Raw genomic sequence first — 57,671 nt, 5'->3', positions numbered from 1 at the left:
AATCATGGCCTGCGGGGTTTCAATCATCGCGATGATCTTCAACCCCTCGAGCTCTGCGGGGATGGAGTCTCGAATCTTGGGCACCATGACGATGTCGTAATCACATGCACGGGCAAAGGCGACATCCTCCGCGAAGGTCGGAGTCCCGGGACCGGTGATCCGAAGAATAGTCGTCTCCGGGTCGAGCGGATTGTTGATGATGTTCGCACGTGCCTGCTCGTGATTGTCAACGGCAGCGCCGTCTTCCAGGTCAATGATGACCATGTCCGATCGTTCAGCAGCTTTCTGGAAACGTTCCGGACGGTCAGCCGGGGCGAAGAGTAGCGCCGGGCCAGAGGGAAGCCAAGGGAAGGTCTGTTCACCATCGAGGGAGCTAAAGCCTGTCATAGCTCCTAACCTAATTGAAAACTCGAATCACCTTCGCGCAGGGGCTCCCCCAGGAGACAACAAAACCCGCGTTGTGGCATCCATAGAGTGGAAACCACAACGCGGGCTTGCTGAGTTTTTCAGCCTTTCGCGATTAGTCGCGGTACAGCAGCAGCGCATCGCCCTGACCGCCGCCACCGCACAGGGACACACCAGCGCGACCCGAACCGCGACGGTTCAGCTCCATCGCAGCGGTCAGAGTCAGGCGGGCACCAGAGCAGCCAATCGGATGGCCGAGGGCAATCGCGCCACCGTGGATGTTGGTCTTCTCCAGCGGGTAGTCCAGCTCACGCAGGGACTTGACGGCCACCGCACCAAATGCCTCGTTGATCTCGATGAAGTCGAGCTCCTGCGCGTCCCACTCAGCGCGACGCAGGGCCTCCTTCAAAGAGTCCGCAGGCTGAGCGTGCAGGGAGTTATCCGGACCTGCGGTCTGGCCAGCCTTGCCCACAACTGCGAGGTAGTCCAGTCCGTGCTTTTCTGCGTAAGCACGCGATGCCAGCACAACTGCTGCGGCACCGTCGGAAATCGGCGAGGAGTTACCGGCAGTGATGGTGCCGTTTTCCTTCAGGAAGACCGGGCGCAGCTTAGCCAGGGTCTCCACCGTGGTCTCCGGGCGAATGCCCTGGTCGGTGTCGACAACTACCGGGTCACCCTTGCGCTGCGGAATCTCGATTGGAGCGATTTCCTGCGCGAAAATACCGTCTTCCTGCGCCTTAGCCGCACGCTGGTGAGAAGCGGCCGCAACCTCGTCCTGCTGCTCGCGGCTAATGCCGAGGTCGCTGTTCGGACCGTCGGTAAGCGTACCCATGGACACACCATCGAAGGAGTCGACCAGACCGTCGCGCTCCAAGGTGTCCTCCAGCTTCAGCGCACCGAAGGACTTGCCCTGACGAACACCGCGTGCAACGTGCGGAGCGTGCGTCATGGACTCCTGACCACCTGCAACAACGACGTCTGCATCACCGAGACGAATCAAGCGAGCGGCGTGAATGACAGCGTTTAGGCCCGAGAGGCAGACCTTGTTAACGATCTCAGCAGTCGTATTCCATGGCAGACCCGCCTTAATGGCGACCTGTCGAGCCGGGTTCTGGCCAGCACCTGCGAGAATCACCTGGCCCAGAACGACGTGCTGAACCTCTTCCGGGGCAACGCCGGAACGCTGGACAGCGTGCTTGACAGCATGAGCGCCAAGTTCGACGGAAGTAAGCGGTGCCAGCTGACCGAGCAGCTTGCCCTGCGGGGTGCGGGCACCAGCGAGGATAACGACATCATTCGGGCTGGGAGCTGGAAGGTTACTCATGGATGGATTCTCCTAAGTCAAAACTGATGAGTGTGGACTGACCATGATTGCTGCGTATTTAATTCTCGAGGTCAACCACGTATGCGGCTTCGGTGTTGGCCTCGATATCTGCCAGCGTCACCCCAGGTGCCAGCCTGCGTAGCACCAGGTGATCATCAGCGACATCGAAGCTTCCCAGGTTGCTAATAATCCTTTTCACTACTTTTGCACCTGTGAGGGGCAGTTCGCAGGCTTTTACCAATTTTGGTTTGCCATCTTTGGAAACATGATCGGTCAAAACCACCACTCGAGGGGTACCGGCGACCAAGTCCATCGCACCGCCCATGCCCTTGACCATCTTTCCCGGAATCATCCAATTGGCCAGGTCACCGCACTGGCTCACCTCCATCGCACCCAACACGGCCATTTTCACGGCACCGCCGCGAATCATGCCGAAACTGGTGGCGGAGTCGAAGATTGCCGCGCCCGGCACCAATGTCACGGTCTGCTTCCCCGCATTGATGAGGTCAGCATCCTCTTCGCCTTCATATGGGAAGGCACCCATTCCCAGAATTCCGTTTTCACTCTGCAGCAGAACGCGCACGCCTTCGGGAATATGGTTTGCCACCAGTGTCGGAATGCCGATACCCAGATTCACATAGTCGCCATCGCGCAGCTCTTCAGCGGCCTGCTGTGCCATCTCGTCACGGCTCCAGCCCTTGTCCATAATTGTCTTCGCAGGTGCCATTTAAATCTCCTCCCCTGCTGCCGCGTCACCGGCATCGTGGCTGGAATCGGTATTGCGTGGCCGAGTTGTGCGCTTTTCAATGAGCTTCTCGCGTCCGTCACCGCGAACGATGTGCTGGATATACACACCCGGAGTCATCACCAGATCCGGGTCGATCTCGCCGCGGCCAAGCAAGTACTCCACCTCTGCAACGGTCACCTTGCCGGATGCTGCGCACAGCGGGTTGAAGTTCTGCGCGGTCCGGCGATAGACAAGGTTGCCGTCAATATCGCCGTGGTAGGCGTGCACCAGGCCGATGTCGGCAACGATGCCACGCTCCTGCACGTAGGTCTGTCCGTCGAAGTCGGCGTGGGGCTTGCCCTCTGCAACGAGCGTGCCGACGCCGGTTGCGGTGTAGAACGCGGGAATACCTGCGCCACCTGCGCGAAGACGCTCTGCCAGAGTGCCCTGTGGGGTGAACTCCACCTCGATTTCTCCTTCGAGGTACTGGCGAGCAAACTCCTTGTTCTCGCCGACGTAGGAGGCCACTACCTTTGCCACCTGCTTGTTCTCCAGCAGAATGCCGAGCCCAGTACCGTCAATGCCCATGTTGTTGGACACGATGGTGAGGTCTTTTGCCCCGGAGTCGCGCACGCCCTCGATGAGGGTATATGGCACACCGCAAAGGCCGAAACCGCCGACTGCCAGGGTCATTCCATCAGTGACGAGGCCTGCGACAAGCTCGCGACCGGTCTGATCAGTTGTTTTTGACATTGTTCTACACCCAGCCCAGGATTCGCGGAGCCATCTCACGCATCTCAACCTTGCGAACCTTGCCCGACGCGGTCATCGGAAACTCCTCGACGACGTGGACGTAGCGCGGAATCTTGTGACGCGACAGCTTGCCGTGGGCAAAGGCCGCCACGTCCTCAGCGGTGAGGTCTTCCACATCGTCGTGCAGAATTACCCATGCCATGATTTCTTCGCCATACTTGTCATCCGGCACGCCGATGACCTGTGCATCGACAACAGCCGGGTGAGTGAACAGGAACTCTTCAATCTCGCGCGGGTAGATGTTCTCACCACCGCGGATGAGCATGTCCTTGATACGTCCGGTGATGGACAGGTAGCCCTCGTCGTCAAGCACACCCAAGTCGCCGGTGTGCATCCAGCCGTCGGCGTCGATGGCCTCGGCAGTCTTTTCCGGGTGCTCCCAGTACTCCTTCATCACGGAGTATCCACGGACGACGACCTCGCCCTGTTCACCTCGTGGTAGGGTCTCGCCGGTTTCTTCACAGATGATGCGGGCTTCCAGGTGCGGCATGATCTGCCCGACGGTGTTGACGCGCTTTTCCAGCGGGGAATCCGCGCGGGTCTGGAAGGACACCGGCGAAGTCTCGGTCATGCCGTAACAGATGGCAATCTCACGCATATTGAGCTTGTCCATCACATCACGCATGGTCTTCGACGGGCACGAGGTACCTGCCATCACACCTGTGCGCAGCAGCGACAGGTCGTAAGGGGAGCCGTATTCCTCCTGGTCGTGGGCTTCTTCAAGCTCATTGATGAACATCGTCGGCACGCCGTAGAGGCTGGTGGCCTTAGCCGAGTGCACAGCCTTGAGCGTTTCACGCGCCTTAAACGACGGAGCCGGAATGACAATAGCGGCACCGTGGGTGAAGGCAGCGAAGGTGCCAATCACCATGCCGAAGGTGTGGAAGAACGGCACCGGCACACAGATGCGGTCGGCCTCGGTGTAGCCCAACAGCTCACCGATGAAGTAACCATTGTTCAGCAGGTTGCGGTGCGTCAGCGTAGCGCCCTTGGGAAAGCCTGTCGTGCCCGAGGTGAACTGGATGTTGATCGGATCATCCGGCTTCAGCTGGGAGGTGTACTCGCTCAGGTCATCGATTTCGCTGTGCATGTGCTCGTACCACTCGGAGGAGCCGAAGTAGATGACCTTGTCCAGGCGCACACCGCGCTGCTTGGAGGCCTCGATCAGCATGGTTCGGTAATCGGAGTCCTTGTAGCGGCGGGCGGCAAACACCATACGCACACCTGCCTTTTCCAACACGTAGTTCAGCTCGTGCTGGCGGTAAGCCGGGTTGATGTTGACCAGCACCAGGCCGATGTGGTGGCAGGCGTACTGCACCACGGTCCACTCCCAGCGGTTGGTGGACCAAATGCCGATACGATCTCCTGGACGGTAGCCCTCACGGATGAAAGCGCTGGCCAGACGCAGAACTCGGTTGTAGAAACGCTCAAAGGTAAAGGAGACATCCGCGTAGACGTCAACGACGGCGTCGCGAGACGGGAATTTCTCCACAATCGCACGCAGGTTCTCACCGAGAGTCTCATCGCGAAGTGGAGCGGCACCTTGCTCGACACCGGCGCCGAACACGTGGCTCATCTTGTTGCCATCAGCATCGACAACATCCTTGCCGTATGGTGCCGGCACAGTGGTGAAGCCCTCCGGCAGCTTCGAAGGATCAGCAGTGCGCTGTTCTGCGTGGTTCTTCAATGTCGCGGTCATGGGGAGATCTCCTTGGTTTAAGTGACTCCGCATAGTGCGGAGTGTGAGAGGGAATTGTGTTCTTTAGGGGGGGGGGATAAATCAGTGGTAGTTACCGGCTGTGGGACTAACCGGTTACAGCGGCTCGCCGAGCAATGGCTTCTGCTTGACGGAAGAGCGGCGCATCCACCATCTGGCCGTCAAAACTGAAGGCACCGGTGTTCTTTTCCGCTTCCGCCAAGAGCCGACGCGCCCAGTCAATCTCCTCGTCGCTAGGGCGATAAGCCTGGCGGATTGTCGGGACCTGACCTGGGTGAATACAGACGGTGGCAGCGAATCCCAACGCAGCGGCATCGGCTGCCTCCGCAGCTAGCCCATCCGCGTCGGAGATATTGACGTAGATGGAATCCAGACTGGCCTTACCGTGCGCCGCTGCCGCCAGGTGAACGTGGCTGCGGGTATGTACCGCCACACTGCGGTAGCTGCCCGCATAGATACGGCCCGGCGCGAGTGCAGCCTCTGCTTCGCTAAAGCGTGATGACGTTCCCGCCAAGCCCGCCACCAGGTCCTCTGCGCCCCAGAACAGCGCAACGACGCCATCGGCCTGCGCCAGCTCTTCGGCGCGCATGACCCCAAGCGGAGTTTCGATAAGGGCAATGACCTGGGTCTTCTCCCCCAGTGCCGCTACCAACTCATCCACTTGCTGCGCCGAGGACGCCTTGGGCAGCATCACCTGGCGGAAAGCGGTGCCACGCAGCATGTCAATATCCGCTGCGTAGTCCTCAACCTCCGGTGGATTGACACGCACAATGGTGCGGGCCGGATCGAGGTCACAGGAGACGATAGCCTCGCGGGCAGCCTCACGGTTTTCTGCGCGACAGCCGTCCTCCAGATCCAGAATCACCATGTCGGCGCGGTCAGCAGCTTTGCCGAATCGCTCTGGCCGATCGGCCGGCGCAAACAGAATTGCAGGGCCCAGCGGCTGCCAGGAGTTATGCGTAGACATGAGCCACTCACTTCCCCGCTGAAGCTGCGTTCTCGGAGCCGTCGTCAAGCGAAGTCGGTGCGCATTGGACGAGCGTGGAACGGACTGCGCGGCAGACGACGGTGCCGTCCTGGTTGCGTCCGATGTGCTCGAGCTCGACGATGCCCTGGTTGGGGCGGGACTTGGACAGGCGCTTGTTACGGCAGACGGTCTCTGCGTACAGGGTGTCGCCGTGGAACATCGGTGCGGGAAACGCCACTTCGGTGAAGCCGAGGTTGGCGACGATGGTGCCGAGCGTCAGCTGCCCGACAGACAGCCCGACAACCGTCGACAGCGTCCACATCGAATTGACCAGGCGCTCGCCTCCGAATCCCGGCTGCTGGCTCGACCAGTGCGCATCCAGATGCAGTGGCTGGGTGTTCATGGTCAGCGTCGTGAAGAGGACGTCATCGGTTTCAGTGACGGTTCGCCCCGGACGGTGCAGGTAACGCGCGCCAACCTCGTACTCTTCGAACCACAGTCCGCGCTGGACGACGTCGTGGGTGACTTCGGTTGCGTTGTTGTCAGCCATTTTTACAGCCCCAATCCGCGCGCGATCAGCATGAGCTGCACTTCTGTGGTGCCCTCGCCGATCTCCAGGATCTTGGAGTCGCGGTAGTGGCGTGCCACGCGGTACTCGTTCATGAACCCGTAGCCGCCGAAAATCTGCGTCGCGTCGCGCGCGTTGTCCATCGCAGCCTCCGAGGCAATCATCTTGGCGATGTACGCTTCACGACGGAACTCTGCGCCCGCGGCCATCTTTGCGGCTGCGTCGTACCACGCCATACGTGCGGCATGCGCACGCGCTTCCATTCGTGCGATCTTGAAGGAAACGGCCTGGTACTCACCAATCGCACGGCCCATGGAGTGGCGCTCCTTGGCGTGGCGGACCGACTCATCAACACAACCCTGCGCAGCACCGGTGGCAAGCGCTGCGATTGCGACACGCCCCTCGGCCAAGATGGACAGGAAGTTAGCGAAGCCGCGACCACGGGTGCCCAGCAGGTTCTCCTGCGGGACGCGAACATCGGTGAAGGTCAGTGGGTGGGTGTCGGAGGCATTCCAACCGACCTTGTCGTAAGCCGGTTCCGCGACAAAGCCCTCCGTGCCACTCGGCACGATGATGGTAGAAATCTCCTTCTTGCCATCTTCCTTCTGGCCGGTGACTGCGGTGACAGTAACCAGCGAAGTAATATCCGTGCCGGAGTTGGTGATGAACTGCTTGGCGCCGTTGATGACGAAATCATCGCCGTCTTCACGGGCTGTGGTGCGGGTGGCGCCGGCGTCGGAGCCTGCATCCGGCTCGGTGAGACCAAAGCCAGCGAGCTTCTTACCAGCAGTCAGCTCGGGCAGGTAGGTCTCCTTCTGCTTGTCATTGCCGAAATGGAAGATTGGCATGGCTCCCAAACCAACGCCAGCTTCCAGGGTGATAGCGACCGACTGATCGACTTTAGCTAGCTCCTCCAGGGCGATACCGAAGGACAGGTAGTCACCGCCCATGCCACCGACTTCCTCAGGGAATGGCAGACCGAACAGGCCCATTTCTCCCATCTGCGAGACAATCTCGTACGGGAAGGTGTGGTTGCGGTCATGCTCGGCGGAAACCGGATCGACAACTTCGTTGGCAAATTCGCGAACTACTTTCTGCAGTTCCACGTATTCGTCGTCGAGGATGGCGGTTGCAATCTTGGTGCTTTCGGACATGATGAGTGCTCCTTAAAGATTTTGTAAGTGTGGGACCTGATTGGTGTGGGACCTGATTGGTGCGTTTTGTGTGGGTTTTTATTCCTCGGCTTCGGCCACGGTGATGACGGCCAGCTGCTGGTCACCGGCGACCTGATCGCCCGGCGCGACGGTGAAGCTAACCTCACCTGCAATTTCGGCAGTGAGAGTGTGCTCCATCTTCATGGCCTCCATGACCAACAGAGCCTCACCAGCTTCCACGCGGGCTCCCTCCTCCACCGCCAGCGCGATAATCGCGCCGGGCATCGGAGCTTGGATGACTCCCGAGCCTCCGGCATCGGCTTCGGCTCCGGTGGTGACTACCTCGGTGCGAGGCAGCACCCAGGTGCCGTGAGCACCGGTGACGACGTATTCTTCATGGTTCGCTGCCCCCGCATTGTCGATGGTCTCGACCAGGAAGTGCTGTGCGACACCGTCGCGGACGATGCGCAAGCGCTCCCCGTCGCGGTAGACCGAAACCTTGTAGTTTCGCGGTTCTGGAACGTCGATCTCTTCGTTCTCCGCCTCGGCGGACAGGCCCGCGACCACATCACCAACGATGACGTCGGCGCTCGACGGCGTGCCCACAATCGAGATCAGACGCGAGTCCTCCCCCGTTCCGAAGCGGATGCGCTGCGCGGCAGGGGTACTGGCGCGCCAGCCGTCCGGGGTCAGCCACGGCGAGTCGGTGGCCTCTTCAAAGCGGGAAGTCAGCCAGTCCATCGCAGCGGCGAGGTAGACATCGTCCGGTGTTTCGGAGGTGGCGAAGCCTTCCGCCACGCGGTCGAGCAGACCGGTATCAAGATCGCCGGCGCGAACCTCGGGGACGTTCAGCAGGTAGCGACAAAAGTCGATATTGACTCCGACACCTGCGACAACGGTGTCTCCGAGCGCTCGGTCCAACCGCTCGAGCGCCTGCTCACGGTTTTCCCCATGGGAGATGATCTTCATCAACATCGGGTCATAGAGAGATGAGACCTCGGAACCGTCGACAATGCCGGAATCCACCCGGATTCCCGCCCCGCTCGGCTCGACGACACGTGTGACCGTGCCACCGGTGGGCAGGAATCCCGCCGCCGGGTCTTCGGCATACACGCGAGCTTCAATCGAGTGACCGGTGAGAGTTACATCTTCCTGAGCAACCGGCAGTGGGCGTCCCGAGGCAATGTCAACCTGCAGCGCCACCAGATCCAGGCCGGTGACCTGCTCAGTCACGGGGTGCTCAACCTGCAGGCGCGTATTCATCTCCATGAAGAAGAACGACGACGGGTCCTTCGCCGGCACAATGAACTCCACCGTGCCCGCGCCGACGTAGCCGACCGAGCGGGCCGCGTCACAGGCCGCTTCACCAATTGCGCTGCGCGTTTCCTCATCCAGCAGAGGGCTCGGTGCTTCCTCGATGACCTTCTGATGGCGTCGCTGCAGCGAGCACTCACGCTCGCCCAAGTGGATTACATTGCCGTGTTTATCTGCGAGAATCTGCACCTCGATATGCCGCGGGGTGTCGACGAAGTGCTCGATGAACAGGGAGTCATCGCCGAAGGCACCCGCCGCTTCACGACGGGCCGTCGCGAGCGCAGCCGGCAGGTCAGCAGCGTTTTCCACGCGGTGCATCCCCTTGCCGCCACCGCCTGCCGACGGCTTAATCAGTACCGGAAAGCCAATCGATGGGGCTGCCTCAATGAGGTCCTCGTCGCTAAGCCCGGGGCGAGACAGACCCGGCACGGTGGGAACATCGCGGGCTTCGACGGCAGCGCGGGCGGAGATTTTGTCACCCATGGTGTTGATGGCACTGGCCGGTGGGCCAATGAATTCAATACCTGCTTCCTCACAGGCGGTCGCGAAGTCTGCGTTTTCAGACAGAAAGCCGTAACCGGGGTGGATTCCGTCTGCGTCGCAGCGGCGAGCGGCATCGATAATCTTGTCGATAACCAGGTAGGACTCACGTGCCGGAGATGGGCCAATGTGGATGGCCATATCCGCCATGCGGACGTGAGGGGCGTCGGCATCGGCATCCGAGTAGACCGCGACGGAGCGAATTCCGTTGTCACGAAGGGTTCGAATAATGCGGCAGGCAATCTCCCCGCGGTTTGCGACCAATACGGTACTCAGGCTGCCGCCAGCTGCGTGGGGCTGCGTGTTGTGCGCTGTCATGTGCCCTGTGTTTCCTTTCCAGAAAATGCGGTGTCGAGAGTTTTTAGCTGGTTACTACATGCGGAAGACGCCGAAGCCCTGTTCATCCAGGGGCGCGCCACTTGCCACATCGAGGGCCATGCCAAGAATTCGGCGGGTATCTGCGGGATCGATGACACCGTCATCCCACAGGCGAGCCGATGAGTAATAGCAGTGCGACTGGCGCTCAAACTGCTCGCGGATCGGAGCTTCAAACTCCTCCTGCTCTTCCTGCGACCAGCTCTCACCTGAGCGTTCAATCTGGTTGCGACGAACCGTCGACAGCGTCATCGCCGCCTGTGGACCGCCCATGACGGAAATGCGAGCATTCGGCCACATCCAGAGGAAGCGCGGCGAATATGCGCGACCGCACATGGAGTAGTTGCCGGCGCCGAAGGCACCACCGATGACTACGGTGAACTTGGGCACGCGGGTGGTAGCCACGGCGTTGACCATCTTGGCGCCGTGCTTTGCGATACCGCCGGCCTCGTATTCGCGACCAACCATGAAGCCCGTGGTGTTCTGCAGGAATACCAGTGGGATGCCGCGCTGATCACACAGCTCGATGAAGTGCGCGCCCTTCTGCGCAGATTCCGCGAAGAGAATGCCGTTGTTGGCGATAATGCCGACGCGGTGGCCGTGGATGCGGGCGAAAGCAGTGACCAGGGTCGTACCAAATTCGGCCTTAAACTCCTGGTATTGACCTCCATCCACAATAATTTCAATAACCTCGTGAACGTCGTAAGGCACTTTGGCATCGACGGGGACGACATCGTAAAGATCGGTCTGGTTGCGAGTCGGCGAGACGGTGGATTCTGTGTCCCACGGAACTTCCGGGTCCTTGGGGAGCGTTGCGACGATATCGCGGACACGACGCAGTGCGTCGGCATCGTTAACCGCGAGGTGGTCAGTAACGCCGGAGGTCTTGGAGTGCAGTTCGCCGCCACCGAGTTCCTCTGGTGTGACATCTTCACCAGTTGCAGCCTTAACCAGTGGCGGGCCTGCCAGGAAGATGGTGCCCTGGTTTTTCACAATGACCGCTTCATCGCTCATCGCCGGCACATAGGCGCCACCGGCGGTACAGGATCCCATCACGGCGGCAATCTGCGGAATCCCGCGAGCGGAAAGGTTGGCCTGGTTGTAGAAAATGCGACCGAAATGATCGCGATCAGGGAAAACTTCATCCTGGTTGAGAAGCATGGCCCCGCCGGAGTCGACCAGGTAAATGCACGGCAAGTGGTTAAGGCTGGCAATCTCCTGTGCGCGCAGGTGCTTCTTGACAGTCAACGGGTAGTACGTTCCGCCGGAAACGGTTGCGTCATTGGCTACAACCAGGCAGCGACGACCTTCGATGATGCCAATGCCGGCGATGACGCCAGCAGCCGGAACCTTGCCGCCATACATTTCGTGGGCCGCTAGCGGTGCGACCTCAAGGAAAGGGCTGCCGGGGTCAAGCAGTTGGTTGATGCGCTGACGTGGCAGCAGCTTACCGCGGGAAATATGGCGAGCACGGGCACGTTCGGAACCACCGCGTGCTGTTGTGCTAAGCAGCTCTTTGAGCTCTGCGACGAGCTCTTCGTGGCGCTGTCGGTTGGTCAATGCTGGAGCGTGAGTCATGGGCGAAATACTTTCCGTTAATGACTATTAACTTTCTTGACGAAAAGATTAATGTGACCCCAGTCACCTCACAACAAATTTTGTTTCTTAGACCACACTTTCACCCCCGGAAGTCTTTTATGCAGCTTGAAATACACACCTCTCCCCGAGGTCGCAACATGTTTCCAATAGAGATTTATGTTTCCCCTAGAAATCTGTTTCGGGGGTGAATTCAACTGAATGTGAGCGCCCTGCACCGCACAACAAAGCCGCCTGACCTCACACTGCTGAGCACAGTGAGGCCAGACGGCAGAAGAATGAATACGGATTATTGGTTGTTAATGCCCAGCGCAGCGAGGGCCATCTCAAAGGCATTTTCCCTTGTCGCCTCGGGGCCCGCCCATTTGAGCACATGCCTGGAAGAGTTAATCAACCCAGCGGTGAGCTGGACTTTAAGCTGCGCCTCGTCGGAGGTGAGTTCGGGCTGTAGTTCACGCAGAGCGTCCACCCATAAGACCATGTAAAGACGCTGCAAGGAACGCACTTTTGCGCTCTGCTCTGGCGCCAGATTTCCCCCTTCGCGCTCTTGGACACGAATGCGATCGGGCTCCGTGACTGCAAAATGCACGTGATGCGCAAGGAGGCCCCGAAGAGTCTCCTCTGGCTCCCAATCATTGCTCTTTGCTCGATCGAGAACTGCTCGCGCACCATCGACAAGTCGGATAGAAATATCGATGAGGATCTGCGCCAACAGCTCTTCCTTGCCGCTGAAGTAACGGTAAAGAGCTGGGCCAGAAATGCCGACAGCGGAGCCAACATCCTCCAACCGAGTCTGATGAAACCCTCGGTCGGCCAGGATCGCAGCAGCAGCGGAGAGAATCTCTGCTTCTCGACGCCGTCGCGCTTCGGTTCTACGTGACATAAGCCCTTATGTTAAACGCATTGGAGCCATTTCGTCTGCATAATTATCACCAGCGCCTGCCCTCAGCGTGTGTTCACATAGACCACGGCTCGACAACAGACACACATCCTCGCCCACAGGTCCCCACACGTCCGGGTAGAGAAAAACCGCCGAGGTGACAGTTAGCACCGCGGCGGTTAGCCCCTAATCCAGTAAGGAATTAGTGGAAGAAGTGACGAGTACCTGTCATGTACATGGTGACGCCAGCTTCCTTGGCAGCAGCTATGACCTCTTCGTCACGGATGGAACCACCTGGCTGGACAACTGCCTTCACACCGGCATCAATCAGGACCTGCAGACCGTCAGCGAACGGGAAGAAGGCATCGGACGCAGCGTAGGCCCCCTGAGTACGGTTTTCTCCGTCGGCAAGCGTATTTGCGCGCTCAACGGCGAGCTTTGCGGAGTCCACGCGGTTGACCTGGCCCATGCCGACGCCGACGGTGGCGTTGTTCTTGGACAGCAGGATGGCGTTGGACTTCACAGCGCGGACGGAGCGCCATGCAAACTCGAGCTCAGCCAGCTCTTCAGCATTCAATGCCTCGCCGGTGGCCAGCTCCCAGTTCTCCGGCTTATCACCCTCTGCCTGGTAAGTATCCGGATCCTGGGTGAGCAGACCACCCGAGATAAACTTGTTCTCGGTGGTCGGTGCTTCGTACTCGGCGACGAGAATACGCAGATTCTTCTTGGCCTTCAGCACCTCAACGGCACCGTCTTCGTAGGACGGAGCGACGATGACCTCGGTGAAGATGTCCTTGACCTGTTCGGCCATCTCAACGGAGACCTCGCGGTTGACGGCAATGACACCGCCGAATGCGGACATCGGGTCACATGCGTGAGCTGCGCGGTGAGCTGCGGCGATGGACTCATCCGAGACTGCGATGCCGCACGGGTTAGCGTGCTTGATGATTGCCACACACGGGCGCTCGTGATCCCAGGCGGCACGCCATGCGGCGTCGGCATCCTGGTAGTTGTTGTACGACATCTCCTTGCCGTTCAGCTGCTTGGCGTTTGCCAGCCCCTTGGTACCAATGCGGGTCAGAGTTGCCGACTGGTGAGAGTTCTCGCCGTAGCGCAGCGGAGTCGGAGTGGATCCCTCAGCGCCACCGAGCTGCTCAACAAACCAGTTGGACACAGCTGCGTCGTAATCAGCGGTGTGCAGGAATGCGTCGCGAGCGAACTCACGGCGCTGCTCGAGGGTGAAGCCGCCTTCCTTCACGGCGGTAGCGACATCGCCGTAACGAGCCGGGTCGACGACGATGGCAACCGACGGGTGGTTCTTCGCCGCAGCGCGAACCATCGACGGGCCTCCAATGTCGATCTGCTCCACGCATTCGTCGTAGGAAGCGCCCGAGGCAACGGTCTCCCGGAACGGGTACAGGTTAACGACAACGAGCTGGAAAGCCTCCACACCGAGCTCCTTCAGCTGAGCCAGGTGGTCTTCCTTGCGGGTATCAGCCAGAATGCCGGCGTGAACACGCGGGTGCAGCGTCTTCACGCGGCCCTCGAGGCACTCCGGGAAACCAGTGAGATCCTCAACCGGGGTCACAGGCACGCCAGCTGCAGCAATCTTGCCAGCCGTGGAACCGGTGGAAACGATTTCCACGCCAGCCTCGTGCAGGTCGCGAGCCAGCTCCTCGAGCCCAGTCTTGTCGTAGACGCTAATCAGAGCGCGCTTGATCGGTTTACGCTGCGTGTTGTCGTTGGTCATTTCAGATAAGCCTTTCGTCCGTCACGCTCAATTCCGTGATCGGCAATCGAGTGCAATACATCAACCAGGAGTCGGCGTTCGACAACCTTGATTCGTTCGTGCAGGGTCTCCACCGTGTCGTCGTCCTCGACGGCCACTGGCTGTTGCGCCAGAATCGGCCCGGTGTCCACTCCATTATCAACGATATGCACGGTCGTGCCGGTGACCTTCACCCCGTAGTCAAGTGCATCCGGTACCGCACGCGCCCCTGGGAAGGACGGCAGCAGCGCTGGGTGCGTATTAATGATGCGATTGCTGTAGGCCTCCACAAATGATGGCCCCAGAATGCGCATGAAACCCGCCGAGACAACGATATCCGGCGAAAAACTGTTCACGGCCTCTAAAACACGAATATCCCAACCTTCTCGGTCCTTCTTTGCCTCAGCATCGAAAGGCACCCGAAAAGTTGGGATATTGAGGTTTTGAGCCCTCTCCAGCGCCGGACAATCCTTGTCCGAACCAACCGCGACAATCTGAACCTTTTCAGCGTCCAGCAGTTCCAGCATCGACTGCAAAAGGGAGCCCAGGCCAGAGGCCAGGACTACGATGCGGAGCTGCTTGCTGGAGGAATTATTGTGCGAAATTTCTGCGACGGGCTGTGCTTCAGTCACGGCGTTTAGCTTACCCAGCCCGGCAGAGACCCCAAATTCCGCTCCCCCTAAGTTGGCTTAGCTCTTTTGGCTTGACGACGGTTCCCCGTCGCCGCCTTCCTCCGAGTCTTCGGTGTCCTCATCGGATTCGTCCTCGTCGGTCGCATCTACTTCGCCCGATGCTTCTCCGCCTGCGGCGCTTTCTGAATCCTCTTCAGAGTCGTCCGATTCCTCAGCGTCTTCTGAAGTGTCTTCAGACTCAGCACCGGACTCTGATTCCTCCTCTGTGTCGGACTCGGCTTCGTCTTCGGAGGTCGCTTCATCTTCGGAGGTCGCTACGACTTCCCCGTCGACAATCTCCTCCGACTCCTCCGAACCGCTCCCGTCATTGTCGGACTTATCGGCGTCGCCGGCATCCTCAGCCTCAGCATGACCGTTTCCATCTCCCGCAGGCTTCGGCGGGAACTTCTCGGCGGCCACTTCCGAGACTCCCTTGTCCCTACCAAGTGACGGCACACCGGTCATCGCAACAACCACGATGGCCCCCGGAACAACCAGCCACATCGAGCCGAGCAGTCCAGTCAGCCACCAGGAGGCACCGGCCCACCCAAAGATGCCAACCTCACCGCCGAGCAGCCAAGCCAGCCCCATGAGGAAGATGATCGACCACACGGCAGCGAGAACGACGACCAGGTAGGGCTGCTTCGGTGCAGATTTCTTCAGGAATGCCACGACGCGCCAAGCCGCAACGGCTGGCGGTAGCACAATCAGCACTCCGAAAGCCCAGTGCACCAGCGACTGAGGCATGGCAGCCAAAATCGGCAGCGGTGGCAGCTGAGCCGGGTGCACTGCGAACAGCCCAGCCTCCGCTGGCCCAAACGTCGATTTTCCGCCCACCAGCACACCGACAGCACCGAAGGCCACATTTGGCAGGTACAGCAGCGAGAGGCCGCTGACCGCAACACTTTCACCGACGGTATCCGTGATTGCAAATGTCTCTGCCAGCAACTCTCGATGCCAAATCAGCGAAACGAGTGTCACCACAACACCGGCCAGCCACAGCCATGCCACGTAGCTGCCCGCCAGACGGGCCGACCCGAGCAACCACTCCGGCAGCTTCCGGCGCAGCAGTAGTGCACGCAGCAACCGCTGCCCCATTCCCAGCACCAAGGCCACGAGATTTACAAGCAGCGCGGCTGCAATCGCAAGGCCGAAACTAGGGGTCTGAACGCGGGGAAACACCTTCGACGCGTCGTAAAGCATGAGCCACGCGATGATGGTGAGAACAATGGGCGTGCCCAGATACGCGCCGACCAACGCGCGGACATCCTTGATGCTGATGCGGTCAGCGACTTCGCGGCGTACACGCCAGGCGATGAACAACACCATCAGCACCGCGGGCAGTGCTGGTGTGAGCCCCAGCGTCGTGCCGTTAAAACGGAACGGCGCGAGGTTAAAGATCATCCACATCGACGCGATACTCGCTGGAAGCGGAGACATTCCAGCGCCACTGACGATGACGCCAATCAGAGCTACCGAGATGATGAACAGCAATACGACGCCGTAAGAACCGGCAACAGACAGCCCAAACCGGCGTGTACGAGGCGAGTTAATGAAACGACGGAACCCCGAGGGACGCCCCTTGCGTGACGACGTTCCGGAGCCCCCCGCTTTCATCTTCGTCGTGGCGGCTCGATTGCTGTCGGCACCGACGCTGCGCGCACCGCCAGTCTGACCGGCCTGCGTATTCTGCCATGCGCGGGCAGTGCGCTCGCTGCGGACGCTACGGGAACCCCCGCCGCTGCCACCGGCACCGGTGCGGCTTCGCCGATTTCGATCGCTACCGGAGGAACCTCTCCGCGAATCCGCGCCTTTCACAGTGACATCGTCCTTCCCGCGTCTAATCATTGACAGCTGATTGCCCACCTATATAGATAGGGTGCCACGCAAGGGTGCGTCACAGCCATGGCCATATAGTGCCATACATACAACGCCTCTTTGTTTAGGCATTGCAGAGTCTAATTTGAAGGTACGGATCCCAGGACGGACGGTATCCGTTGAGTCCGATCTCCTTTTGCCCCCTCCCCCCCCAAAGTGGCTTCACCTTTGGTTTCCATTTGTCAACGCCGATGGGTTACTTTTTGCCACCCCCGCGACCACACCCTTAGTTCACCCGGAAACTACTTGCCGATCCCCCTACCCAGCCCCTCGATTAAGGGGCATCCGCCATAAATCCCCTGGCAACACACCGGTTGCGCTTCACCGGATCCGTGATACAAGACAACAGCCCCACGGCCACAGCACGGCCCTATTGAACTGAAACTGACGAATCAGCGAACAAGTTCTCTAAAAACAAGTTGCTTGCCCTATATCGAACCGTTATTATCGCAGAAGTTAGATAACAGTTGGGTTACAAAGAGTTTCGTTGGCAGGGAGATTGAAGTGACGTTTTTCAATGCTCGTCGCGGAGGCGGAAAGCACCGCAAGGTAGAGGTTTCCGCAACTTCTCGCGCAGCACTGGTCGCACTGTCCGCATCGACGATCGCTTCCTCCAACGCGGTCGCCCACGCAGCTGAGACCGAGAATAAGGCTCCGGAGAACTCAGCTTCGACTCAGACCCGCGCTGCTCAGCCGAAGAACAACGCTCCGATGGTGCTGGCCTCCAGCTCCTTCAATCCGAGCACTAACCTCAGCGACCACCTCGCTACGGCGTTGCAGTACAACCAGGAGCGCGTTGCTCGCGACCAGGCTGCCCGCGCTCCGAAACTCTCCATCCCGACCGTGGGGCTGCTGACCTCACCGTTCGGCTCACGCTGGGGAACCTTCCACTACGGTGTCGACCTGGCTAACGTCACCAACACCCCAATCATGTCCGTCATGGACGGCACTGTTATCGATGCAGGCCCGGCTCAGGGCTACGGCCAGTGGATTCGCGTTCGCCATGACGACGGCTCTGTTTCCGTCTACGGCCACATCGAGTCCATCTACGTTGCTGTCGGAGAAGCTGTCCGAGCTGGTCAGGTCATCGCCGGTATGGGCAACCGCGGCTTCTCCACCGGTACGCACCTCCACTTCGAGATCCACCCGGATGGCACCACTCCGGTCGACCCGGTGACCTGGTTCATCCAGCGTGGTCTGAACCTGAACTAATCAGGTATCGGCACAGGTACGAGCAAGCCTGGCCGCTCTGCGAAGGCCCTACCTGTGCACCGGCCCCTGTTTGACCGCGGCTGCAAGCCTCCCCTGATTAAATTTTTCAGAAACCGGCATCGCCGCCGGTACTGGGGCTTTACTCTTGACACATGGCAGAGACTCAAACATTCCGCATGTGGAAGAAGTTGGCTGCGACTCCAGTCGTCGGCAAGCGTCTATTTTCCTTAACCGCCGCATTGACGGCGCCATATTTCCGCACAATCTGTCCCAAGCTAGAGACGATGCAGCCTGGACTGGCGGTAGCGCGCATGCCCGCTTGGTGGGGCGTGCGTAATCACATTAAGTCCGTGCATGCGATTGCTGCGTGTAACCTCGCTGAATTCGCGATGGGCATGCTCTGTGAGGCCAGCGTACCGACAACGCATCGCTGGGTTCCAAAGGGCATGACGACGAACTACAAGCGCATCTCCGTTGGTGGCCTGACGGCTGTGGCCAAGGCTGAGTTGCCGGACTTCTCCACCATCACACCGGAGACTGGTGGGGTAGATTTTCCCGTCCACATCGTGCTGACCGATGCCAACGGCACCGAAGTACAAGATGCCACCATCAACTGCTGGGTGACAGCGAAGAAGCCTAAGTAGCCTCCACGCGATAGTGGCACGTGCACGGCCGCGGGTAGGGACGGCCAGTCGGGCGGTGGTTGTTCTTTTACAACTTCTCCATGGGCACGCCGCCGATAAGCATCATGCGGACCTTACCTGCGGATCCAAAGTCAATCATCGCAGTTGCCCGGGGCGCGGCCCCTTGGACCTCAAGCACAGTGCCTAAGCCGTACTTGTCGTGAACAACCTTGTCACCGGGCTCTAGGTGCAAGACCTGATTCTTCTTTCGGGATGACGCACCAGAGTTAGAGGATCCACCAGAGCCGAAGCCCGAGCTGGAACCGAAGCCCGACGAGGCACCATGGCCACGACCAAACGCGCTGCCCGCGCCGTAGCCACCAGAACCAAAACCACCAGAACCGGCGCCCCAGCTGCGAGCCGGAGCCTCGCGCAGCCAATCGATCAGGTCGCTTGGGACTTCCCCCAGGAAACGTGAAGGCGGATTATTCTGCGGCGAACCCCACGAGGACCGAGTCACAGCGCGCGTGAGATACAGCTGCTTGCGAGCTCGGGTAATACCCACATAGGCCAGACGTCGCTCTTCAGCCAGCTCCTTCGGATCGCCCAGGGCGCGCAGGTGCGGGAACAGTCCGTCTTCCCAGCCAATGAGAAATACCACCGGAAACTCCAGGCCCTTAGCCGTATGTAGCGTCATCAACGTCACTACACCGGTGTCATCATCCGGAATCTGATCCGCATCGGCCACCAGAGAAACTCGCTCGAGGAATGCCTGCAGACTTCCCGGTTCCGCTTCCCCATCGTTGTCGAAGTCGGCCGCGAAATCACGCGCGAGGTCATTCGCGATTCCAGATTCCACCTCGGACTCGCCACTAGTATCAGCACCGCTTTCAGCATCAGCTGCAGCGCCAGAGCCTTCATTTACATCAGCGCTAATATCCACCGACGACATCATCCGCGCCTCTGCAGAGAACTCCCGCGCAACGCTGACGAGCTCATTGAGGTTGTCCAGGCGCGTGGCATCTTGCGGATCATTGGAGCGCTCGAGCTCCGACTTGTACCCACTGCGATCAATAATCGCGTTGACCAAATCACCGATATCGGCCAGTTCACCGGATGCCATATCCGCCGCCAAGCCATCAATCATCTCGACGAACGCCGCCATCGCGTTTCGACTCCGCGCCGCCACCGCCGGAACCTTACCCTCCGCTACGGCACGTAGCGCCGTGCCGAACGAGCACCTCTCGTCCTCGGCATAGAGCGACACATGAGCCACCGCACGGTCACCGATTCCGCGGCGCGGCGTATTGATAATGCGACGCAGCGAAACATCATCGTCGAAGTTCTCAATAACGCGCAGGTAGGCGACAATATCGCGTACTTCCTTACGCTCATAGAACCTGGTGCCACCAACCACCGTGTACGGAACGCCCATACGAATGAAGACATCCTCTAGCGCACGGGAGGAATTATTGGTGCGGTAGAAAATCGCCACATCTGAATACGAGTACGGCCCGTAGTCGACCAATTGCTCAATCTCGTTAGCGATAAACCGAGCCTCATCGTGCTCATTGTCCGCCACGTAGCCCTTGATCTTGCCGCCCTCACCGAGATCGGTCCACAGCTTCTTCTCCCGGCGGTTCTCATTGCGCGCAATCAACGCATTGGCCGCCGACAGAATCGTCTGCGTCGAGCGATAGTTTTGCTCCAGCAGAATCGACGTGGCCTCCGGATAGTCCTTCTCAAACTCCTCAATATTGCGAATAGTCGCACCACGGAAGGCATAAATGGACTGGTCCGAATCGCCCACCACACACAGCTCACTCGGAGGCACATCTCCACCGGGCTTGCCGACGAGCGTCGAGACCAAAACATACTGCGCATGGTTGGTGTCCTGGTATTCGTCCACCAACACATGCCGGAAACGGCGACGGTAATACTCTGCAACCTGCGGGTGATTGGTGAAAATCCGAACGACCTCACCGATTAGATCGTCAAAGTCCACGGCATTAGCCGCCCGTAGCCTGGTCTGGTACTCCAGGTAAACCCGTGCAACGACGTCATCAAAAGGATTGCGCGTCGTCGACGCGTCCGCGAGGGCCTTCTCCGGGTCAATCAACTCATTCTTGAGATTGGAGATACGCGACGAGAGCACGCGGCCGGTGAACTTCTTGGCATCTAGGTCCATGTCCTTAGCGATAATGGACAGCAAACGCCGGGAGTCGTCCGAATCATAAATAGAGAAATTGGAATTAAGCCCCGGTACTAGCGCATGCTGCATGCGCAGTATGCGCACACACATGGAGTGGAACGTGGACACCCACATACGCCGCGCCTGGTCACCGACCAGTCCCGCCACACGCTCGCGCATCTCGGCTGCGGCCTTATTGGTAAAGGTAATAGCCAAAATTTGGCTTGGCAGGACCCCACGCGCACCGATCAGGTATGCAATCCTGCGCGTCAGCACAGATGTCTTTCCTGAACCCGCTCCAGCCACAATCAACAGTGGTGAACCAATGTGCTCCACTGCTTGGCGCTGCTGCGGATTAAGCCCCTCTAGCAGCGACTCTGAATCAAAACTGGGCTCGAAGCCACCGCCAAAACCGCCGCCAAAGCTGGCAGCGTCACTCGGTGCGCTATTGCTACCAGCGCTGGCGAAGTGGCCGAACCCACCACGGCCAGGCGTAGCACCGCCCGCCTCACCGTGGTTCGAACCAGCATGGCTATCGCCACTACGTCCATCGTCAGCATTGAAGGACCCGAACAGCATTCCAGTTTCATTTCCCATGATGGCTACTACAGTAGCCGAGCCCCCGGATTGGACTGTTCGAATCCTTTGGCACAATAAGAACTATGAGCGAAAACCCTGCGGACACTCGCGCCGCACACACCGACAACACCGACGGCGCCGAGCACAGCCAGCAGGCGGCGGCAGTATCCCCTTTTGAAGTCCGCACCCCCACCGGTACCGATGACCCGTTGAGCTCCGCGGAGATCGAACAGTACCGCAAGGAAATCAACCGCCTTGACGGGCTGATTATCGATGCCATTCAACGCCGCACCGCAATCAGTAAGGCCGTCGGCAAAACCCGCCTGGGATCTGGCGGCACGCGTCTCGTGCACGGCCGAGAGGTGCAGATCATCAACGAGTTCCGCGACGCACTTGGCCCAGAGGGCCCGGCAATCGCGTCGGCGCTGCTGCGCATGGGACGCGGTCGCCTGGGCTAACCCTCGCCAGCTACCTGTCCTGCTAGCCTTCCAGGGAAATCAGCTTTTCCTCTAGGAACTCATTGATACCGGTGAAGCCGCCCTCACGGCCAAGACCGGACTGCTTGACACCACCGAACGGCGCCGACGGGTCCGACAGCGAGCCCTTATTGACCGCAACCATGCCGGACTCCAATGCCTCTGCCGCACCAAGTGCCTTGGTCAGGTTCTCACTGAACACATACGCCGCCAGACCAAAGATCGTGTCATTTGCCTGCTCAATCGCGTGCTCATCGTCCGTGAAGGTTGTCACTGCAACCACCGGACCGAAAATCTCTTCGCGGACAATATCCGCATCCTCGGGCACATCGGTCAGAACTGTGGGCTCGAAGAAGTAGCCGTCGGAAAGCGCGCCGCCGAGATCTGGGATCTTGCCGCCGCACTCTACTTTCGCACCGCGCTTGACCGCATCGTCAACCAGATCACGAACCTTTTCCTGTTGATCACGCAGCGCGAGTGGCCCAAGGTCCGTCGCCGGATCGGTACCCTCGCCCAACTTCAGCTCCGCAAAACGCTTGACGACGCCCTCGACGAACGCATCCTTCTTGGCTTCATGAACAATAAAGCGATTCGGGGCGATGCACACCTGGCCGCCATTGCGGAGCTTGGCGTCACTGACTGCCTGCACAGCCTTTTCGACATCGCCATCAGAGAGAATGACAAACGGAGCATTTCCGCCGAGTTCAAGGGAGACTTTCATCGAGGTCTCCGCGGCCTTCGCAGCGAGCATCTGGCCAACTTCGGTGGAACCGGTGAAGGTGAACTTGCGCAGGCGGTCATCGGAAAGCAGGGCCGAAACGTTGGCTGAGTGTCCTGTTGGCAGCACGGAGATCACGCCTGCGGGGACACCGGCCTCGATAAGCAGTTTGCCCAGGTAGAGCATGGTCAGCGGAGTTTTGGACGCGGGCTTAATAATGACCGGGCAGCCGGCGGCGAGTGCCGGGGCGATCTTGCGGGCCCCCATAGCCAGCGGGAAATTCCACGGCGTAATAGCCAAAACCGGGCCGACCGGCTGCTTAATCACCGCGACGCGCGAGGTTCCGCTCGGAGAAATTCGGTAATCGCCGGAGATACGCACAGCCTCCTCAGCGAACCAACGGAAAAACTCGCCACCGTAGCCGACCTCGGCCTTGGAATCCGGCAGCGCACGGCCCATCTCCAGGGACTGCAGCTGGGCCAACTTATCTGCATCCCGACGGATGAGTTCAAATGCGCGGTAAAGAATCTCGCTGCGCTTGCGGGGCGGGGTTGCCTTCCACTCCTTCTGGGCGGCGACGGCGTCGTCAAGCGCCCGCTTCGCGTCCTCTTCAGTGGCAGAAGCGACCTTGACCAGCGGATTATCTGTGGCGGGATTAATTACGTCGAAGGTCTCGCCATTCGACGCAGGACGGAACTCACCGCCGAGGAGAAGACCCGTGGGGACGTCTTTGAGGATGTTGTCGTAATCGGGAGTGAAATCAGTCATATTTTCCAGGGTAGGTGCCTTTGCTGAAGCGGGCTAGGGGCTCGTAGGTGGCGGATGGGGCGACGCATGAGCACTGCGGACTCGAGTTGCTGGCAGATTGTGGTCACGCCTGGTCGAATCCAGCCGCCCGGCGAGAGCGCCAAAACGCAACTAGTCTGGGGATGTATAAAGTGCATTTCGTCAAAAATTACCTGGGAGCAGGAATGACTGTAGATATCACTGGAACCGAGCAGTGGGCTCAGCTGGCTAAGCGCGTGGACAACGTCCGCGGCACCTCGCTGCGTGAGCTCTTCGCAACTGAAGAAGGCCGCGCTGAGAAGCTGACTTTCGATGCTGGCACTCTCCACGTTGACCTCTCCAAGAACTTGATGTGCCTCGACGGTTTTGCCGAGCTGGTTGAGCTCGCTCGTGCAGCTGGAATCGAAGAAGCACGCGAGAAGATGTTCCGCGGTGACAAGATCAACACCACTGAAAACCGCTCCGTGCTGCACACAGCGCTGCGCCTGCCAGCAGAGGAAAATCTGACCGTCGGCGACCAGGATGTCGCTGCCGACGTGCATGAGGTGCTCGGCCGCATGCGCGATTTCGCTCGCAGCCTCCGCAGTGGAGACTGGCTGGGATACACGGGTCACACTATTAAGACTGTGGTCAACATCGGCATCGGTGGCTCCGACTTGGGCCCGGCAATGGTGACCAAGGCGCTGCGCACCTACGCCACTGCCGGCATTGATGCCCGCTTTGTCTCTAATGTTGACCCATCTGACCTGCAGGCGGTTCTGGATGAGGTCGATCCGGAGTCCACGCTGTTTATTGTCGCTTCCAAGACCTTCACCACGCAGGAGACGCTCTCCAACGCTCACGCAGCTCGCCGCTGGCTTATCCAGCAACTGGGTAGCGAAGAAGCCGTCGCCAAGCACTTCGTTGCCGTTTCCACGAATGCCGAAAAGGTCGCCGAATTCGGCATCGACACTGAGAACATGTTTGGCTTCTGGGACTGGGTCGGCGGCCGCTACTCCGTCGACTCCGCCATCGGCCTGTCCATCATGGCAGTCGTTGGCCCGATGGACTTCATGCGCTTCCTGCAGGGCTTCCGAGCAATGGATGAGCACTTCCTCAACGCTCCGCTGGAGCAGAACGTGCCGGTACTGATGGGCATGCTGAATGTCTGGTACTCAAACTTCCTCGACGCTCAGTCGCATGCCGTGCTGCCCTACTCTGAAGATCTCTCTCGCTTCCCGGCGTACCTTCAGCAGCTCACCATGGAATCGAACGGTAAGTCCGTGCGTACCGACGGCAAGAGGGTGGACTACAACACCGGAGAAATCTTCTGGGGTGAGCCGGGAACGAACGGCCAGCACGCTTTCTTCCAGCTCCTTCACCAGGGAACTCGCCTAGTTCCGGCTGACTTCATCGGCTTTGCCCGTCCACGCCAGGATCTGCCGACGGCTTCCGGCGAAGGTTCTATGCACGACCTACTGATGAGTAACTTCTTCGCACAGACCAAGGTGCTGGCCTTCGGTAAGACCGCAGAAGAAATTCGCGCAGAGGGCGTTGCCGAGGAACTCGTAGAGCACAAGGTCATGCCAGGTAACCGTCCGACCACGACCATCATGGCCGAGGAACTGACCCCGGACGCTGTCGGTGCGCTGATTGCACTCTACGAGCACATCACCTTCGTCGAGGGCATTGTTTGGGGCCTGAACTCCTTCGACCAGTGGGGCGTCGAGCTGGGCAAGCAGCAGGCTGGCGACCTACTGCCTGCTGTTACCGGTGAAGTTGCACCGGATTCGGGCGATGCCTCCACCGATGCGCTGCTGACCTGGTACCGCGACAAGCGCTAACGTCTTCTGGCCAACTGGCCTAGATAACTAACAGTCCGCCCTCGGCTTGAACTGATTCTCGCTGCGGGCGGGCTGTTGTTATTTGTATCCCTCTAAATCTTCACCGCGTAGCCGTCCACACGGTAGCCCTTCACAATGTCCTTGCCGAATGGGAAGCAGGTCACCGGAATCATCTTGACGTTGGCCACCGCCAGTGGAATTCCAACGATGGTGACAGCCTGCGCCGCCGCAGTCATGATGTGACCGATGGCCAGCCACAGACCGGCGATGAGGAACCAGATTACATTCATCACACCGGCACTAACGGCACCGACCGCGCCCCGTCCGGAACGCTCCACCACGGAGCGTCCGAACGGCCACAGTGCATAAGAAGCCATGCGGAACGAGGCCACACCAGCGGGAATTGTGACAATCAAAATACAGGCAAGAACGCCGAAGAAAATGTAGCCCAAAGCAAGCCACAGGCCACCGAACAACAGCCAAATGATATTCAGCAAGGTCTTCATGCCACTTAAGTCTAGTCAGGATGCGTAGTCGGCATCTGGAGTTAGCGCAGCTCACCTAACGCCTGCGCAAAGTGAGGCATTAAGCCCATGGAGCCACTCGGATGCGGTGAGGATGGGGCGCGGCATCCCGTCGCAAAGCGGGGTTGGGAAAAAGCTAATAGTATCTAAGTCATGTCTGCCTACATTGAAGATGATGTTCTTGCCTATCGACTTGCCGTGGGCGCCAGTGAAATTCTCAAGGGTGTCCGCAACGTAGGCCTGCTGCGTGGCCGCATTCTGGGAGATGCCGGCGACGCACTGGCACAGGAGTGGATTGCCCGCGTACTGGAGCAGCACCGTCCGGACGACGGACTGCTGTCGGAGGAAGCCGCGGATAACCGTGAGCGCCTGGACTCAAAGCGGGTGTGGATTATTGACCCACTCGATGGCACGCGTGAGTTCGCTTCGGGCCGCCAGGACTGGGCAGTTCATGTCGCTCTGGTAGAGGACGGTCAGCCGACCCACGCTGCTGTTGGTCTGCCGGATCACGGCCAGGTTTTCCACACGGGTGAGGCCAAGGCTGTCCAGGGGCCGCGTGCGGGCAAGATTGTCGTATCGCGTACTCGCCCACCGGCTGTGGCAAAGTACGTCGCTGACAAGCTGGGCATGGAGCTGGTAGAGATGGGCTCCGCTGGTGCGAAGGCAATGCACGTACTGCTCGGTGACTACGACGCCTACATCCACGACGGTGGTCAGTACGAGTGGGATTCGGCAGCGCCGGTTGGTGTCGCTAAGTCCGCCGGTTTGCATGTCAGCCGCCTAGACGGCTCCGCGCCGACCTACAATAATGTCGATACTTTCCTGCCGGATATGCTGTTCTGCCGACCGGACCTGTCGGAGGAGATTCTGGCAGCGGTGAAGGAATTCAAGAATCAAGAGCAGAAGTAGGTAAGCTAGGGCGGCTATGACCGACTCCACTGACATCACAACACAGGCTCATCAGGGCATTCAGACTCCGTACGAGGATTTGCTGCGCGAAATTCTCGCTGACGGAGCAGCTAAATCAGACCGCACTGGCACGGGCACTCGCTCAGTGTTCGGCCGCCAGCTGCGCTTTGATCTGAACGAGGGCTTCCCACTGATCACCACTAAGAAGGTGCACCTGAAGTCCATCGTGTACGAGCTGCTGTGGTTCCTCCGCGGCGATTCGAACGTCCGGTGGCTCCAGGACCGCGGAGTGACTATTTGGGATGAGTGGGCAGACAACAACGGCGACCTCGGCCCGGTCTATGGCGTGCAGTGGCGCTCCTGGCCCACTCCGGATGGGCACCACATCGACCAGATTGCACAGGCGCTGGAGACTTTGAAGTCCAACCCGGATAGCCGCCGCAACATCGTCAGCGCATGGAATGTCTCCGAGATTTCCAATATGGCGCTGCCGCCATGCCATCTGCTGTTCCAGTTCTACGTCGCAGATGGCAAGCTCAGCTGCCAGCTCTACCAGCGCAGCGCGGACATGTTCCTGGGCGTGCCATTTAACATCGCTTCCTATGCACTGTTGACGCACATGATGGCGCAGCAGGCGGGCTTGGACGTTGGTGAGTTCATCTGGACCGGTGGTGATTGCCACATCTACGACAACCACATTGAACAGTGCGAACTGCAGGTCTCCCGTGAGCCACGCCCCTACCCCACGCTGAAGCTTCGGAAGGCCGACAGCATTTTCGACTACGCTTACGAGGACATCGAGGTCATCGGCTACGACCCGCATCCTCTGATTCGCGGTCAGGTGGCTGTCTAAGTCAGCGAAAGGTGAGTGTCGACATGAACGAGTCCACCGCTTCCACCAGCGCAAAGCCCCCGTTTGTAGGGATGATTTGGGCGCAGTCTCGGGCCGGCATTATCGGCGACGGCGCGACTATGCCCTGGCATCTGCCTGAAGATCTTCAGCATTTCAAAACAACGACGATGGGCGCACCAGTCATCATGGGGCGTCGCACGTGGGACTCGCTGAATCCCAAGTTCCGTCCACTCCCGGGTCGTCGAAACATCGTCCTTTCGCGCTCCGTGTCCGATTTCCCCGGCGCTGAATCCGCAGCCAGCCTCGAAGCGGCACTCGCAGCCGTCGCCGACGAGCCCGCAGCATGGATTATCGGGGGCGGACGTGTCTATCGCGATGCACTTTCGCTTGCCGACGAATGCGTGGTCACCGACATTGATACTGATGTCAATGTCCCGGTACCGGTCATGGCTCCCGACCTCTACGACTGGGTTCGTGTCGAGGATGGCCCGTGGCAGACGTCAACGACCGGCCTACGCTACCGCTTCTGCACGTGGCGGCGTCTAGAGGATTAGCTTCCTTTAAAAGCCTCGGAAGGAAAGCCTCCGAAGAGCATCTGGGAAGGGTGCCGAGCAAGGCTCTGAGGTGGGGCTACTGCCCGGCGGACGTATTGCGCAATGGAATATCGGCCTTGGTCCGCGCGTTGGACTAAGTATGACTGATGTGAAGACTCCACAGACCACCGAACACGTGACCATTTACGCTGCGGCCTGGTGCCCTTTCTGCCAGAACCTCATTGCTGGCCTGAAGGAAAACGGCACTCCGTTTGAGGCTTGGGACGTCGAAAAGCACGACGACCTTTCGAAGTGGGTTGAGTCCGTCAATGACGGCAACCGCGTTGTGCCGACTGTGCTGTACTCCGATGGCGAGCACGCCACGAATCCGTCTGTGGAGGAAGTCACCGCTAAGTACGCTGAACTCTCCAGCAAGTAAGCGCAGCATAAGCGCATCGGTACGTTCTTATTGCACAGCCAAAAAGCCGAGCCCCACTTTCGGGGCTCGGCTTGTTTTAATTACGAGTGCGGCCGGTCATGTTGCCAGTCGCGATACCAGCATTAGTCCAGATCGTCGTGTGCCATCAGCTGACGAGCAGCCTCAGTAATCGAGCCAGACAGCGACGGGTAGACAGAGAAGGAGCTTGCCAGGTCATCGACGGTGAGCTGGTTGGAGACACACACAGCAATTGGCAGAATCAGCTCCGAGGCGGTCGGAGCGACCACCACACCACCGATAATCATGCCGGAATTCTTACGGCAGAACAGCTTGACGAAGCCGTGGCGCAGCGAGCGCATCTTCGCACGCGGGTTACCTGCCAGCGGGAAAACCTCAACACGAGCGGAGACCTCACCGGACTCAATCTGAGCCTGGGAGACACCAACAGTCGCAATCTCCGGGCGGGTGAACACTGCCGAGGAAACGGTGCGCAGGCGAATTGGCGAAACACCTTCACCGAGGGCGTGGTACATCGCAATACGACCTTGCATAGCTGCAACGGAAGCCAGCGGGAACAAGTCGGTGCAGTCACCGGCAGCGTAGATACCCGGCACGTTGGTGCGGGAAACACGGTCAACGTGAATGTGGCCAGACGGGGTCATTTTCACACCACTTGCGTCCAGACCCATATCCGCAGTGTTCGGAATCGATCCGACGGTCATCAACGCGTGGGAGCCGAAGACCTCACGGCCGTCGGAAGTGACGACGCGAACGCCGCCGTCCTCAGTGCGTTCGACAAGATCACAGCGGGCGTTCTTCACAACGTCCACACCGCGCTCCAGCAGGACCTCCTCCAGGGCATCTGCAGCGTCAGCATCCTCGTGCGGCAGGATACGGTCACGCGAAGCGACCATGGTGACCTTCACACCCAACTCGGTGAACGAGGATACGAACTCAGCACCGGTAACACCAGAACCGACCACAATGAGGTGCTCCGGCAGCTCCTCCAGTTCGTAAACCTGACGCCAGGTCAAAATACGGTCACCATCAGGAATTGCACCCGGCAGAATACGTGGGGACGCACCGGTGCAGACCAGCACCAGGTCGGCTTCAAGAGTGACCTCGCCGCCCTCGAGCAAGTCGACGGTGACGTAGTGAGTTACACGGCCCGGGTCGTGGTCATCGAGACGACCGCGGCCCTGCAGCATTTTGATGCCCTCGCGCTCCATCTGTGCGCGAACATCGTCAGACTGCTGCTGCGCCAGGCGCTTAACGCGCTCGTTGACCGCAGTGAAGTCGATTTTACGCTGGGAGAAGTCCGGGCGAAGACCCATCTCGTCCGCACGGCGCATATCGGTACGAACGCCCGTCGCCGCGATGAAGGCCTTAGAGGGAACGCAATCCCACAGGACGGAAGAACCGCCCATACCGGCATCCTCAACCACAGTGACTTCAGCACCGTACTTGGCGCCAACCAGCGCTGCTTCGTAGCCGGCTGGGCCGCCGCCAATGATTACGATCCTCTGTGCCACAAATCCTCCAAAGTTGCCGTGGATATCACAATGTAACTACCGCGGGAGGCGTTTTCCCCGCTTTGCCCCAATAGTCTAACGGACAGTCATGGTTGACTGCGCGCCATCCTCATAGCGTGCGACGATGCCAGCGAAGAGTTTCACACCAACGCCCAGGCAACGCTCGTCCACGATTAGATCATCTCGGTGCAAATCGTGCTTGTCTCCACGACCGGACCAGCAGCCCAGACGAGCCATCGCACCCGGGACGTGCTCGAGATACCAACCGAAGTCCTCGCCGCCGGACGACTGTGGGGCCTGAATGACAGCATTCTCGTCCACTCGTCGCACCGCTTCCGCAATCAGGGCGGTGCAGTATTCGTCGTTAAGCACAGGCGGCACGCCACGCTCGTAGTTGATGGTGCAATCGGCGCCGGTCGGAGCGAGGACCTGTTCAATCAGTTCGCGCACCAGTGGATCGATGTCGCGCCAGGTCTTGATGTCCGCGGTGCGCAGGGTGCCACTGACGCTGCCTTCCGACGGAATCGCGTTGTGCGCGTACCCGGAGTGAACGGAGCCGAACGTCAGCACGGTGCCTGTACGAGGATCGACGCGTCGCGACAGCAAGCCCGGCAAATCTACAATCAATTTACCCAGTGCATAGACAACATCGGCTGTCATCTGCGGACGGGAGGTATGCCCGCCCGGGCCATGCACCTGAATCTCCAGCGTGTCGGCCGCAGAGGTGATGGCACCTGTTCGAACGCCGACGTGACCTACGCGCAGCTTCGGCTCACAATGGACGGCAAAAATACGCTCAACGCCATTGAGCGCACCGGCAGCGATAACCTCGGGTGCACCGCCAACCATGACCTCCTCGGCGGGTTGGAAAATGAAACGCAGCGGCGTCGGCAACGTGTGCTTTTCGTGGTACTCAGCCATAGCCAGTGCCGTCGCGAGCGTGATCGCGGTGTGGAAATCATGCCCGCAGGCATGCATGACGCCGTCATTGGTGCTGGCAAACTCCAGCCCCGTGCTCTCTGTAATTGGAAGCGCGTCGATATCACCGCGGAAAGCGAGACGTCCCGGGAGTTCACCTCCGGCTTCGCTACCGGCGAGTTCGTCTTCACCAATGTCGACCATCAGGCCGGTGTTGGGAAACAGCACTGGTTTCAGCCCTGCAGCACGCAGCTTCTCCTCCACAAAAGCCGTGGTGGCGTGCTCCATGTGAGATAGCTCTGGGTGCGCATGAAGATGCCGCCGCCACTCGAGAATCTCGTTCGCGTGCTCGGCCCACCAGTGCTTAATAAACTCCTCAATCACAACTCTCCAGTGTAAGCGCTCCATCGACAGGCCGTAACAAGAGGCCTACCGACGACTGCGCCAGCGACAGCAGTGGCCGGCAAGCGCTTGAATGTCAGCGCCAGACGTACGCATGACCAGGAGTCACTTCTTTAACTTTGGCCTCTTCAATTATCAGATGTTTCACATTTTGAGGAAGTCTGCGATGATAATAGGCATGTCCGGCAATGGCACACCTAAGTCTCTCAGCATCCCCATCATCATCGTGGCCACCGCACTCGTGGTCGTCATCGGCATCGCCATCGGCCTGTCGCTGAACAATAGTGATGAGCCCCAGCGTCCGGAGGTCCCCTCCTCCTCGCAGCCGACGTCGCCCAGTTCGACACCGCCGTCCTCGACGAGTTCGACTTCTACGAGCAAGACGACCACCACGACCACAACTACGTCGAAGTCCTCCGAGACGTCGTCAAGCACGCCGAGCACTTCGACATCGTCCTCGTCGTCGACGCCGAGCACCACGTCTTCGCCATCCACGACGACGAGCTCAGAGCCGACATCAGCTCCGGAGGGGCAGGACTTCGGCACTGGCCGCTCCGACCTAGACGGCCTGGGCTTCGTGGGCAGCTCCGCACGCTGCGACAACGGTGACCGCGCCTTTGCTGTTATCGCCGCTGAACAGGGAATTAAGGCTGCTGCTTGTGAGACGCGCTCCGGCGAGAAGTACTACCGCTCGGATACACCACAGGGTTCCGGATCGATGGACATCATCGTCGATGAGGGCGACCGCGTTGTTGCACAAAACGGCTCGTACAAGTACCAGATGTCCCCCGACGGAGTTCTTGTGACCAAGGACAACGAGGTCGTCAAGAAGTACGCGGCAGAAGCCTGGGGAACTGCCTAAGAGATCAATTTAAAGATCAATGTTGCGGGGACCGTAGAGGCGGTCGCCCGCATCTCCCAACCCCGGCACGATGTAGGCATCCTCGTTAAGATCCGGGTCCACCACTGTGGTGACAAGACGCACCGGGAAACCGGATTCCTTCAAGGCGTCGACACCCTGCTGTGCGGAAATGATGCACACGGCCGTGATGTTGTCCGCGCCGCGATCCACCAACAGCTTCAGGGCATGCAGCAGTGAACCGCCGGTTGCCAGCATTGGGTCGACCAGGAAGACAGTGCGCCCGGACAGATCCTCCGGTAGCGCCTCGAGGTACGGCACCGGCTCATGGGTTTCCTCATTACGAGCCAAGCCAATAAAGCCCACCTGCGCATCCGGAATCATCGACAGCGACGGATCAATCATGCCAAGACCCGCACGAATGACGGGAACAATAATCGGCGGATCCTGCAGACGGTAACCCGGCGCGGTAGTGATTGGGGTCTGAACATCGAAGTTATCGACGGGCAGCTCCCGGCTTGCCTCGTAAATCAGCATTGCGCCCAGATCGGCGAGTGCCGCACGGAAGCCCGCGTTATCAGTGCGCGCGTCGCGCAGAATGGTCAAACGTGACTGTGCCAAGGGATGGTTGACAACGGTAATCTCCATGCCTTCCAAAATACATTGCTTTGCTTTTGCTGCTCTGGTGCCGGCAAAAGCAAATTTCTGAAAACGCGTTCCCCAAAAAATATGGAACCGAATCGGCCTTTTTCGCGCCTAACAATACGAGGGCTATTTACTGCGCCCTATTTGCACAAGTCCGCCTACTACCAAACCACTTGCCACTCAGTCGCCGTCCGAACCCCGCTAGCCGTTCTGCCACAGCACTGAGTGTTGAACCACACGCGAATTTCCTAGAGAGGCCGTCAACATTGTCCCGTCCATCACCACACAGTTCCCACAGCCAATCTTTTCTCTCTCCGACCACTAGCGGGAATGACTCAGTCTTTACGCTGGTGCCAGAGCTGATTTCTGCCGATGCCACGCGCCTTGACGCGTTGTCGCAGCAGGTCAGCGGCGCTGACTTGGGCATCAGCGCACTGCTCTCGCTTGGCGACGTCCCGTTTGCTGGGCCCTTCTGTCACGCTGCAGCCACTGCTCTACAGCACCAACACGAGCATGTAGCTGAGCTGAATGAGTACGGCACCAGCGCTGCTCGTGCACTGAACGCTCTTGTCTCTGCGGTGTCCACTGCTGAAGATGCCGGCGCATATGCGCTGCAGTCCATCTCACCGAAAATGGGAGCCGTTGCAACTCGCGGAATGGGCGGTGCGTGATGCTTCCCACCAATCTACTTACGGAGGTCCCCACCGCGATTGCACAACAGCTAAGTCCTGCCATCGCACCCGCACTGGCAGGACTTGCTGGGGCCGCAATACCCGCCGCGAGTACCGCCTGGCGCTCAGTGGCAGATTCCGTTGACCGCAACTGGGGCGATGGTGCTGGTTCCGGAGCAGGGGCCGCGGGAACAAGTCTCAAACGGGCTGCAAATGCGGCAGCCGACTTGGAAACTCGCGCCGGAACCATTGACAGTGACATTGCCAAGGGGCTGGCCGCAGTAATGTCAGCGGCCACTGATTTGGCCCGGATTGCCATGGATTTTGTCACTTCCGCCATGGGCTCGTTGACTGCGACGGCTGCGGGGCCCGCTGGTCTCGCCGCGACCGGCGCCAGCCTAGCCTCAGCGGCCAGTTCCGCGATCTCCCAGGCCATTGCGCGGCTCATGAAACTCGAGCAAGAACTGCGACCTCTGGTGCAGTCGCTGATACAGCAAGCGAGTACCGCGGTGGACACCCCTCCCCCACCTCACTCGGCACAGTTGGAGGCCCCAGGTATCACTCAAGCCGCCCTCGCTTCTACGTCTACGAACACCCCAGGTTCGGCTAGCGCTACCGACGCTGCAGATGGTTCGGAGGCGTCGTCCGATTCGGGCAGCGCGCCGGTACCTGCGGATGCTGGAGCTGGCGCGCCCACACCAGAGGCCCAAGCTGCGGTGAAGGCTGCACTCAGTGCCGTCGGAACGCCCTATGGTTGGGGCGGAAATACTCCGGGGCAGGCGCTCGATTGTTCAGGCTTAACGCACTGGGCCTACGGGCAAGCTGGTGTTGATATTCCCCGCACGGCAGAAGCACAGGCCGTCGGCAGACAGGTGAGCCAGGATGAACTGCTACCTGGCGATCTTGCAGTGTGGGACGGCCATGTCGCCATGGTTATCGGTGACGGAAAGATGGTCGAAGCGGGCGATCCGGTGCAGGTAAACCCCGTGCGTACGACCAACATCGGCATGCCGTTTAAGGGGTTCTACCGTCCGACCGGATAGTGCGGTGGGTATCTGCGTCGTAAAACTTCTAAGATAGGAATACGCAAACTTGCCACCCGTGGGGGCGCTGCAGGTATGACAATTTTTGAGTTTTAATAATCACCGACAAGCAGAAGGGCTGCGACGAAAACTATGGCCAGGAAAGGCATCGTTCCTATCGAACTCGAGCTGACCTCGGGCACCTTTTACACGTTGTGGGCTCCAAGCTGGCGTGAGGGTGGCTCCGAGTGGCAGGCTCTGCTCGGCCGCGGTGATGACATCTATTTGTTCTCATCGGCGGCAAAGCTCCTGGCTTTCCTACAGTCGGATGCTCCTCACGACTTCACGCAGCACCCCAGCTGGCGCAACTTCAACCAGCAGCTACCGGGAGCTGCCATCGCGGCGCCACGCCACCGCTATGACCTGATTGGGCTGCCAGAGATTCTGGCCGGCCGGGCCGACTACGACCATGTTTCGCGCGCTGATCGCATTCTTGCCATCACTCGCTCGATTGGTGCGATCGCGGATCTCACTCCGATCAACCAGATGTTCGCCTCTCACTCTGTCCTGGCTGCCACGCAAAATGGTGCTGATCACTTCCAGGGCAGTGGCGCCGCTCAGTGGTCGGCTATCGGTAATGTCATCTTGACCAACTGGGACAATTGCATTGACGCTATCGACGCCATCGGCGCAAATACTCCGAGCATCGATGAAGAGTCTGAAACCGCTGCTGCAGCCGCATTAAAGGAGGCGGAGGCCGCGGAGCGTGAGCGTCGTGAAGCGGCGGAGAAGAAGCGCGAAGAGGAAAAGAAGTCCGCAGAGGAGACCGCCGGCGATCCGTACGATCAGACGGTGTGGGCCAACGCTGGCATCGACCCGATCAAGATCTCCATCGCTGGCCGCACGCTCTACACCTTGCGTTGTTACATGGGACGTCGCCCGCTATTCCTGGGCAGCGCCGGTGAGATTCACACGTTCTCACAGCCCCGCACGATGGTGCGTTGGCTGCTGGAGCACAAGCATCACGACATGTCGGCGCTGACGACGTGGGATGAAATCATCACCGCGGCCAACGCAGGTGAACTGGAGGCCGTAGTGCACGAGGACAATGAGTACTCGTTTACCGGTCTGGCCGAGGACATTGAAAAGGGCCCGAACGCCGTGGACACCGCCCAGCTCGCCCGCGCGTACGAGCTACTCGCAGACGCCGCTGACTGGGCTGGAGATGATGCCGTGAACGAGGTACTGGCGGGCAACCAGCAGCTGCAGTGGCTGCTGAACTTCCTGCTGGACACCGGAGAAATGTCCGAGCCAGTTCCGCCTTACGACGATGAGGCCGAGGGCTGGAGGCAGCTGGAGAAGGACTTGGCCGCTCGGTTCACGACCAAGATCTAGCTCCTCCCAGCAAAGCTGGCCGGCGCTGGCTAGTCCAGCGTCAGGTTCAGCTCATCTTCGGCACCGAAACCCGCACCGTTGACATCAGTTTCGATGTCCTCGTCGCTGTTGTCGATAAGCTGCAGGTAAGCGGGGTAAATAATGGTGTCCATGATGTGCTCGCGGGTCGGCAGATCCACGAATGCATTGTTTAGCGCATTCGAGGTCAGTTCGAACAGCTCGCTGTAGCCGTAACCGAAGTTCTCCACCAACTCCATGCACTCCCGGGTCATGGAAGTCGCACCAATCAGACGGTTATCCGTGTTGACCGTGCAGGCGAAACTCATATCGTCGAGAAGCGAGAACGGGTGATCCGCAACGCTGTCACAGACACCAGTCTGAACGTTGGAGGTCGGGCAGATTTCCAGCGGAATCTGGCGGTCACGAATAGCGGAGGCAACCTCCTGGCATTCGATGCCCTCGAGGGAAGCACCGAAGTCCTCGTAGATGCGCACGCCGTGACCCAGGCGGCGAGCACCTTGCACGACAGCGTCCTGCAACGAATCCACACCGGCGTCTTCACCTGCGTGAATGGTGACCGGAATGAGGTTTTCCCGCAGCATGGTGAATGCTTCGGCATGGTTAGCCGGTGGGAAGCCGTTTTCCGGTCCAGCGATGTCAAAACCGACAACGTACCCGTCGGAGTTCTTCCCGTAGTTGTCGATCACCAGCTGTGCGACTTCCTTGGAATTGTCATTCTGGCGCATCGCACAGACCAGCAGACGTGCGGTGATGTGCTTTCCCTCAGCGGCGGCATGGGCTTCACCCTGCGCCAGGCCTTCGACCAGTGCGTCGATGACAGCCTGCATATCCAGGCCCTTTTCCAAATGGTTTTCCGGAGCCAGGCGCAGCTCAGCGTAGACGACGTTGTCGGCGGCCAGATCCTCGACGGCCTCACGCGCCACGCGCGTCAGCGACTCAGCGGTCTGCATGACGGCGCAGGTGTGCGCGAAGGCGGTTAGGTAGCTCGGCAACGAGCCAGAGTTGCCGGTGTCAATGAACCACTTCTCCAGTTCATCCACGTCGGTGGTGGGCAACTGATCGGTGTAACCGCAGTCCGCGGCCAGGTCGATAACGGTCTGCGGGCGCAGGCCGCCGTCGAGGTGATCGTGAAGCAGTACCTTGGGCAGGCTGGCGACAACCTTGCGCATCTCATCGAGATTCGATGCCGAAGACTGTGTGTCCAGAGACTGAGCATCACTGTGCAAAGAATTAGTCATAATGGCCAGACTATCGGTACTGTGCCCTCCGCTTCTACTTCACTGCCGGTGAATCGTAATTCTGCTTTGTACAAAGGCTTCCGCTCCCCCGTTTTCCCCCATCCACACACGACGAATACGTCATTTCGGGTGACGTTTTACTACCCTTATTTCATCATGTTTCCCTCTCGCCGCTTCTCATCTGCCGTTACGCTGCTAGCTACCAGCGCTCTGCTTCTGCCGAGCACCGCCCCTGCAGCCATGGCGCAGAGCACCTCGCTTACCGACGACGCCCCGATTGTCGGTCCCGCACCTGATATCCGTGACACGGAGGGCTGCCCCTACAAGACCCTTCCACCAGCACCAGTGGATTCCTCTGAGGTTCCGGCTCCCGGCGAAACATCTCCCGCTCCACTTCCGGTTCCTCAAAAGCTGGCTGGAGGTAGCAAGATGTCCGCCTGCGGCATTGTCAGCGGTGAGGGGTTTGACGTTCCGAAGGACCTCTCCGCCTCTGCATGGACGGTGTTCGATTTGAAATCCGGCGATGTCCTTGCGGCGAAGGACCCGCACGGCCGCTACCGTCCGGCATCGATTATTAAGGTGCTGCTGGCGATGGAGGCAATCGAGAATTTGAAGCTCGACACCCCAGTCAAGGCGACCTTCGAGGACGCGAACATGGAGGGCTCTCGTGTCGGCATCGTCGAGGACGTGAACTACTCGGTAGAAACGCTCCTGACTGGTCTGCTGCTTAACTCCGGCAACGACACCGGCCACGCCTTGGCCCGCGAACTTGGTGGCATGGATAAGACCACAGAGAAGGTCAATGCCCTGGCAAAGAAGTTGGGGGCGACGGATACGCGAGTGGTCAACCCGACTGGTCTCGATGCTCCGGGACAGATGACGTCGGCATACGACATGTCACTGTTCTTCCAGCACGCATTCAACAATGAGATTTATCGCAAGCTCTCGGCCACCCGCCTGGCCACCATCCCCGGAGACAAGGCTCTCGAGGTCGATGACTTCGAAATCGCCAACGACAATCAGCTGATTGCCCAGGACTACCCCGGCGCCCTTGGAGGCAAGACCGGTTTTACCGACGATGCCCGTCATACCTTCGCTGGGGTGGCTGAGCGCGATGGCCGTCGTCTCGGCGTCATCGTTCTCGACGTCACTGTGGAGGATTCACCGCGCCCCTGGGAGCAGGCGGCATCGCTTCTCGACGCCGGCTTCGCGGCACCGCAGGACAGCTCTGTCGGTGTCCTCGAAGCGGAAGCGACTGAGGATAAGTTGGTAGAAAAATTGCCCGATATCCTGGACAACGAGTCAACAGGAACCGGGCTAAAAATTACTGTCAGCGCTGCCATCGTAGGTGTCATCGCATTGATTGCGATGGTCACCTACCGCTTCGGCAGACGCGATCGAGGCTAATTATTTCGAACCGAGCAGGCGGTTCAATCCGGACGGGTTGGCCGCTTCCGCACGGACGTTAATGACAGCAGGAGCAGGTGCATCCAGCTCCTCGTCGGCAAGCGCTTCTTCGGTCGTCGCGGTCCAGGCAGTGGCATACATAGTTATGCGCCAGATGAGGTAGAAAACGACCATCAAACCGATGACCGGACCGAAAACTGCACCGGCCGGGTTCGACAGGGCGTTGGAGAAGAAAACGCTACCGAGCTGCTTGACAACCTCAAGGCCAATCGCACCGATAATCGCACCCTTTGCCGCAGAGCGGAACGGGGCGCCCCCGCGCGGCAGGAAAGCGAGCATCCAGAAGAACAGCAGCCAGTTGGCGACGAGACCAATGGCGATGGCAATCAATCCCGCAATAATTGTGATTCCCGGGACATGAGCCAGACCAATCTTGTCCAGCAGGGACTGGGTCAGTCCGGAAGAGCCGGCTGCAGTGACAGCGAAGGTCAGCAGGATCATAACCAGCATGCCCAGCAGACGCAGCAGGTCGCGAACCTTTCCGATCACGAAGTTGCTAGCGCCTAGCGGGCGCTTCCACAGCTGTGTCACTGCGTTGGAGAGGTTGCCCATCCAACCAAGCCCCGACCACAGGGTGGCAATGAAACCGACGGTGAAGACGCCACCTGCCTGATCGATCGCGCCTTCGATAATTGCGTTGATGGTGTCGCCCATCGACCCATCGATGGAGTCGGTGATAGCGGACTGGATTTGCTCAAGCAGCTGCTCATTGCCACGCAACACAAGCGCGAGGATGGCAAATGCCGTCATGATTAGGGGGAAAATCGACAGCACGGAGAAGTACGTGACAGCGGCGGCAAAAAAGTTACCGCCCTGCTCGGAGTAGCGCTCCTGCATCCGCATAACGTGATCGAACCACGCCCACTTTTCGCGGAGGCGGTCGATTGCGCTCGGTTCATCGGCGTGTACACGCTCGATGCCATAGCGGTCCGTTCTCTTCGGATCTTTTTGAGTAGAGGTTGCCATGTCCCCTACCTTAACGTGCCAGCTTTCGGTACGGAGACTGAAGCGCAGAGTCTACAGCTGAATTAACGGTTGGCGGCCTTCAGGAACCCGACTCGCTCGTACACATCTGCAAGTGTCTTGGCGGCAACTTCACGGGCACGGTCAGCGCCTTCGGCCAGGATCCGTTCCAACTCACCACGATCGGCCATGAGCTCCTCATAGCGTGCACGCAGTGGCGTGGTGAATGCCTCCAGCGCATCTGCGGTATCAGCCTTCAGCTGGCCGTAGCCAGCGCCTTCGTAGCCGGCAACGAGCTCGTCGACAGGCTTGTCGGTCAACGCCGACTGAATGACCAGCAGGTTGGAAACGCCCGGCTTGTTCTCACGGTCGAAGCGGATCTCTCCGTCATTGTCGGTAACGGCCGAGCGAATGCGCTTGGCGGAGACCTTCGGGTCGTCCAAGAGGTTAATAATGCCCTTCGGATTTGCACCCGACTTGCTCATCTTCGAGGTCGGATCCTGCAAGTCGTAAATTTTCGCGGAGCCTTCCATGATGTGTGGATCCGGCACCACGAAGGTCTTCTTGTAGCGGGAGTTGAAGCGCTGCGCCAGGTTACGCGTCAGTTCGAGGTGCTGGCGCTGATCCTCCCCCACCGGCACCAGCTGTGGGCGGTAGAGCAAGATGTCGGCAGCCATCAACATGGGGTACGCGAACAAACCAGCGGAGGTATGTTCCGCGCCCTGACGAGAGGACTTGTCCTTGAACTGCGTCATACGGCTGGCTTCACCAAAGCCAGTCAAGCAGGTCAACACCCATCCGAGCTCCGCGTGCTCGGGCACATGCGACTGCACGAAGAGCACCGACTTCTCCGGATCAATACCGAGTGCAATCAGCTGTGCGGCACCTGCGATAGTGCGCTGACGCAGCTCCTTCGGATTCTGCTCGACAGTGATGGCGTGCAGGTCTGGAATGAAGTAGTAAGCGTCGAAGTCATCCTGCAGATTAATCCAGTTCTTCAATGCACCCAGGTAGTTGCCCAGGTGGTAGGAATCTGCGGTCGGCTGAATGCCGGACAGAACGCGCTGCTTACGAGCACTCGGTGCAGGATTAGTTGCCTCAGGACCCTTGCTTTCACTCATAGCCAATAAGTCTAGCGCGAGGCCCGCAGTTGAGAGTCGACGACGTACCCGTTTCGACAACACCACGGGCTTTTGCAGGAAACCGACTGCCAAAAGCTAGCCCCGACGCCCCTCGTCCCCCTGCTCCACAAGCATTCGATCGGATAGCAATTTGACGGTGCGCGCCGCAGCAGCTGGCGATTCCTCGGGGTACAGTGCGCGCACCAACGTGATCGCTGGGCGAATGCCGTGTTCAGAGAGAACACGGCGAACACGCTCACGCTCCCCCTGGGTCAACTCGAGCGGGGCTACGGGTGGCCTACGGGTGTAGGACACGACCATCACGGCTCCCAGCAGAACAATGAGTCCGAGGGAAATCCACAGTGGCCACGCGTAGGCAAAAGACAGCACGATAAACGCAACAATGACACCGGAAGTCACGACCACTGGGACATTGACAGCAGTGCCAGGGTCGTTCTGCAGACTCCGTGCGATGGCTTCCAAATCGGCCATCTGGTGCCGCTTGTTATCGCTCTCGCCGTTTTTCACTGGGGATGTCCTCTCCTTTCCTGGTCCGCACCGAGCTCGCTTCAAGTCCCGCGCAGATTCGCGCTTGGGTTTTACAGCGGCTGAAGTCCCATCAGTCCTTCTTCAAATCTTAGGCGCTCGCGTCCCAAGTGCCGAACTAACCCACAGGTATTATTGGACTAATTCAATTCTCTTATCCGTCAGGAGTCCCATGCTCGCTGCCATTGCGGTTGCCGTCTTCATCCTGCTGGTCCCAGGCGCAGTTCTCGGTTGGGCCAGTGGGCTACGTCCCACGCTCGCGTTGGCATCTGCCGGCCCATTAATGCTGGGTGTGACCGGTTTTTCCGCATGGTTGTCTCACGTGCTCGGGCTGGATTACACCTGGCTCTTCGTGGCCGGCATGTGGGCATGGTTCTGTGCTATTGGCTATCTGGTGCGCAGATTCGTCCCCCGAGCAACGCCCGAAGACGGCTTCGATTCCGGCGTTGTCACCGCGATGATTGTCGTCGGAGTTACGGTAGTCGGCTCGATGCGCGCCATGCTCGTGCTTAACGACGTCCCTGGCGGCCCCGGCGCTATCCGCGAAGCCTGGGACATGCTCTGGCATACCAACTTCCTCCGGTTCATTGACGAGCATGCAATAGCCTCGCCCACCGCGGCCGGTGACCTGATGAATCAGGAGACCGGGGCCGAAATGTTCTACCCCACCGGCTGGCATGCCATGGCGGGGCTGCTGCCCGGCTCGGTCTTCCTCGATTCCAACGTGTTTGCGTTCTTGGCCCCGGCGCTGCTTGTTCCCGCAGCAACTGCGGTGCTAGCCCGCACCGCAGTTGGTCCTAAGTGGGCGGCCTATGCCGGTCCCGCAGCTGCCGTCGCGACGCTGATGCTTCCGGAGATTTGGGTGGCCCTTTGGCGCACCTCCTCCATGCCGTATCTGCTCGCGGTGGCCGCTTTGCCGATTGCTGCGGCTTTGACCATGCGGGGCTATATTGTCCCCGCTGCGCTTGCCCTGGTCGGCACGTTTATCACCCACCCGGCCGGCGCAATTGCTGCCGTGCTCTTTGTTGGCTTGTGGTTGATTACCCAACCGAGCGTCAGTGGCCTAGTTCGCACGCTAATTATCGGCGCGCTCGCCCTGGTGATGACTCTCCCGGCAGCTTTGTCCGCGAGGGGGCAAGGCGAATCCGTTGCGGGCTTTACCGGCCAAATTGAGATTTCCCGCTCCGAATCACTGTGGCGAACTCTGATTGGGTTTTCCCGCTATGCTGACGAGCCCATCTTTTCCCGGACTGTTCTGGTTCTTGTGCTCATCGGCCTGGTGGTGGCGCTTGTCTCTCGCCTGCCAGACAGCCCATGGGCTCCGTGGCCGGCACTGGTTTTCGGGCTGCTCTTTGTGGTGTCCGATAGTGCGCAGTCCCGTTGGTCTGAGCCGTTCGGCACCTATCTGAAGTTTATTGGCACTTTCTTCTACGACATGCCGTACCGCATGCAGGCGGTTATGGGAATTCTGCGCGCAGTGCTGGTCGGCTACGCAGTCGCGGCTGCCGTTGTCGGGATTGTGGCTGCGGCGCAGTGGATCGTCGCAAAGCGAGATCAGCCGACCAAGTCGTGGAATCCTGCGCTGGCGATGGGGCTCGTAGCGGCACTGGCGATTGTGCCTGCGACCTGGGCGAGTGGGCCTGCTCAGCGCGAGGCAATTCGCCAGAGTTTCGGAAGCACGTTTGTGACCGCTGCGGACATGGAAGCTATTGATTGGCTGTCCGCACAGCCGCATGCGTTTGAGGGGCATATTCTCAATGACCGTCGTGACGGTTCTGCGTGGATGTATGCCATCGCCGGACTGCCGACCCTGTTCCGCCATTTCTCCTTCTCCGACAAAACTGCCGAGGCGAGCAACAAGCTGCCGATAAACGTTGACCTGCTGGGCTCACATCCAGAGTTCGATGCCATGGCGAAGAAATTGGGAGTGCACTACATCATTAGTTCCCCGCCGGGTGTGAACACGGATGGCACGGAGGCGCTGTCGATGCGTTCCTGGGCATGGCACGCGCCGGGGCTCACGCCTGTGTATCACGACAGTTCGGTGATGATTTTCGCGGTCAACAAGATGTTTTCACCTGAAGAGTTGCACGCTGTTGTCAACAGTTCCCCACACCGCCCGGCGCGCCCCAATCCGCTGTGGATGCCTCCGCGCCAGCCAATCGTCCCCTCCCCCGACGAGGCTGTCGATCCGCTCGCCGGCGCGCGCATCACCGTCGACTCTCGCCGCGAGGCCATCGAGGCTATCAACGCCGACCTGCCTCGCGCGCTGCGTTTGAGTGGGGATACTTCCGCTCACATCGACAGCATCGTGCAACGCGCCAGCGACAAGCTCCGTCAGCGCGGCGCAATCGTTGGCGCGCATTCGCTTGCCGACGACACGGCGAGCGCAGCCACCGTAATCGTCGGTCGCTCATCAGAGGGCCAGACTCTTTCTGGGGATAACATCGGCGATCGTGGCTTTTCGGTATCCGCTGTGGTGAAGTCTCTCGAACCTGAGGACGATGCTCCTGCCGATTGGCAGTTGGCGGCGGGTGTGCGCGACGGAATGGTGTACCGAGGTTTCAATCCGCACAGCAGTTACAGCACAAACGGGGTGCCAACCGAGTTTCGCACCGGCCTGGCGCCGGCAGTGGCGGTGAACCAGAGTTCGCGGCCACATGCGCCGACAATTGCGCTATCGCTGGGAGCGGTGGGCGCTGAAAAACTCACCCGCGATTTGGCCGACCCCGCTATGCAGGACAAATGGGCCGACGCCATCGTTGACGGCATCGCCTCGATGTTGCGGCAGAACCGGCATCTCGTAACTGCTCCCGAGCCTGAGATAATCCCAGAGTTCGCTGACGTCGGAGCACACTAGTCCACTCGGGGTTAGGCGTATGCCGGGTTTAGGCGTACTCCACGATCACCGGCGCGTGGTCCGTCCAGCGAAGGTCGTAGGCGGCAGGCTTATCCACTACCGAGCTGACGGCACGCTTGAGCATTGGTTCGGTTACCGCCTGGTAGTCGATGCGCCAGCCGGCATCGGTATCGAACGCCTTACCGCGGTAGGTCCACCAGGACCAGGGACCGTCGGCCTCTGGGTGCAGACGGCGAGTGACATCAAACCACACCGGATCTGCATTGAGCTTCGGGGCCTCCCACACAGAACCATCGGAGAAGGCACCGGATTCCAGCTCCTTGTCGCTGGCCTGTACCTGCGAATCCTGGGGAACCTCATCGGGCCAGCAGCCGAAGACCGAGTCCATCCAGGCACGCTCCTGCGGTAGGAAACCGCTCTTGCGGCGGTTGGTCTTCCAGTTCTTCAAATCCTGTTCGCGGTGGCAGATGTTCCAGTCGCCGCCGATGACTGCGTGGTGACCGTCGCGCCCCTTGGCACCCAGTTCGGCCAGGTAGTCGGAGAAGGCATCGAGGAAGCGGTACTTCTCATCCTGCTTCTCGCTCAGGGCGGCACCAGAGGGCAGGTAGAGGCTGGCAATCTGGACATCCACATCCAGGCCGGTGTCCGCTGCCGGGGCAACACCACTGATAAACCGACCGGATTCTTCGAACTCCTCGGAGCCGATGCCCACCTGGACGTCGTTAAGCGGAAAGCGCGAGAGAATGCCCACGCCGGCGCGCCCCTTGGCACCCAGGTTTTCAGCACCGACCCAATGCCATCCGGCATCGAAAGCGGGCGCGAGGGCCTTGCGTGCCTGGTCGTCGGTGGCGCGGACTTCCTGCAGCAAAACGACATCGGAACTGGTGTGCTTCAGCCACTCCAGCAATCCCAGATTGGTTTCGCTGCGCTCCTTGACGGCGGCGCGGATGCCGTTGACATTGATTGTCGCGATTGTAAGGCTCATGCCCTCATACGTTACCTATGCGTGCACTACGCCTTGAAGACCCCTAGCGCAGTTCGATGCGCTCGGCCTTCTTCGCCTGTGAGCGGCGGTAAAGAACAATGGTCGGCAGAGCGATGAAGATAGCCAACATCGCCAACGTCGCGCCGCCCAAAGCCGGTGCGCGGTAGCCATAACCGGACGCAATGACCCAACCACCGAGCGCCGCTCCGAATGCGTTGGCCATGTTCAATGCGGCCTGGTTGAGAGCTGCCGCCAGCGTCTGTGCGCGACCGGCGACATCCATCAGACGGGTCTGCAGATTAGGCACCAATACCGATCCCAGCAGACCGATAAGGAGGAAGTTGATCGTGCCCAGCACAGCATTCTGTGAGGTGAAGTAGAAGACGCTGAGCATGATTACCATCAGCACCAGCGCAACCATGATGCCCCACTCCCCGATGCGGTCGGAGAGCCAGCCACCGATGTAAGTACCGACAACCATGCCGATGCCGTAGGCCATCAGCACAATCCAGATGTGGTTTTCGCTCATGCCCGCTTCGCGAGTCATAGTCCAGGTGATGTAGGTGTAAACCGCGAACATGCCGCCGAAACCAACGGTGCCAATCGCGACGGTCAGCAGCACCTGCGGTGTCACCAGAGCCGAGAGCTCATCCATCGGACGTGTCTTCGGCATGCGGTTCATATGCGGCACGGCGAACCACAGCGAAACAAATGCAATCAGCCCGATGACCGCGACAAACGCGAAGGCGCTGCGCCAACCGTAAATCTGTCCCAGCACCTGCGCGGCCGGCACACCAATCACAGTCGCCACCGACAACCCCACGCCCGACAGAGCCACCATCTTGCCGCGCTGTCCCGGCTTAGCCAGGGAGGCCGCCACCAGCGCCGCCACCGAGAAATACGCGCCGTGCGGCAGACCGGCAATGAAGCGCGAGACCATGACTGCTTCGAAAGAGCCCAGTGTGCCTGCCCAAACCGTGGCACCATTGCCGATGGTAAATGCCGCCATCAGCAGCAGGAGCATGCGCCTGCGCGGAATCGAGCCGGTCAGCACGGTAATTAGGGGTGCGCCCACGACAACACCGAGTGCGTACATCGAAATCATGCGCCCTGCGGCATCCTCATCACGTCCGAAGGCATCAGCGATGTAAGGCAGCAGGCCCATGGCCACAAACTCGGTAACGCCGATGCCGAATGCACCGACCGACAGAGCCACAATCACCAAGATTCGGCGTAGATCAGAGATGTCGTCCTGCACCGGAACAGGACGGCGATGCGAGCTAAACGCTCCCGCACGACGCGCACGCGGTTTGTGGTCGTCGTTGTGGGTTGTTACTTCGCTTGACGACGTCATTGCGACCGTCTCCTTTTCTCTTCTTACGCCAGTTGGTGGACTCTCAGTTCCCCTCGACTTTCGGCCCAAGACGGGTTCGCAAAACCGTGAGGGGAGCCGCAAGGGAAAAATGAGACTCTACTCCGCAACACAAAAATTTCGCTATTTAATCCGCCTGTTCCCCGGGTATTTGTGCGCGGAATAACATCTACGGCCATTAGTGGAAGTCGCTCACTCAAGTTCTTCTAAACCATTTTGCAATCGGCATTGTTTGCCGAGGACTACCATTCCCTCCGAGCGCCACGGACTTCCTACCATCGAGCGCTCCGGGTCTTCGATGCTGCCGTAATAGCTACCAGGTAAATTGTTTTAAAAGATATTTCGAACTGCAATACCGATAGGATCTTGATCCACTATGGGCGACCGCTATAACCTCTACGAGTCTCTGAAGCTGGATAGCGCAGCCAGCACCGAAGAACTCCATACAAATCTTTCTAATCAGCTCTCCGAACTGCGAGATGCTGGCGTCTCGGAGTACTCCGGCGAGTTCCAGGAAAAGCTCACTGCGCTGCAAGTGCTTGGCGATGAGGGACGTCGCCGCGAATACGACGCTTTGCTGGCCGATGAGAACGCCACCATCACCATTGCGACGCTGCGCGGGCTGGCAAATCGCCCGGCACCCACTGCGCAGGAATCCTCGTTCCAGACGCAAACCCAACAAGCACAGTGGTCCGCCCCAACTCAAACCAGTCCTGCGACAGTAACCACCACGGTGACCACGGATGTACCACCGCTGCCTGCAAACGCCACACTGCAGAACATGTGGCAGCGCATGCCACTCATCCCCCGAATCACTACCGGCTTGGTCGGTTTTTCAACTCTGATTGGCATCATCGCAGTTCTGTACGCAATCACGCTCGGCATCCAGGGCGCCAACGATCTCGGCAGCCTAGAGTCATCGTTGGGTGATTCTTGGGATGACATCGGCTACATTATGGGCGCTGCAGCCGCCCTCGTTCTTGTTCCAGTCCTCCTACTGATGGGAATGATGCTTGTCACCTTGACCGCATACTGGATTCACTCCATCCTCCGCGGTGAAGACTCGACGGCACCAATCTTTTTCTGCGTCACCGTGGCACCACTGGCGTTGGCTATGACCATCATCCCCCTCCTGTTCTTGAGCTCCTGGGTGGATGTAGTCCTCTTCCTCGCAGGTGCCATGCTGATCGCGGCTTGTGTTCTTATGTTCCTCAAGGACATGCGCGCATGGTTCCGCGGCCAGAAACTGGTCAGGACTACCCAGTCGGCGCCGGGGCAGGGCTATGCTCCGCAGTACCCCCAGTCTCAGAACACTCAGGGCTACCAGTTCGGCCAGAACAATCCTCCGAACAATACACAGAACTAAATAGGCTGCCCTGAACAACCGCGCCGGCGTGCACGACACCCCAGCGCGGTTTTTCGTATTTGAAGGGTTTGAGCGCGGGGGCCGTCGTAAAGCGAAAAATGGAATGAAAAGCGGCGAATAAGCGACAAATAATTGCACATTTCGTGACTTGCCTCACATAATTGCGTTATTCATATCACTATCACTGTTTTTGCGCTATGCCCCGACACAACCCAAGATTCAAAACTGGGTTATCGTGGAACAAAACAGATAGGAGACATGAATTATGGCGACAATTATTTGGACCCGTACTGACGAAGCCCCTCTGCTGGCGAGCTACTCGCTGAAGCCAATCGTGGAGGCATTTGCAAGCCAGGCTGGTGTCAATGTTGAAACCCGCGACATCTCCCTCGCAGGCCGCATTCTGGCTCAGTTCCCGGAGCGTCTTTCGGACGAGCAGAAGGTAGAGGATGCGCTGGCAGCCCTGGGCAAGCTGGTCAAGGAGCCGGACGCCAACATCATCAAGCTGCCGAATATCTCTGCATCCGTCCCGCAGATTAAGCGCGCTGTCGCAGAGCTGCAGGAAAAGGGCTATGACATTCCGAAGTACAAGTCGCAGCCGGAAGGCGAGGAAGAGACCGCCGACCGCGCCAAGTTCGACAAGGTCAAGGGCTCTGCCGTTAACCCGGTACTGCGTGAGGGCAACTCCGACCGCCGCGCTCCGGAGCCGGTGAAGAACTACGCCCGCAAGCACCCGCACCGCATGGGCGCTTGGTCCGCGGATTCCAAGACCAACGTCGCCACCATGGCCTCCAACGACTTCCGCCACAACGAGAAGTCCGTTGTCATGCCGGCCGACGACAAGCTGACTTACCAGCTCGAGGCTAACGACGGCCAGATCATCACCCTGAAGAAGGACATGCCGGTCCTCAAGGGCGAGATTATTGACGGCACGGGCATGAACGTCCACATCCTGGACAACTTCCTGCGCGCTCAGATTCGTCGCGCACAGCGCGAGAACATCCTGTTCTCCGTCCACTTGAAGGCCACCATGATGAAGGTCTCCGACCCGCTGATCTTCGGCGAGGTTGTCAAGGCCTTTCTGCCATCTGTTTTCCCGAAGTTCGAGTCCAAGCTGGCTGCCGCCAACCTGACTCCGGACAACGGCCTGGGCGCTATGCTCGATGGTCTACACAAGCTTGACGACGCTACTGCGGCGGCCGTCAAGTCCGCTATCGAGAAGGACCTGAAGGAAGGTCCGGCCCTTTACATGGTCAACTCCGATAAGGGCGTCACCAACCTCCACGTTCCGTCTGACGTCATCGTTGACGCCTCCATGCCTGCACTAATCCGCAACGGCGGCAAGGGCTGGGGCCCGGATGGTGAGGAGCGCGACACTCTCGCTGTTATCCCGGACTCCTCCTACGCCGGCGTCTACCAGGCTGTTATCGAGGACTGCCGCGCCAATGGCGCTTTCGACCCGGCAACCATGGGCTCTGTCCCGAATGTCGGCCTGATGGCCCAGAAGGCTGAGGAGTACGGCTCCCACGACAAGACTTTCCAGATCCCGGTTGACGGTGTCCTGCAGGTCATCAACTCCGCTGGCGAGGTTCTGATTGAGCACCACGTCGCCGAGGGTGACATCTGGCGCTCCTGCCAGACCAAGGACGCCCCAATCCGCGACTGGGTGAAGCTGGCCGTCAACCGCGCTCGTATCACTGGCGACCCTGCAGTGTTCTGGCTGGACCCGCAGCGTGCGCACGACAACAACCTGATCAGCAAGGTCAACGAGTACCTGGCAGACCACGACACCGAGGGTCTGGATATCCGCATCATGGATCCGGTGTCCGCTACCAAGTTCTCCCTCGAGCGCATCCGCCGCGGCGAGAACACCATTTCCGTAACCGGTAACGTTCTGCGTGACTACCTCACCGACCTGTTCCCGATCATGGAGCTGGGCACCTCCGCCAAGATGCTGTCGGTCGTGCCGCTGATGGCCGGGGGCGGCCTGTTCGAGACCGGCGCAGGCGGTTCCGCACCGAAGCACGTCCAGCAGGTTCAGGAAGAAAACCACCTGCGCTGGGACTCCCTGGGTGAGTTCCTGGCACTGGCCGAGTCCCTGCGCTACGCCGCTGAGCATGACGACGACCCACGTCCACGCGTCCTGGCTGAGGCCCTGGACAAGGCAACCGCTACCCTGCTCGACGAGGGCAAGTCGCCGTCCCGCAAGGCTGGCGAAATCGACAACCGCGGCTCCCACTTCTACCTGGCTCTCTACTGGGCACAGGAGCTGGCCAAGCAGGACGAGAACTCCGAGCTGAAGGAAGTTTTCGCACCGGTCGCTAAGGCTCTCACGGAGAAGGAAGAGTCCATCGCCAAGACCCTGATTGATGCTCAGGGTTCCCCAGCTGATCTGGGTGGCTACTTCCTGCCGGACGATGAGAAGACCTCCGCAGTTATGCGTCCGTCCGCTGAGTTCAACGAGATCATCGACGGTCTGAAGAAGTAGGACTAGCTGCTTGCTCCTGGCTGGTCTGGCTGACCTGGTTGGCCCAGGCTGGTCTAGGCCGACCTAGGCTGACCGCCGGTTTCGGGCGATAGCCCCTCGCTCATGTTGCATTTGATGCACATGGCGCGAGGGGCTTTTTCTATGCCCTGACTTCCGTAACGGTCTTGACAGTACCCAGTGCTTTTCGGCGCTTTACGGTACCCTTCGCCCATACTCAGTCCCCTGTTTGGCTCACCTCGACACTCGGCACCGCAGCGCCCGATGCCCCGGCACCGCAGTGCCTCACCCCATGAGTTACTGACTACCTTTATGACACTTTTGTCCAAAAAATTGCCTTCAAACTGTCATAAAGGTAGGCACTAACTCCTTCGGCAAACCGCCACCCGTCGAACACCACTCGCCACGCACCACCCACCACCCACCACGCGCCACCCACGCCCCCATATACAGCAGCCTCCACCCCCCCCCCACAACCGACCACGCCCCAGAACTAATCAAACCAATCCGTACTAAGCGGGCTATAGCACTCTCGACACAGATACACACACCCTCTTACCTTGGGTTTTTCCAAAACTTTGCAATAGACAGCTTGGTTCACTATTGTTTGTAAGCAACGTTTTGAACGACCTCAAAAAAACCGCAAGGAAGTATCTGAAATGACCACCAAGTACGACAACAGCAACGCCGCCAACTGGGGCCTGTCCACTCGCGCTATTCACGCCGGCTTCGCTCCGGACGCACAGACCTCCGCGCGCAACCTGCCGATTTACAACACCTCCTCCTACGTCTTCGATTCCGCTGAGCACGCTGCCAACCGCTTCAACCTCTCGGATGCAGGCCCGATTTACTCCCGCCTGACCAACCCGACTGTGGATGCCGTCGAGCAGCGCATCGCCAGCCTCGAAGGCGGCGTCGCTGCCGTACTGTTCTCCTCCGGCCAGGCAGCTGAGACCGCTGCTGTCCTCACCCTGGCTCGTGCAGGCGACCACTTCGTCGTTTCGCCACGCCTCTACGGCGGTACTGAGACCCTGTTCAAGGTCACCCTGCCGCGCCTTGGCATCGACTGCACTTTCGTCGAGAACCCGGATGACCCGGAGTCCTGGCAGGCAGCAGTTCAGGACAACACCGTCGGTTTCTACGGTGAGTCCATCGCCAACCCTCAGATCGACGTCCTCGATATCCCGGCCATCGCCGAGGTTGCACACCGCAACAACGTTCCGCTGATTGTCGACAACACGGTTCCGACCCCGGCCCTGCTGCGCCCGCTCGAGCACGGTGCTGACGTCGTGGTTTCCTCCACCACCAAGTTCCTGACTGGTAACGGCTCCTCCCTTGGCGGTGTCATCGTCGACGGCGGCAAGTTCGACTGGACTCAGACCCGCAACGGCCGTTCCATCTTCCCGAACTTCACCGAGGCCGACGAGGCTTACCACGGCCTGAAGTTCGCCGACCTGGGCGCCCCGGCCTTCGCACTGCGTGCTCGCGCTGGCATTCTCCGCGACACCGGCGCTGCCCCGGCTCCGTTCAACGCTTGGGTTCTGGCTCAGGGCCTCGACACCCTGGCTCTGCGCATCGAGCGCCACAATGAGAACGCCAAGGCTGTCGCTGAGTTCCTCGAGAACCACCCGCTGGTCGCCAAGGTCAACTACGCTGGACTGCCGAGCTCCCCGTGGTACGAGACCCTGAACAAGCTGGACCTTTCCGGCGCCAGCGGCGTGCTCTCCTTCGACCTGAAGGATGCCGACACCGCCAAGGCGTGGAAGTTCATTGACGCTCTGAAGCTGCACTCCAACGTCGCCAACATCGGTGATGTCCGCTCGCTGGTTGTCCACCCGGCCACCACCACTCACTCCCAGTCCGATGAGGAGGGTCTGATCCGCGCCGGCATTTCCCAGGCCACCGTTCGCCTCTCTGTCGGTATCGAGAACATCGATGACATCATCGCCGATCTCGAGGGCGGCTTCGCAGCACTCGCGTAGACCGTTTGTACACAGACACAGAACGGACTAAGTAGTCTATAAGGCATGAGCTTTTCCCCATCTACCCCGGCCGCCCTCGCACCCGAGGGCGAACCGGGGCGTGTCTTTATCGGCGATGTCACAACCGAGGCTGGCGCGGTCATCCCCGACGTCACTGTCGAGTTCGAACGCTGGGGCCGGCTTAACGACGACTGCTCGAATGTCATCCTCCTCGAGCACGCTCTAACCGGCGACGCCCACGCTTCCGGCCCCTCGGATGAGTACCACCCGACTGCGGGTTGGTGGAACGGGATGATTGGCTCTGCCCGCGCCCTGGATACCGACGAGTACTGCATTATCTGCACCAACGTCATCGGTGGCTGTCGCGGTACAACCGGCCCTTCCAGTCCACATCCGGACGACGGCAAGCCCTGGGGCTCTCGCTTCCCCGCAATCTCCGTGCGCGACACGGTGACGGTGGAGCACCTGGCGCTGCAAGAACTGGGAATTTCCCGCCTCCAAGCTGTCATTGGCGGCTCCTTGGGTGGGGCCCGAGCGCTTGAGTGGTCACTGATGCACCCGGATTTCGTCGGCAAGGCATTGGTGATGTGTGTCGGCGCACGTGCGTCTGCTTGGCAGATTGGTATTCAGTCTGCGCAGATTCAATTCATTGAGTCCGATCCCGATTGGCATGGCGGCGACTACTACGACCGCGGTGTGACTCCGGCCCGAGGTCTGGGTTTTGCACGCAGGGTCGCGCATTTGACGTACCGTGGCGAGCTGGAGATGGATGACCGCTTTGGCGCGGCAGCGCAGCCCGGTGAGGATCCGCTGGGCGCGATGCGCACGGAAGATCGCTTCCAGGTAGAAAGCTACTTGGATCATCAGGCGAAGAAGCTGGCTCAGCGTTTCGATGCCGGCTCGTATGTCGTGCTCACCGATACCTTGAATCGGCACAATATTGGCCGTGGTCGCGGTGGCCTCAACGAGGCGCTGCACTCGTCAACCGTGCCGACCATGGTTGCCGGTGTGGACACGGACATTCTCTACCCTTTCCACCAGCAGGAGCACCTCGCCCGCAATCTGGGCAACTGCTTGGGGCTGGAAAAGATTGAATCCGCCGTGGGTCACGACGGATTCTTGACGGAGTTCGAGCGAGTGGATTCGATTGTGCGTAGTTTCCTCGCTCGCGATGTCAGTTAATGTCAGCTAGCTTCCCAGCGCATCCACGCTGACTGCGAGGAATACGATTCCCATCCCGATTATGGAGCAAAACCATAAGTCAAAGGCCCGGGATCGTACGGAGAACACACCTAAAATGCTGTCCGGCAGGTACTGCCTAGCCACGCCGAGCAGCATCATTGTGCTTCCCAGCATGAATGTGGCGCGTCGCCACCGCTCCAGCCCCAGGAACACAACGAAGGCGGACATGCCGAAAAAGAGCGCGCCGTAAATCGTATACTGCACCCACATTGGCCACGATGCCCCCGGCGGCGGGGTCTTCGGACTATGCGGGTTCAGCATTGGATCCGGCAGATCTTCCCGCCGGGCACGCTGCGCAATTTCCCTTTTCGACATGACTTCTTCCTCCTGGCTGACTAGGCCAGGCCAGCGAGCTTTTCAGCGCGCTCGACGACATTGCGTACGAGGAAAGCGCGAGTCAGTGGGCCGACACCACCTGGGTTCGGGGATACGTAACCGGCAATGTCCCAGACGTCATCAGCAACGTCACCGGCCAGCTTGCCGTCGACACGCGAAACTCCCACGTCGAGTACAGCAGCGCCAGGCTTGACCATGTCTGCAGTAATCATATGGGCGACACCAGCGGCTGCGATGATGACATCAGCCTGACGGGTTTCAGCGGCCAAGTCCTTGGTGCCGGTGTGACACAGCGTCACGGTGGAGTTCTCGCTGCGGCGAGTGAGCATCAGTCCGATCGGGCGACCGACGGTGACACCGCGGCCGATAACAACAACCTTGGCTCCATTGAGCTCGACGCCGAAGCGTCGCAGCAGGTGGATACAGCCGTTTGGGGTACACGGCAGCGGTGCTGGCTCGTTGAGGACCAGCTTGCCCAGGTTTACCGGGTGGAGGCCATCGGCGTCCTTCTCCGGATCGATGAGGCCCAGAATACGGTTTTCATCCAGGTGCTTCGGCAGTGGCAACTGAACAATGTAGCCTGTGCACTCCGGACTTTCGTTCAGCTCGGTGATTACTGCCTCGAGTTCTTCCTGCGTGGTGTCAGCTGGGAGATCACGGCGGATAGAGGCGATACCAATCTGCTCACAGTCGCGATGCTTCATCTTGACGTAAGAGTGGCTGCCTGGATCATCACCAACCAACACGGTGGCCAGCCCCGGGGTGTAGCCGGCTTCCTTCAAACGCTCAACGCGCTTTTCCAGGTTTTCGAAGATTTCGTCTCGGTAGAGTTTGCCATCAAGCTTTGTCGCTGCCATGGCATTTATCTTAGGCACAGGAGCGAATAATGCCCAGAAACGCCCTGTAACCGCCCTCGCCTTTGACCCTATTTACCGCCCATAAAGCCCTGCTGACGCCAGACTTCATAAGCAGCCACTGCAGCGGCGTTGGAAAGATTCATGCTGCGACGAGCGGGCAACATGGGAATTCGGATTAATTGCGTAATTCGCGAATCATCGAGCACTGACTGTTCCAACCCGGTTGGCTCCGGGCCAAAGAGCAGTACATCGGTGTTCGTGTACTCAATGTCTGTGTGCCAAGTGTCAGCGTGTGCGGTAAAGGCAAAGATGCGGCACCCTTGGCTGGCAAAGGTCTCCAACGCTTGATCGATGGAATCGTGAATACGCACATCGGCCAGGTCATGGTAATCCAGCCCGGCGCGACGCAGATTCTTGTCATCGAAGTTGAACCCCAGTGGCTTGGCCAGATGCAACATAGCTCCAGAGCCCGCACACATGCGGATAGCGTTTCCGGTGTTCGGCGGGATGACAGGCCGGTCAAAAAGCACGTGGCAGGTGTGGCTCTTAATCCAGTCTGTGGAGTTGGTTGGCTCGGCGTTCGTCGGCTCGGTCGTGGCGCTATTCATTTCTTCTGTCAGTTCTTTTCCGCTGCTTCTATTACTGATCGTTGTTAGTTTCTACTGCCGTTGACGCGCTGGGTGCCGCATCACACACGCCGTGCTCGGCGAAAAACGCGATGATGGTCTCACCGATGAGCGCTCGGCTCCTCGGCTTCGAGAACTTATGGCCCTCTCCCTCAACCACCAGAAAATCAGTGGGCACACCATAGGCGTCCATGGCGTTGCGCATCTGACCGGACTCTCGCGGAGGCACGTTGGTATCCCACTCGCCGTGGATGAATAGGGTTGGAGCCTTCATTTCCTCCGCACGGTGCAGTGGCGAGATATCGCGCAGAAGCTCAGCATCCTGGTACGGGTAGCCGTATCGAGGGAACGCGGCCTGCGCCAACCAGGGTTCTGTGGATTGGTAGTAGGTTTCAAAACTTGTCATTCCGCAGGCATCCACGATGGCAGCAAACTGATCCGGGTACCACGCCGAGGCCAACAGCGACATGAAGCCACCGTAGGATCGCCCACCCAGGGCAATGCGTTCTGGGTCCGCCAACCCGGCATCAACGAGGAAGGCACGCGCCGCTGCGATATCCGCAATAGCGGCAAAGCGTCCATAGCGGTCGCCCGCGTGCTCGAATGACCTACCGGACCCCGAGGAACCGCGCACATTAGGTGTGAACACCACGAATCCCGCCTCCACAATGCTGGCTAGAACATCGTGGTGAATGGGTTTTGCCTGCAGTTCTGGGCCGCCGTGGATGTGGATGAAAGCCGGCGGTAGTGCGTTTCCGGAAACGTCATTAGAACTATTGCGCACCGACTCTGGAAGGTAGAGCCAGCCAGAGAGTTCCAGCCCATCGCGGGAGACAAAGTAGACCAGTTCTGGGGCCGGCATGGTCTCCAGGTTCTTCTCTTCCAGAGCCAAAATCCGTTCGGTGCGTTCCATATCCAATGGCTCAATGACACCACCGATATTGCGCAGAATCTCCACCGTTGGCGCAAGGCCTGGCCCTTCTACTGTCAGGGAGATCAGCTCACCGTCCCCGGAGATTGACAGCTCGCGCGCAACCATGCCCGGCAATTCCACATTGCGGCGCACCATCACCCGCATGTCGTCAGTCTGCGGGTGAAGGCCAAGGGTTAGCACCTCGAGCGTGCTGACCCCACCGCTATTCCACAGCACAGCCGCGGTGGAGGAATCCTCACTAATGACGAATTCTTCGACGTCTTGATCCGGATTGCCAATGAACTCCTCGACATCAACTTCGATGCCAATCTTCATATCCAAAATCTCCGCTGCGGTCGATTCCGCTGTGCGCGGCTCAGTAGTGCTGATACCGCTATCGGGAGTAATACCCAGGCGCAGGATGCGACGCTGTTCCGCGCCATGATCTGAGAGCACGAATGCGGTCAGCTTCTCCTGCCCCGGATGCGCCAATAAGACACCGACATCCGTGGTAGAGCCAGGATCGGATGGCAACAGCGGCTGCCACTGCTGCCCCGGCCCGACTAGTAGTAACTCCCGGTGGCCTCGCGGTCCCACCCGCACGAGGCCAAACCCACCTTCAGCCGCTACCAGCTGGCTGTCAGTGCGTTTATCAATGACCTCATACTTTGAGTCCGTCGGGTTGACCAAACGCGCATAGTTAATACCCTGGGCATCGACCGCGTTCATCGCTAGGAGATCGTTATCCCATTCCACCAGTGTGGCGCGCATATCCGCATCCATACGCAGGGGGCGGGCACCGTCGACCTCCGGATCGGTGGATACCAGCCAGGTCTGCAAACGCTCCGTACCGTACGGAGAGACCTCGCAGGCAATCCACTTTCCATCCGGAGAGTGCAGCACCCTGGTAACCGGGCCTTCCACCGGCAGTTTCACGGGGCGCTCCGCCCCTAGCCCCTCCGGAGTAATCTCCTGCTGTACCGCACGCGGGTAGCCGCTATCGCGGACAATAAAGGCGATTGCACTCCCATCCGGTGCTAACGAGGATTCATAGGTCTGGCGCATGACAATCCATTCTAGTAGTCAGCGAAAATCTCTACTTCGACCTGCCACCACCGGCTGCCCCAGAGCCTCGGACATATCCACCAGACGATCGGCCACGATTGTCACCGCACCAGAGGCTGTCTGCGCGATACCGCGCACCACCATCGCCCGCGAATTCACCGCTACCGGCCGAAAACGATTCCACAGCCCCGGTGTACACAGCACATTCACCAGCCCAGTTTCGTCCTCCATTCCCAAAAATGTCACTCCGCCAGCTGTCCCTGGACGTTGCCTATGTGTCACGACTCCCGCCACTTCTACTCGTGTTCCGTCGGGCACTGCTTTCAGTTCTGCCGCAGGCACCACTCCACGTTCCTGCAGGTCTGCCCGCAACGCGGCCACCGGGTACTGCCCCGGGGTCACTCCCGTTGCCATCAAAT

General features: G+C 59.5%; 49 protein-coding genes (2 of these 49 running past the window's edge). 18 read left to right on the top strand and 31 right to left on the bottom strand.

What is annotated here, in order from left to right; all coding sequences use genetic code 11:
• The 14 genes from HMPREF2562_RS05490 to HMPREF2562_RS05425 all read right to left on the bottom strand — a co-directional run.
• A protein-coding gene (locus tag HMPREF2562_RS05490; protein ID WP_016422177.1) for an HpcH/HpaI aldolase/citrate lyase family protein crosses the window boundary here: on the bottom strand, positions 1-387 show its start. Its footprint begins 477 nt before the window's first position; 387 of the gene's 864 nt are visible here — the first part of the coding sequence; it begins with the start codon at positions 385-387; its stop codon lies beyond the left edge, outside the window.
• Between the two features lie 133 nt (positions 388-520).
• Complete coding sequence (locus HMPREF2562_RS05485; RefSeq protein WP_038627863.1) at positions 521-1,729, bottom strand: acetyl-CoA C-acetyltransferase; 1,209 nt, start codon at positions 1,727-1,729, stop codon at positions 521-523.
• A 58-nt stretch (positions 1,730-1,787) separates the two neighbouring features.
• On the bottom strand, positions 1,788-2,456 hold the full coding sequence (locus HMPREF2562_RS05480) for a CoA transferase subunit B (protein ID WP_005509864.1): 669 nt from the start codon (positions 2,454-2,456) through the stop codon (positions 1,788-1,790).
• Positions 2,457-3,209, bottom strand: coding sequence for a CoA transferase subunit A (locus HMPREF2562_RS05475; RefSeq protein ID WP_016422175.1), 753 nt, complete (start codon positions 3,207-3,209; stop codon positions 2,457-2,459). It abuts the gene before it with no gap.
• 4 nt (positions 3,210-3,213) lie between these two features.
• Entirely contained in the window at positions 3,214-4,968 is a 1,755-nt protein-coding gene (locus HMPREF2562_RS05470) for an AMP-binding protein (protein ID WP_016422174.1), read from the bottom strand.
• A 106-nt stretch (positions 4,969-5,074) separates the two neighbouring features.
• On the bottom strand, positions 5,075-5,953 hold the full coding sequence (locus tag HMPREF2562_RS05465) for an HpcH/HpaI aldolase/citrate lyase family protein (protein ID WP_070549733.1): 879 nt from the start codon (positions 5,951-5,953) through the stop codon (positions 5,075-5,077).
• A 7-nt stretch (positions 5,954-5,960) separates the two neighbouring features.
• Entirely contained in the window at positions 5,961-6,503 is a 543-nt protein-coding gene (locus HMPREF2562_RS05460) for a MaoC family dehydratase (RefSeq protein WP_069359443.1), read from the bottom strand.
• 2 nt (positions 6,504-6,505) lie between these two features.
• Entirely contained in the window at positions 6,506-7,675 is a 1,170-nt protein-coding gene (locus tag HMPREF2562_RS05455; protein WP_048731615.1) for an acyl-CoA dehydrogenase family protein, read from the bottom strand.
• 78 nt (positions 7,676-7,753) lie between these two features.
• Positions 7,754-9,847 (bottom strand): acetyl-CoA carboxylase biotin carboxylase subunit, encoded by a 2,094-nt coding sequence (locus HMPREF2562_RS05450; protein WP_070549732.1) that lies wholly within the window; start codon positions 9,845-9,847, stop codon positions 7,754-7,756.
• A gap of 54 nt (positions 9,848-9,901) precedes the next feature.
• Positions 9,902-11,482 carry a carboxyl transferase domain-containing protein gene (locus HMPREF2562_RS05445; RefSeq protein WP_049172754.1) on the bottom strand — a complete coding sequence of 527 codons (1,581 nt, stop codon included), beginning with the start codon at positions 11,480-11,482 and terminating at the stop codon, positions 9,902-9,904.
• A 307-nt stretch (positions 11,483-11,789) separates the two neighbouring features.
• Complete coding sequence (locus tag HMPREF2562_RS05440; RefSeq protein ID WP_016422168.1) at positions 11,790-12,383, bottom strand: TetR/AcrR family transcriptional regulator; 594 nt, start codon at positions 12,381-12,383, stop codon at positions 11,790-11,792.
• Positions 12,384-12,582: 199 nt separating this feature from the next.
• The gene (gene purH, locus HMPREF2562_RS05435) at positions 12,583-14,130 is read right to left on the bottom strand and encodes a bifunctional phosphoribosylaminoimidazolecarboxamide formyltransferase/IMP cyclohydrolase (RefSeq protein WP_016422167.1); all 1,548 of its coding nucleotides are present in this window, start codon (positions 14,128-14,130) and stop codon (positions 12,583-12,585) included.
• Entirely contained in the window at positions 14,127-14,780 is a 654-nt protein-coding gene (gene purN / locus HMPREF2562_RS05430) for a phosphoribosylglycinamide formyltransferase (protein WP_016422166.1), read from the bottom strand. The genes purH and purN overlap by 4 nt, the downstream gene beginning before the upstream one ends.
• A gap of 57 nt (positions 14,781-14,837) precedes the next feature.
• Positions 14,838-16,667 carry a cell division protein PerM gene (locus HMPREF2562_RS05425; RefSeq protein WP_016422165.1) on the bottom strand — a complete coding sequence of 610 codons (1,830 nt, stop codon included), beginning with the start codon at positions 16,665-16,667 and terminating at the stop codon, positions 14,838-14,840.
• 534 nt (positions 16,668-17,201) lie between these two features.
• On the opposite strand from HMPREF2562_RS05425, the gene HMPREF2562_RS05420 reads away from it, so the two are divergent.
• Positions 17,202-17,909, top strand: a complete 708-nt coding sequence (locus tag HMPREF2562_RS05420; protein WP_016422164.1) for a M23 family metallopeptidase — start codon at positions 17,202-17,204, stop codon at positions 17,907-17,909.
• 152 nt (positions 17,910-18,061) lie between these two features.
• Positions 18,062-18,553 carry a hotdog fold domain-containing protein gene (locus tag HMPREF2562_RS05415; protein WP_038627827.1) on the top strand — a complete coding sequence of 164 codons (492 nt, stop codon included), beginning with the start codon at positions 18,062-18,064 and terminating at the stop codon, positions 18,551-18,553.
• 67 nt (positions 18,554-18,620) lie between these two features.
• Here HMPREF2562_RS05415 and HMPREF2562_RS05410 read toward each other — a convergent pair whose 3' ends face one another.
• The gene (locus HMPREF2562_RS05410; protein ID WP_016422162.1) at positions 18,621-21,320 is read right to left on the bottom strand and encodes a UvrD-helicase domain-containing protein; all 2,700 of its coding nucleotides are present in this window, start codon (positions 21,318-21,320) and stop codon (positions 18,621-18,623) included.
• 65 nt (positions 21,321-21,385) lie between these two features.
• Here HMPREF2562_RS05410 and HMPREF2562_RS05405 point away from each other — a divergent pair, with 65 nt between their 5' ends.
• Positions 21,386-21,760 carry a chorismate mutase gene (locus HMPREF2562_RS05405; protein ID WP_049171980.1) on the top strand — a complete coding sequence of 125 codons (375 nt, stop codon included), beginning with the start codon at positions 21,386-21,388 and terminating at the stop codon, positions 21,758-21,760.
• Positions 21,761-21,782: 22 nt separating this feature from the next.
• Here HMPREF2562_RS05405 and HMPREF2562_RS05400 read toward each other — a convergent pair whose 3' ends face one another.
• Positions 21,783-23,264: an NAD-dependent succinate-semialdehyde dehydrogenase gene (locus tag HMPREF2562_RS05400; protein WP_070549731.1), complete on the bottom strand. Its 1,482-nt coding sequence runs from the start codon at positions 23,262-23,264 to the stop codon at positions 21,783-21,785.
• Positions 23,265-23,467: 203 nt separating this feature from the next.
• On the opposite strand from HMPREF2562_RS05400, the gene pgi reads away from it, so the two are divergent.
• Positions 23,468-25,105, top strand: a complete 1,638-nt coding sequence (gene pgi / locus HMPREF2562_RS05395) for a glucose-6-phosphate isomerase (protein ID WP_070549730.1) — start codon at positions 23,468-23,470, stop codon at positions 25,103-25,105.
• Between the two features lie 92 nt (positions 25,106-25,197).
• On the opposite strand, the gene HMPREF2562_RS05390 is transcribed toward pgi, so the two are convergent.
• On the bottom strand, positions 25,198-25,611 hold the full coding sequence (locus tag HMPREF2562_RS05390; RefSeq protein WP_049171975.1) for a YccF domain-containing protein: 414 nt from the start codon (positions 25,609-25,611) through the stop codon (positions 25,198-25,200).
• 171 nt (positions 25,612-25,782) lie between these two features.
• On the opposite strand from HMPREF2562_RS05390, the gene HMPREF2562_RS05385 reads away from it, so the two are divergent.
• The 4 genes from HMPREF2562_RS05385 to HMPREF2562_RS05370 all read left to right on the top strand — a co-directional run bounded on the left by HMPREF2562_RS05385 (position 25,783) and on the right by HMPREF2562_RS05370 (position 28,363).
• On the top strand, positions 25,783-26,538 hold the full coding sequence (locus tag HMPREF2562_RS05385; RefSeq protein ID WP_038627816.1) for a 3'(2'),5'-bisphosphate nucleotidase CysQ: 756 nt from the start codon (positions 25,783-25,785) through the stop codon (positions 26,536-26,538).
• A 16-nt stretch (positions 26,539-26,554) separates the two neighbouring features.
• Positions 26,555-27,391, top strand: coding sequence for a thymidylate synthase (locus tag HMPREF2562_RS05380; protein WP_070545720.1), 837 nt, complete (start codon positions 26,555-26,557; stop codon positions 27,389-27,391).
• Between the two features lie 23 nt (positions 27,392-27,414).
• Entirely contained in the window at positions 27,415-27,945 is a 531-nt protein-coding gene (locus HMPREF2562_RS05375; RefSeq protein WP_070545717.1) for a dihydrofolate reductase, read from the top strand.
• Positions 27,946-28,084: 139 nt separating this feature from the next.
• Entirely contained in the window at positions 28,085-28,363 is a 279-nt protein-coding gene (locus tag HMPREF2562_RS05370) for a mycoredoxin (protein ID WP_038627805.1), read from the top strand.
• Between the two features lie 122 nt (positions 28,364-28,485).
• On the opposite strand, the gene HMPREF2562_RS05365 is transcribed toward HMPREF2562_RS05370, so the two are convergent.
• Positions 28,486-29,895, bottom strand: coding sequence for an NAD(P)H-quinone dehydrogenase (locus HMPREF2562_RS05365; protein ID WP_038627803.1), 1,410 nt, complete (start codon positions 29,893-29,895; stop codon positions 28,486-28,488).
• 75 nt (positions 29,896-29,970) lie between these two features.
• A complete protein-coding gene (locus HMPREF2562_RS05360) occupies positions 29,971-31,221 on the bottom strand; it encodes a M20 family metallopeptidase (protein WP_187400004.1) in 1,251 nt (416 codons plus the stop codon).
• Positions 31,222-31,393: 172 nt separating this feature from the next.
• Between HMPREF2562_RS05360 and HMPREF2562_RS10885 the strand changes: the two genes are divergently transcribed.
• A complete protein-coding gene (locus tag HMPREF2562_RS10885) occupies positions 31,394-32,077 on the top strand; it encodes a hypothetical protein (RefSeq protein ID WP_141744775.1) in 684 nt (227 codons plus the stop codon).
• Positions 32,078-32,086: 9 nt separating this feature from the next.
• On the opposite strand, the gene upp is transcribed toward HMPREF2562_RS10885, so the two are convergent.
• Positions 32,087-32,722 carry a uracil phosphoribosyltransferase gene (gene upp / locus HMPREF2562_RS05345; RefSeq protein WP_016422152.1) on the bottom strand — a complete coding sequence of 212 codons (636 nt, stop codon included), beginning with the start codon at positions 32,720-32,722 and terminating at the stop codon, positions 32,087-32,089.
• 347 nt (positions 32,723-33,069) lie between these two features.
• Here upp and HMPREF2562_RS05340 point away from each other — a divergent pair, with 347 nt between their 5' ends.
• From HMPREF2562_RS05340 to HMPREF2562_RS05330, 3 genes are all read left to right on the top strand, one after another.
• Complete coding sequence (locus HMPREF2562_RS05340) at positions 33,070-33,390, top strand: hypothetical protein (RefSeq protein WP_016422151.1); 321 nt, start codon at positions 33,070-33,072, stop codon at positions 33,388-33,390.
• A gap of 128 nt (positions 33,391-33,518) precedes the next feature.
• Positions 33,519-34,433 (top strand): C40 family peptidase, encoded by a 915-nt coding sequence (locus HMPREF2562_RS05335; RefSeq protein ID WP_246819331.1) that lies wholly within the window; start codon positions 33,519-33,521, stop codon positions 34,431-34,433.
• A gap of 132 nt (positions 34,434-34,565) precedes the next feature.
• A complete protein-coding gene (locus HMPREF2562_RS05330) occupies positions 34,566-35,807 on the top strand; it encodes a hypothetical protein (protein ID WP_016422149.1) in 1,242 nt (413 codons plus the stop codon).
• Between the two features lie 29 nt (positions 35,808-35,836).
• Here HMPREF2562_RS05330 and HMPREF2562_RS05325 read toward each other — a convergent pair whose 3' ends face one another.
• Positions 35,837-37,066 carry an adenosine deaminase gene (locus tag HMPREF2562_RS05325; protein ID WP_016422148.1) on the bottom strand — a complete coding sequence of 410 codons (1,230 nt, stop codon included), beginning with the start codon at positions 37,064-37,066 and terminating at the stop codon, positions 35,837-35,839.
• A 156-nt stretch (positions 37,067-37,222) separates the two neighbouring features.
• Here HMPREF2562_RS05325 and HMPREF2562_RS05320 point away from each other — a divergent pair, with 156 nt between their 5' ends.
• On the top strand, positions 37,223-38,473 hold the full coding sequence (locus HMPREF2562_RS05320) for a D-alanyl-D-alanine carboxypeptidase family protein (RefSeq protein ID WP_180950687.1): 1,251 nt from the start codon (positions 37,223-37,225) through the stop codon (positions 38,471-38,473).
• Here the strand turns inward: HMPREF2562_RS05320 and HMPREF2562_RS05315 are convergent, their stop codons facing one another.
• The 3 genes from HMPREF2562_RS05315 to HMPREF2562_RS05305 form a co-directional block, all read right to left on the bottom strand.
• The gene (locus HMPREF2562_RS05315; protein WP_070549728.1) at positions 38,474-39,499 is read right to left on the bottom strand and encodes a YhjD/YihY/BrkB family envelope integrity protein; all 1,026 of its coding nucleotides are present in this window, start codon (positions 39,497-39,499) and stop codon (positions 38,474-38,476) included. It lies immediately after the preceding gene.
• 62 nt (positions 39,500-39,561) lie between these two features.
• On the bottom strand, positions 39,562-40,617 hold the full coding sequence (trpS, locus tag HMPREF2562_RS05310) for a tryptophan--tRNA ligase (RefSeq protein WP_049171954.1): 1,056 nt from the start codon (positions 40,615-40,617) through the stop codon (positions 39,562-39,564).
• Between the two features lie 96 nt (positions 40,618-40,713).
• Positions 40,714-41,145, bottom strand: a complete 432-nt coding sequence (locus HMPREF2562_RS05305; protein WP_016422144.1) for a hypothetical protein — start codon at positions 41,143-41,145, stop codon at positions 40,714-40,716.
• A 190-nt stretch (positions 41,146-41,335) separates the two neighbouring features.
• Between HMPREF2562_RS05305 and HMPREF2562_RS05300 the strand changes: the two genes are divergently transcribed.
• The gene (locus tag HMPREF2562_RS05300; protein ID WP_070549727.1) at positions 41,336-44,023 is read left to right on the top strand and encodes a DUF6541 family protein; all 2,688 of its coding nucleotides are present in this window, start codon (positions 41,336-41,338) and stop codon (positions 44,021-44,023) included.
• A gap of 28 nt (positions 44,024-44,051) precedes the next feature.
• Here HMPREF2562_RS05300 and HMPREF2562_RS05295 read toward each other — a convergent pair whose 3' ends face one another.
• Together HMPREF2562_RS05295 and HMPREF2562_RS05290 are read right to left on the bottom strand one after the other, a co-directional pair.
• Positions 44,052-45,008 (bottom strand): exodeoxyribonuclease III, encoded by a 957-nt coding sequence (locus HMPREF2562_RS05295; protein WP_016422142.1) that lies wholly within the window; start codon positions 45,006-45,008, stop codon positions 44,052-44,054.
• Positions 45,009-45,051: 43 nt separating this feature from the next.
• Positions 45,052-46,362, bottom strand: a complete 1,311-nt coding sequence (locus HMPREF2562_RS05290) for an MFS transporter (RefSeq protein WP_016422141.1) — start codon at positions 46,360-46,362, stop codon at positions 45,052-45,054.
• 394 nt (positions 46,363-46,756) lie between these two features.
• Here HMPREF2562_RS05290 and HMPREF2562_RS05285 point away from each other — a divergent pair, with 394 nt between their 5' ends.
• The 4 genes from HMPREF2562_RS05285 (at position 46,757) to HMPREF2562_RS05270 (ending at position 53,395) form a co-directional block, all read left to right on the top strand.
• Complete coding sequence (locus HMPREF2562_RS05285) at positions 46,757-47,746, top strand: molecular chaperone DnaJ (protein WP_070549726.1); 990 nt, start codon at positions 46,757-46,759, stop codon at positions 47,744-47,746.
• A 265-nt stretch (positions 47,747-48,011) separates the two neighbouring features.
• Positions 48,012-50,234: an NADP-dependent isocitrate dehydrogenase gene (locus tag HMPREF2562_RS05280; protein WP_070549725.1), complete on the top strand. Its 2,223-nt coding sequence runs from the start codon at positions 48,012-48,014 to the stop codon at positions 50,232-50,234.
• A gap of 656 nt (positions 50,235-50,890) precedes the next feature.
• A complete protein-coding gene (locus tag HMPREF2562_RS05275; protein WP_049193268.1) occupies positions 50,891-52,213 on the top strand; it encodes an O-acetylhomoserine/O-acetylserine sulfhydrylase in 1,323 nt (440 codons plus the stop codon).
• A 45-nt stretch (positions 52,214-52,258) separates the two neighbouring features.
• Complete coding sequence (locus HMPREF2562_RS05270; RefSeq protein WP_070549724.1) at positions 52,259-53,395, top strand: homoserine O-acetyltransferase MetX; 1,137 nt, start codon at positions 52,259-52,261, stop codon at positions 53,393-53,395.
• 6 nt (positions 53,396-53,401) lie between these two features.
• On the opposite strand, the gene HMPREF2562_RS05265 is transcribed toward HMPREF2562_RS05270, so the two are convergent.
• From HMPREF2562_RS05265 to HMPREF2562_RS05245, 5 genes are all read right to left on the bottom strand, one after another.
• A complete protein-coding gene (locus HMPREF2562_RS05265) occupies positions 53,402-53,770 on the bottom strand; it encodes a DUF3017 domain-containing protein (protein ID WP_005510063.1) in 369 nt (122 codons plus the stop codon).
• 20 nt (positions 53,771-53,790) lie between these two features.
• Positions 53,791-54,648 carry a bifunctional methylenetetrahydrofolate dehydrogenase/methenyltetrahydrofolate cyclohydrolase gene (locus HMPREF2562_RS05260; protein ID WP_070549723.1) on the bottom strand — a complete coding sequence of 286 codons (858 nt, stop codon included), beginning with the start codon at positions 54,646-54,648 and terminating at the stop codon, positions 53,791-53,793.
• A 68-nt stretch (positions 54,649-54,716) separates the two neighbouring features.
• Complete coding sequence (locus tag HMPREF2562_RS05255) at positions 54,717-55,256, bottom strand: tRNA (cytidine(34)-2'-O)-methyltransferase (protein WP_038627766.1); 540 nt, start codon at positions 55,254-55,256, stop codon at positions 54,717-54,719.
• 31 nt (positions 55,257-55,287) lie between these two features.
• Positions 55,288-57,252 (bottom strand): alpha/beta hydrolase family protein, encoded by a 1,965-nt coding sequence (locus HMPREF2562_RS05250; protein ID WP_070549722.1) that lies wholly within the window; start codon positions 57,250-57,252, stop codon positions 55,288-55,290.
• 18 nt (positions 57,253-57,270) lie between these two features.
• Positions 57,271-57,671: the end of an error-prone DNA polymerase gene (locus tag HMPREF2562_RS05245; protein ID WP_049170054.1), read on the bottom strand. Its footprint extends 2,839 nt past the window's final position; only the last 401 of its 3,240 coding nucleotides appear in the window; the start codon falls outside the window, past its right edge; its stop codon occupies positions 57,271-57,273.

The organism is Corynebacterium sp. HMSC077G07 (assembly GCF_001809225.1).
Classification (GTDB): domain Bacteria; phylum Actinomycetota; class Actinomycetes; order Mycobacteriales; family Mycobacteriaceae; genus Corynebacterium; species Corynebacterium jeikeium_D.
This window is presented reverse-complemented; position numbering and strand designations above follow the sequence as displayed.

Coding starts and splice junctions, on each gene's coding strand:
- HMPREF2562_RS05265 (WP_005510063.1), bottom strand. CDS start 53,770: ATGTCGAAAAGGGAAATTGCGCAGCGTGCCCGGCGGGAAGATCTGCCG.
- HMPREF2562_RS05285 (WP_070549726.1), top strand. CDS start 46,757: ATGGGCGACCGCTATAACCTCTACGAGTCTCTGAAGCTGGATAGCGCA.
- purH (WP_016422167.1), bottom strand. CDS start 14,130: ATGACCAACGACAACACGCAGCGTAAACCGATCAAGCGCGCTCTGATT.
- HMPREF2562_RS05425 (WP_016422165.1), bottom strand. CDS start 16,667: ATGATTAGACGCGGGAAGGACGATGTCACTGTGAAAGGCGCGGATTCG.
- HMPREF2562_RS05405 (WP_049171980.1), top strand. CDS start 21,386: ATGAGCGAAAACCCTGCGGACACTCGCGCCGCACACACCGACAACACC.
- HMPREF2562_RS05300 (WP_070549727.1), top strand. CDS start 41,336: ATGCTCGCTGCCATTGCGGTTGCCGTCTTCATCCTGCTGGTCCCAGGC.
- HMPREF2562_RS05330 (WP_016422149.1), top strand. CDS start 34,566: ATGGCCAGGAAAGGCATCGTTCCTATCGAACTCGAGCTGACCTCGGGC.
- HMPREF2562_RS05450 (WP_070549732.1), bottom strand. CDS start 9,847: ATGACAGCGCACAACACGCAGCCCCACGCAGCTGGCGGCAGCCTGAGT.
- HMPREF2562_RS05415 (WP_038627827.1), top strand. CDS start 18,062: ATGGCAGAGACTCAAACATTCCGCATGTGGAAGAAGTTGGCTGCGACT.
- HMPREF2562_RS05280 (WP_070549725.1), top strand. CDS start 48,012: ATGGCGACAATTATTTGGACCCGTACTGACGAAGCCCCTCTGCTGGCG.
- HMPREF2562_RS05390 (WP_049171975.1), bottom strand. CDS start 25,611: ATGAAGACCTTGCTGAATATCATTTGGCTGTTGTTCGGTGGCCTGTGG.
- HMPREF2562_RS05255 (WP_038627766.1), bottom strand. CDS start 55,256: ATGAATAGCGCCACGACCGAGCCGACGAACGCCGAGCCAACCAACTCC.
- HMPREF2562_RS05385 (WP_038627816.1), top strand. CDS start 25,783: ATGTCTGCCTACATTGAAGATGATGTTCTTGCCTATCGACTTGCCGTG.
- HMPREF2562_RS05465 (WP_070549733.1), bottom strand. CDS start 5,953: ATGTCTACGCATAACTCCTGGCAGCCGCTGGGCCCTGCAATTCTGTTT.
- HMPREF2562_RS05480 (WP_005509864.1), bottom strand. CDS start 2,456: ATGGCACCTGCGAAGACAATTATGGACAAGGGCTGGAGCCGTGACGAG.
- trpS (WP_049171954.1), bottom strand. CDS start 40,617: ATGAGTGAAAGCAAGGGTCCTGAGGCAACTAATCCTGCACCGAGTGCT.
- HMPREF2562_RS05295 (WP_016422142.1), bottom strand. CDS start 45,008: ATGAGCCTTACAATCGCGACAATCAATGTCAACGGCATCCGCGCCGCC.
- HMPREF2562_RS05320 (WP_180950687.1), top strand. CDS start 37,223: ATGTTTCCCTCTCGCCGCTTCTCATCTGCCGTTACGCTGCTAGCTACC.
- HMPREF2562_RS05375 (WP_070545717.1), top strand. CDS start 27,415: ATGAACGAGTCCACCGCTTCCACCAGCGCAAAGCCCCCGTTTGTAGGG.
- HMPREF2562_RS10885 (WP_141744775.1), top strand. CDS start 31,394: ATGTCCGGCAATGGCACACCTAAGTCTCTCAGCATCCCCATCATCATC.
- HMPREF2562_RS05360 (WP_187400004.1), bottom strand. CDS start 31,221: ATGGAGCGCTTACACTGGAGAGTTGTGATTGAGGAGTTTATTAAGCAC.
- HMPREF2562_RS05460 (WP_069359443.1), bottom strand. CDS start 6,503: ATGGCTGACAACAACGCAACCGAAGTCACCCACGACGTCGTCCAGCGC.
- HMPREF2562_RS05475 (WP_016422175.1), bottom strand. CDS start 3,209: ATGTCAAAAACAACTGATCAGACCGGTCGCGAGCTTGTCGCAGGCCTC.
- HMPREF2562_RS05410 (WP_016422162.1), bottom strand. CDS start 21,320: ATGGGAAATGAAACTGGAATGCTGTTCGGGTCCTTCAATGCTGACGAT.
- HMPREF2562_RS05400 (WP_070549731.1), bottom strand. CDS start 23,264: ATGACTGATTTCACTCCCGATTACGACAACATCCTCAAAGACGTCCCC.
- HMPREF2562_RS05455 (WP_048731615.1), bottom strand. CDS start 7,675: ATGTCCGAAAGCACCAAGATTGCAACCGCCATCCTCGACGACGAATAC.
- pgi (WP_070549730.1), top strand. CDS start 23,468: ATGACTGTAGATATCACTGGAACCGAGCAGTGGGCTCAGCTGGCTAAG.
- upp (WP_016422152.1), bottom strand. CDS start 32,722: ATGGAGATTACCGTTGTCAACCATCCCTTGGCACAGTCACGTTTGACC.
- HMPREF2562_RS05250 (WP_070549722.1), bottom strand. CDS start 57,252: ATGCGCCAGACCTATGAATCCTCGTTAGCACCGGATGGGAGTGCAATC.
- HMPREF2562_RS05485 (WP_038627863.1), bottom strand. CDS start 1,729: ATGAGTAACCTTCCAGCTCCCAGCCCGAATGATGTCGTTATCCTCGCT.
- HMPREF2562_RS05275 (WP_049193268.1), top strand. CDS start 50,891: ATGACCACCAAGTACGACAACAGCAACGCCGCCAACTGGGGCCTGTCC.
- HMPREF2562_RS05290 (WP_016422141.1), bottom strand. CDS start 46,362: ATGACGTCGTCAAGCGAAGTAACAACCCACAACGACGACCACAAACCG.
- HMPREF2562_RS05370 (WP_038627805.1), top strand. CDS start 28,085: ATGACTGATGTGAAGACTCCACAGACCACCGAACACGTGACCATTTAC.
- HMPREF2562_RS05440 (WP_016422168.1), bottom strand. CDS start 12,383: ATGTCACGTAGAACCGAAGCGCGACGGCGTCGAGAAGCAGAGATTCTC.
- HMPREF2562_RS05260 (WP_070549723.1), bottom strand. CDS start 54,648: ATGGCAGCGACAAAGCTTGATGGCAAACTCTACCGAGACGAAATCTTC.
- HMPREF2562_RS05325 (WP_016422148.1), bottom strand. CDS start 37,066: ATGACTAATTCTTTGCACAGTGATGCTCAGTCTCTGGACACACAGTCT.
- HMPREF2562_RS05315 (WP_070549728.1), bottom strand. CDS start 39,499: ATGGCAACCTCTACTCAAAAAGATCCGAAGAGAACGGACCGCTATGGC.
- HMPREF2562_RS05445 (WP_049172754.1), bottom strand. CDS start 11,482: ATGACTCACGCTCCAGCATTGACCAACCGACAGCGCCACGAAGAGCTC.
- HMPREF2562_RS05270 (WP_070549724.1), top strand. CDS start 52,259: ATGAGCTTTTCCCCATCTACCCCGGCCGCCCTCGCACCCGAGGGCGAA.
- HMPREF2562_RS05470 (WP_016422174.1), bottom strand. CDS start 4,968: ATGACCGCGACATTGAAGAACCACGCAGAACAGCGCACTGCTGATCCT.
- HMPREF2562_RS05380 (WP_070545720.1), top strand. CDS start 26,555: ATGACCGACTCCACTGACATCACAACACAGGCTCATCAGGGCATTCAG.